At 61.7% G+C, this 57,671-nt stretch carries 50 protein-coding genes, 1 tRNA gene and 2 pseudogenes (2 of these 53 cut by a window edge); 25 read left to right on the forward strand and 28 right to left on the reverse strand.

The features are described 5' to 3' along the window. Positions 1–259 carry the start of an ATP-dependent helicase HrpB gene (gene hrpB / locus EN807_RS01590; RefSeq protein WP_135933626.1) on the reverse strand. 2,348 nt of this gene lie to the left of the window's left edge, so only the first 259 of its 2,607 coding nucleotides appear in the window; it begins with the start codon at positions 257–259; its stop codon lies beyond the left edge, outside the window. Positions 260–674: 415 nt separating this feature from the next. Between hrpB and EN807_RS01600 the strand changes: the two genes are divergently transcribed. From EN807_RS01600 to dhaK, 13 genes are all read left to right on the forward strand, one after another. Then, entirely contained in the window at positions 675–1,364 is a 690-nt protein-coding gene (locus EN807_RS01600) for a PIG-L deacetylase family protein (protein ID WP_135933627.1), read from the forward strand. A 234-nt stretch (positions 1,365–1,598) separates the two neighbouring features. After that, positions 1,599–2,945, forward strand: coding sequence for an ABC transporter substrate-binding protein (locus EN807_RS01605; protein ID WP_135933628.1), 1,347 nt, complete (start codon positions 1,599–1,601; stop codon positions 2,943–2,945). A 122-nt stretch (positions 2,946–3,067) separates the two neighbouring features. Further along, the gene (locus EN807_RS01610; protein ID WP_077377482.1) at positions 3,068–4,015 is read left to right on the forward strand and encodes a sugar ABC transporter permease; all 948 of its coding nucleotides are present in this window, start codon (positions 3,068–3,070) and stop codon (positions 4,013–4,015) included. Continuing rightward, complete coding sequence (locus EN807_RS01615) at positions 4,012–4,962, forward strand: carbohydrate ABC transporter permease (RefSeq protein WP_095493844.1); 951 nt, start codon at positions 4,012–4,014, stop codon at positions 4,960–4,962. The genes EN807_RS01610 and EN807_RS01615 overlap by 4 nt, the downstream gene beginning before the upstream one ends. A gap of 199 nt (positions 4,963–5,161) precedes the next feature. Beyond that, complete coding sequence (locus EN807_RS01620; protein ID WP_135933629.1) at positions 5,162–5,365, forward strand: hypothetical protein; 204 nt, start codon at positions 5,162–5,164, stop codon at positions 5,363–5,365. A 3-nt stretch (positions 5,366–5,368) separates the two neighbouring features. Then, positions 5,369–6,481: an ABC transporter ATP-binding protein gene (locus EN807_RS01625; RefSeq protein WP_135933630.1), complete on the forward strand. Its 1,113-nt coding sequence runs from the start codon at positions 5,369–5,371 to the stop codon at positions 6,479–6,481. Beyond that, positions 6,474–7,493, forward strand: coding sequence for an ABC transporter ATP-binding protein (locus tag EN807_RS01630; protein WP_135933631.1), 1,020 nt, complete (start codon positions 6,474–6,476; stop codon positions 7,491–7,493). The genes EN807_RS01625 and EN807_RS01630 overlap by 8 nt, the downstream gene beginning before the upstream one ends. A 29-nt stretch (positions 7,494–7,522) precedes the next feature. Beyond that, entirely contained in the window at positions 7,523–8,125 is a 603-nt protein-coding gene (dhaL, locus tag EN807_RS01635; RefSeq protein WP_135935746.1) for a dihydroxyacetone kinase subunit DhaL, read from the forward strand. Beyond that, complete coding sequence (dhaM, locus tag EN807_RS01640) at positions 8,122–8,511, forward strand: dihydroxyacetone kinase phosphoryl donor subunit DhaM (RefSeq protein WP_135933632.1); 390 nt, start codon at positions 8,122–8,124, stop codon at positions 8,509–8,511. Before dhaL ends, dhaM begins: the two co-directional genes overlap by 4 nt. A 21-nt stretch (positions 8,512–8,532) precedes the next feature. Further along, entirely contained in the window at positions 8,533–8,835 is a 303-nt protein-coding gene (locus EN807_RS01645; RefSeq protein ID WP_135933633.1) for an HPr family phosphocarrier protein, read from the forward strand. Next, complete coding sequence (gene ptsP, locus EN807_RS01650; RefSeq protein WP_135933634.1) at positions 8,819–10,405, forward strand: phosphoenolpyruvate--protein phosphotransferase; 1,587 nt, start codon at positions 8,819–8,821, stop codon at positions 10,403–10,405. Before EN807_RS01645 ends, ptsP begins: the two co-directional genes overlap by 17 nt. Before the next feature lie 8 nt (positions 10,406–10,413). After that, the gene (locus EN807_RS01655; protein ID WP_135933635.1) at positions 10,414–10,839 is read left to right on the forward strand and encodes a hypothetical protein; all 426 of its coding nucleotides are present in this window, start codon (positions 10,414–10,416) and stop codon (positions 10,837–10,839) included. A 34-nt stretch (positions 10,840–10,873) separates the two neighbouring features. Continuing rightward, complete coding sequence (dhaK, locus tag EN807_RS01660) at positions 10,874–11,860, forward strand: dihydroxyacetone kinase subunit DhaK (protein ID WP_135933636.1); 987 nt, start codon at positions 10,874–10,876, stop codon at positions 11,858–11,860. A gap of 354 nt (positions 11,861–12,214) precedes the next feature. Here the strand turns inward: dhaK and EN807_RS01665 are convergent, their stop codons facing one another. Beyond that, positions 12,215–12,958, reverse strand: a complete 744-nt coding sequence (locus EN807_RS01665; RefSeq protein WP_246683995.1) for a DUF2259 domain-containing protein — start codon at positions 12,956–12,958, stop codon at positions 12,215–12,217. A gap of 213 nt (positions 12,959–13,171) precedes the next feature. On the opposite strand from EN807_RS01665, the gene EN807_RS01670 reads away from it, so the two are divergent. Together EN807_RS01670 and EN807_RS36310 are read left to right on the forward strand one after the other, a co-directional pair. Continuing rightward, the gene (locus EN807_RS01670) at positions 13,172–15,079 is read left to right on the forward strand and encodes a propionyl-CoA synthetase (RefSeq protein ID WP_135933637.1); all 1,908 of its coding nucleotides are present in this window, start codon (positions 13,172–13,174) and stop codon (positions 15,077–15,079) included. 160 nt (positions 15,080–15,239) lie between these two features. After that, a complete protein-coding gene (locus EN807_RS36310; protein WP_246683996.1) occupies positions 15,240–15,443 on the forward strand; it encodes a hypothetical protein in 204 nt (67 codons plus the stop codon). A 281-nt stretch (positions 15,444–15,724) separates the two neighbouring features. On the opposite strand, the gene EN807_RS01680 is transcribed toward EN807_RS36310, so the two are convergent. From EN807_RS01680 to EN807_RS01705, 6 genes are all read right to left on the reverse strand, one after another. Next, positions 15,725–18,106: a polysaccharide biosynthesis tyrosine autokinase gene (locus tag EN807_RS01680; protein WP_135933638.1), complete on the reverse strand. Its 2,382-nt coding sequence runs from the start codon at positions 18,104–18,106 to the stop codon at positions 15,725–15,727. A gap of 266 nt (positions 18,107–18,372) precedes the next feature. Then, a complete protein-coding gene (locus tag EN807_RS01685) occupies positions 18,373–19,269 on the reverse strand; it encodes a UTP--glucose-1-phosphate uridylyltransferase (protein WP_135933639.1) in 897 nt (298 codons plus the stop codon). Positions 19,270–19,326: 57 nt separating this feature from the next. After that, positions 19,327–20,295, reverse strand: a complete 969-nt coding sequence (locus tag EN807_RS01690) for a glycosyltransferase family 2 protein (protein WP_135933640.1) — start codon at positions 20,293–20,295, stop codon at positions 19,327–19,329. Then, on the reverse strand, positions 20,285–21,235 hold the full coding sequence (locus tag EN807_RS01695) for a glycosyltransferase family 2 protein (RefSeq protein WP_135933641.1): 951 nt from the start codon (positions 21,233–21,235) through the stop codon (positions 20,285–20,287). Before EN807_RS01695 ends, EN807_RS01690 begins: the two co-directional genes overlap by 11 nt. Further along, positions 21,235–22,230 carry a glycosyltransferase family 2 protein gene (locus EN807_RS01700; protein ID WP_135935748.1) on the reverse strand — a complete coding sequence of 332 codons (996 nt, stop codon included), beginning with the start codon at positions 22,228–22,230 and terminating at the stop codon, positions 21,235–21,237. The genes EN807_RS01695 and EN807_RS01700 overlap by 1 nt, the downstream gene beginning before the upstream one ends. Positions 22,231–22,258: 28 nt before the next feature. After that, positions 22,259–23,431: a glycosyltransferase family 4 protein gene (locus tag EN807_RS01705; protein WP_135933642.1), complete on the reverse strand. Its 1,173-nt coding sequence runs from the start codon at positions 23,429–23,431 to the stop codon at positions 22,259–22,261. Between the two features lie 310 nt (positions 23,432–23,741). On the opposite strand from EN807_RS01705, the gene EN807_RS01710 reads away from it, so the two are divergent. The 3 genes and pseudogenes from EN807_RS01710 to EN807_RS01720 all read left to right on the forward strand — a co-directional run bounded on the left by EN807_RS01710 (position 23,742) and on the right by EN807_RS01720 (position 26,724). After that, positions 23,742–25,031: a glycosyltransferase family 4 protein gene (locus tag EN807_RS01710; RefSeq protein ID WP_135933643.1), complete on the forward strand. Its 1,290-nt coding sequence runs from the start codon at positions 23,742–23,744 to the stop codon at positions 25,029–25,031. 249 nt (positions 25,032–25,280) lie between these two features. Further along, a pseudogene (locus EN807_RS37580) lies at positions 25,281–25,797 on the forward strand (phosphoribosyltransferase); the annotation flags it as partial. Positions 25,798–25,929: 132 nt separating this feature from the next. Continuing rightward, the gene (locus tag EN807_RS01720; protein WP_189522317.1) at positions 25,930–26,724 is read left to right on the forward strand and encodes a family 16 glycosylhydrolase; all 795 of its coding nucleotides are present in this window, start codon (positions 25,930–25,932) and stop codon (positions 26,722–26,724) included. A gap of 74 nt (positions 26,725–26,798) precedes the next feature. On the opposite strand, the gene EN807_RS01725 is transcribed toward EN807_RS01720, so the two are convergent. The 6 genes from EN807_RS01725 to EN807_RS36325 all read right to left on the reverse strand — a co-directional run bounded on the left by EN807_RS01725 (position 26,799) and on the right by EN807_RS36325 (position 32,968). Next, entirely contained in the window at positions 26,799–27,878 is a 1,080-nt protein-coding gene (locus EN807_RS01725; protein WP_135933645.1) for a glycosyltransferase, read from the reverse strand. A gap of 126 nt (positions 27,879–28,004) precedes the next feature. Further along, complete coding sequence (locus tag EN807_RS01730) at positions 28,005–29,336, reverse strand: UDP-glucose/GDP-mannose dehydrogenase family protein (protein ID WP_029347687.1); 1,332 nt, start codon at positions 29,334–29,336, stop codon at positions 28,005–28,007. A gap of 61 nt (positions 29,337–29,397) precedes the next feature. Then, entirely contained in the window at positions 29,398–30,267 is an 870-nt protein-coding gene (locus EN807_RS01735; protein WP_135933646.1) for a glycoside hydrolase family 16 protein, read from the reverse strand. A gap of 157 nt (positions 30,268–30,424) precedes the next feature. Then, positions 30,425–30,823 (reverse strand): hypothetical protein, encoded by a 399-nt coding sequence (locus EN807_RS01740; RefSeq protein ID WP_135933647.1) that lies wholly within the window; start codon positions 30,821–30,823, stop codon positions 30,425–30,427. Positions 30,824–31,090: 267 nt separating this feature from the next. Continuing rightward, entirely contained in the window at positions 31,091–32,104 is a 1,014-nt protein-coding gene (locus EN807_RS01745; RefSeq protein ID WP_135933648.1) for a glycosyltransferase family A protein, read from the reverse strand. 441 nt (positions 32,105–32,545) lie between these two features. Then, on the reverse strand, positions 32,546–32,968 hold the full coding sequence (locus tag EN807_RS36325; RefSeq protein WP_246683999.1) for a hypothetical protein: 423 nt from the start codon (positions 32,966–32,968) through the stop codon (positions 32,546–32,548). Between the two features lie 454 nt (positions 32,969–33,422). On the opposite strand from EN807_RS36325, the pseudogene EN807_RS01755 reads away from it, so the two are divergent. Further along, positions 33,423–34,117 (forward strand): annotated as a pseudogene (locus EN807_RS01755) (sugar transferase). 172 nt (positions 34,118–34,289) lie between these two features. Continuing rightward, positions 34,290–35,498 carry a polysaccharide biosynthesis/export family protein gene (locus EN807_RS01760; RefSeq protein WP_135933649.1) on the forward strand — a complete coding sequence of 403 codons (1,209 nt, stop codon included), beginning with the start codon at positions 34,290–34,292 and terminating at the stop codon, positions 35,496–35,498. Between the two features lie 720 nt (positions 35,499–36,218). Here EN807_RS01760 and EN807_RS01770 read toward each other — a convergent pair. Beyond that, positions 36,219–37,481 (reverse strand): O-antigen ligase, encoded by a 1,263-nt coding sequence (locus tag EN807_RS01770; RefSeq protein WP_135933651.1) that lies wholly within the window; start codon positions 37,479–37,481, stop codon positions 36,219–36,221. Further along, entirely contained in the window at positions 37,478–37,801 is a 324-nt protein-coding gene (locus tag EN807_RS35380; RefSeq protein ID WP_189522319.1) for a hypothetical protein, read from the reverse strand. Before EN807_RS35380 ends, EN807_RS01770 begins: the two co-directional genes overlap by 4 nt. A 148-nt stretch (positions 37,802–37,949) precedes the next feature. On the opposite strand from EN807_RS35380, the gene EN807_RS01780 reads away from it, so the two are divergent. From EN807_RS01780 to EN807_RS01790, 3 genes are all read left to right on the forward strand, one after another. Next, positions 37,950–38,879: a TIR domain-containing protein gene (locus tag EN807_RS01780; RefSeq protein WP_135933652.1), complete on the forward strand. Its 930-nt coding sequence runs from the start codon at positions 37,950–37,952 to the stop codon at positions 38,877–38,879. Between the two features lie 161 nt (positions 38,880–39,040). After that, positions 39,041–39,793 carry an SDR family NAD(P)-dependent oxidoreductase gene (locus EN807_RS01785; RefSeq protein WP_135933653.1) on the forward strand — a complete coding sequence of 251 codons (753 nt, stop codon included), beginning with the start codon at positions 39,041–39,043 and terminating at the stop codon, positions 39,791–39,793. Positions 39,794–39,844: 51 nt separating this feature from the next. Continuing rightward, on the forward strand, positions 39,845–41,185 hold the full coding sequence (locus EN807_RS01790; RefSeq protein ID WP_135933654.1) for a glucoamylase family protein: 1,341 nt from the start codon (positions 39,845–39,847) through the stop codon (positions 41,183–41,185). 136 nt (positions 41,186–41,321) lie between these two features. Here the strand turns inward: EN807_RS01790 and EN807_RS01795 are convergent, their stop codons facing one another. Then, on the reverse strand, positions 41,322–42,758 hold the full coding sequence (locus EN807_RS01795) for an aldehyde dehydrogenase family protein (RefSeq protein ID WP_189522439.1): 1,437 nt from the start codon (positions 42,756–42,758) through the stop codon (positions 41,322–41,324). Positions 42,759–42,933: 175 nt separating this feature from the next. Between EN807_RS01795 and EN807_RS01800 the strand changes: the two genes are divergently transcribed. Then, entirely contained in the window at positions 42,934–43,965 is a 1,032-nt protein-coding gene (locus EN807_RS01800; RefSeq protein ID WP_135933656.1) for a hydroxyacid dehydrogenase, read from the forward strand. A gap of 28 nt (positions 43,966–43,993) precedes the next feature. Here EN807_RS01800 and EN807_RS01805 read toward each other — a convergent pair whose 3' ends face one another. From EN807_RS01805 to EN807_RS01860, 11 genes are all read right to left on the reverse strand, one after another. Then, positions 43,994–44,479, reverse strand: coding sequence for a hypothetical protein (locus tag EN807_RS01805; RefSeq protein ID WP_135933657.1), 486 nt, complete (start codon positions 44,477–44,479; stop codon positions 43,994–43,996). 103 nt (positions 44,480–44,582) lie between these two features. Then, positions 44,583–47,387 (reverse strand): nitrate reductase, encoded by a 2,805-nt coding sequence (locus EN807_RS01810; RefSeq protein WP_135933658.1) that lies wholly within the window; start codon positions 47,385–47,387, stop codon positions 44,583–44,585. Positions 47,388–47,389: 2 nt separating this feature from the next. Then, complete coding sequence (nirD, locus tag EN807_RS01815) at positions 47,390–47,719, reverse strand: nitrite reductase small subunit NirD (protein ID WP_135933659.1); 330 nt, start codon at positions 47,717–47,719, stop codon at positions 47,390–47,392. 5 nt (positions 47,720–47,724) lie between these two features. Then, positions 47,725–50,175, reverse strand: a complete 2,451-nt coding sequence (gene nirB / locus EN807_RS01820) for a nitrite reductase large subunit NirB (RefSeq protein ID WP_135933660.1) — start codon at positions 50,173–50,175, stop codon at positions 47,725–47,727. A gap of 4 nt (positions 50,176–50,179) precedes the next feature. Then, entirely contained in the window at positions 50,180–50,977 is a 798-nt protein-coding gene (locus EN807_RS01825) for an ABC transporter ATP-binding protein (RefSeq protein ID WP_135933661.1), read from the reverse strand. 10 nt (positions 50,978–50,987) lie between these two features. Then, entirely contained in the window at positions 50,988–51,884 is an 897-nt protein-coding gene (gene ntrB / locus EN807_RS01830) for a nitrate ABC transporter permease (RefSeq protein ID WP_135933662.1), read from the reverse strand. A gap of 65 nt (positions 51,885–51,949) precedes the next feature. After that, on the reverse strand, positions 51,950–53,266 hold the full coding sequence (locus EN807_RS01835) for a CmpA/NrtA family ABC transporter substrate-binding protein (protein ID WP_135933663.1): 1,317 nt from the start codon (positions 53,264–53,266) through the stop codon (positions 51,950–51,952). A gap of 355 nt (positions 53,267–53,621) precedes the next feature. Then, entirely contained in the window at positions 53,622–54,857 is a 1,236-nt protein-coding gene (locus tag EN807_RS01840; RefSeq protein ID WP_189522320.1) for a CmpA/NrtA family ABC transporter substrate-binding protein, read from the reverse strand. Positions 54,858–54,859: 2 nt separating this feature from the next. Next, the gene (locus EN807_RS01845) at positions 54,860–55,459 is read right to left on the reverse strand and encodes an ANTAR domain-containing response regulator (RefSeq protein ID WP_135933665.1); all 600 of its coding nucleotides are present in this window, start codon (positions 55,457–55,459) and stop codon (positions 54,860–54,862) included. Positions 55,460–56,132: 673 nt separating this feature from the next. After that, positions 56,133–56,208, reverse strand: a tRNA-Ala gene (locus tag EN807_RS01855). 170 nt (positions 56,209–56,378) lie between these two features. Beyond that, positions 56,379–56,768 (reverse strand): TIGR02300 family protein, encoded by a 390-nt coding sequence (locus tag EN807_RS01860; protein ID WP_127212523.1) that lies wholly within the window; start codon positions 56,766–56,768, stop codon positions 56,379–56,381. A 195-nt stretch (positions 56,769–56,963) separates the two neighbouring features. Between EN807_RS01860 and aroA the strand changes: the two genes are divergently transcribed. Continuing rightward, positions 56,964–57,671, forward strand: the 5' portion of a protein-coding gene (aroA, locus tag EN807_RS01865; protein WP_135933667.1) for a 3-phosphoshikimate 1-carboxyvinyltransferase. It continues 651 nt past the right edge of the window; the window shows 708 of its 1,359 coding nt (coding positions 1–708); it begins with the start codon at positions 56,964–56,966; its stop codon lies beyond the right edge, outside the window.

A 57,671-nucleotide genomic window follows, 5' to 3' on the forward strand; every position in this document is an offset into this window, starting at 1 on the left:
CAACCGTTTCGCCGGGCTCCTCGCCGAGCAGTTCGGCCATGCGGCGGGCAGCAGCGCGGGCAGCGAGCCGGCGCGGCTCCAGCAGAATGATCTTTCCGGTGCCGAGCCACGGCGCGTCGAGCAGCGCCAGCGGCACCAGCGTCGTCTTGCCGGCGCCGGGCGGCGCCACCAGCACGGCGCTGTTGCCATGGCCGAGCGCTTCGCTGAGCGCCGGCAGTACGGCGGAGACCGGAAGCTCCGGCAAGGGTTTTCTGGTCATTGTTCCAAGGATGCATCCATCCAATTGCGGCGGATCCGCAGCGCCCGCATATCAGCGGTGGCGGTCGCCGCGCAACCGGGGCGGGCCAACTCAAAGCCGGGTCCGCGAGAACGGATTCCCGCGCACCGTGCCGAGCCTCACCTCCTCGCGCACCATCGTCAAAAGGCCGATGCCGCCAATGACGGCGAGGCCGACAAGCGACAGAAGATCTGGCGACAGAAAATCTGGCGACGAAGATCTGGATATTCCTGGAGAACGCGTCCAGGATCATTGGCCCGAGGATCTGCGAATAATGCGTCGGCGCGATCCGCCCAGGCTTTTGACAACGGCATCGTTGCATGAACAGCTTGCATAGGGAGCTTGGCGAGCAGAATTCCGTTCGTCCACGTTATTCCAGTTCCAGGGAGAATGCAGAGTGAAGATACTGGCGCTCGGTGCGCATCCGGACGATATCGAGATCTTCATGTTCGGTACGATGGCGGCCTATGCCGCACAAGGCGCAGAATTGGTTTTTGCGATAGCCACGGATGGCGCCAAGGGCGGGAAGGGCGATCCGGAATTACTCGCCCGCGCCCGCCGCGAGGAAGCGGCTGTGGCGGCGGACCTGCTTGGCGCAACACCGCACTTCCTCGACTTTCCGGATGGCGCGCTGGTTGCCGATGCCGCGCTGATCGCGGCGCTGAAGGCGCTGATTGGCGACGTGAAGCCAGATCTGGCGATCACCCATGCGCCGAACGACTATCATGGCGACCACCGTGCGCTGTCGGACGGCCTGCGCATCGCGGCATCCTTCACTGTCCCGGTGCTGCATGCCGATACGCTCGGTGGCACCGGCTTTTCGCCGACGCATTATGTCGATATCTCCGGGCATTTCGAGCTCAAGGCGATGGCGATCCGAGCGCACCAGTCGCAGGACCCCGAACGTTTCGCCGATGCGGCGCGCACGCAGAACGCGTTTCGCGCCGGCCAGTGCAATGGCGCGGCCGGTTCCTTCGCCGAGGCCTTCCGCTTCGAACCGATCTTCCCCTTCGCCGATATCCGCGCCCTGCTGCCGCCGGCCCCAGTGATCCGGCCGGTGACGGTGAGCACCAAAACGGTCGAATGAGCCGGCGCCCGCGCGCCGGACGATCTGACACCCGCCTTTCCTGAACCAAGCGACCGATGCGCCATGCTGCAGCGCAGCGACGAATTCGCTTGCCTTGTTTAGTAAAAATTGCATCACTAAACAAAATTACTAAACATCCGGCGCTCAACCGAGTCGCCATGTTTGGACCCCTGAGGAGGGGGTTGAGGTTTTTGAAACCGTCATCCGGACGCGTTTCGTAAATGGGAGGAAGGCATGAAATCGACCTTGAAACTGACGGCGGGGAAACTGACGTTGGGACTGGCCTCGGCGATGCTTGCGTCGACAGCCGCTTCGAACGTCGCGCAGGCGGAAGATCTGACGCTTTGCTGGGCAGCCTGGGACCCGGCCAACGCGCTTGTCGAATTGTCCAAGGATTTTACCAAGGAAACCGGCATCGGCATGAAATTCGAGTTCGTGCCGTGGACCAACTATGCCGATCGCTTCCTCAACGAGTTGAATTCCAAGGGCAAGCTGTGCGACCTGATCATCGGCGACAGCCAGTGGATCGGCGGCTCAGCCCAGAACGGCCATTACGTCAAGCTGAACGACTTCTTCGACAAGGAGAAGATCAGCATGGACGACTTCGTGCCGGCGACCGTCGTCGGCTATTCGGAATGGCCGAAGAACTCGCCGAACTACTGGGCGCTGCCGGCCATGGGCGATGTCGTCGGCTGGACCTATCGCAAGGACTGGTTCTCCAAGCCGGAACTGCAGAAGGAATTCAAGGAAAAGTACGGCTGGGATCTCGCCGCGCCGACGACCTTCGACCAGTTGAAGCAGATCGCCGAGTTCTTCCAGAAGCGCGAGATCGACGGCAAAACCGTCTATGGCGCGTCGATCTATACCGAGCGCGGCTCCGAAGGCATCACCATGGGCGCCATGGACGTGCTCTACAGCTTCGGCTTCAACTATGAGAATCCCGACAAGCCCTACGAGATGGACGGCTTTGTCAACTCCGAGAAATCGGTGAAGGGGCTGGAACTCTACAAGGCGCTCTATGACTGCTGCACGCCTCCCGGCGCCTCGAACAGCTACATGGGCGAAGGCGTCGATGCCTTCAAATCCGGCCAGGTGGCGATGCATATGAACTTCGCCTTTACCTGGCCAGGCCTGCAGAAGGACGAAAATGTCGGCGGCGATAAGATCGGCTATTTCGCCAATCCCAAGGGTCCTGACGGCAATCAATTCGCCCAGCTTGGCGGCCAGGGCATCTCGGTGGTCTCCTACTCGGACAAGCAGGAGGCCGCGCTCAAATACATCAAGTGGTTCGCCAACAAGGACGTGCAGGCCAAATGGTGGTCGCTCGGCGGCTTTTCCTGCCTCAACGCAGTCGTCAAAGATCCAGGCTTCCCGGCCAGCCAGCCTTACGCGCAGACCTTCCTCGACTCCATGGCCATCGTGAAGGATTTTTGGGCGGAGCCCAGCTATGCGCCGCTGCTGCAGGCGTCGCAGAAGCGCTTCCATGACTATGTCGTCGCCGGCCAGGGTTCGGCCAAGGATGCGCTCGACGGCCTGGTCAAGGACTGGACCGAGGTCTTCCAGGACGATGGCAAGATGTAGTTGGGCAGATGTAATCGGCTCCTCCCGAGCCATGCCGCGTGTCCCGTGCCGCCCTTGGCACGGGACACAGTTCAGATAAATTCCATTGTCGAGACGACCAAGTGACCGAAGCGGGACTGACCATGCTCAATCGGACTGCGGACAGCGTTGCCCGGGCTACGCCTGAGCCGTTGGCCCGCAAGGTCCGGGGCATCAGCGACAAAGGCCTCGCCTGGCTGTTCATCTCGCCGACGATCCTGTTGCTGCTCGCCATCAACATCTTCCCGCTGTTCTGGGCGATCTATCTCTCCTTCACCAATTACCGCGCCAATCGCCCCAACGAAGTGGTCAGGAACGTCGGCCTTGCGAACTACAAACGCATCCTCGGTGACCAGGACATCTGGATCGCCATGCAGACGACGGCGCATTTCGTGTTCTGGACCATCCTGCTGCAGACGCTGATCGGCTTCACGCTGGCCTGGCTGATCGACCGGAAATTTCGTGGCCACGCCTTCTGGACGACCATCATTCTCGTGCCGATGATGCTGTCGCCGGCGGTGGTCGGCAATTTCTGGCGCTTCCTCTACGAGCCGCAGATCGGTCTGTTCGCCTATGCCATCTCATTCGTCACCGGCATTCCGGCAACGCAGATCGGCATGCTCTCCAACGTGTCGCTGGCGCCGTGGTCGATCGTTATCGTCGACACCTGGATGTGGACGCCTTACGTGATGCTGATCTGTCTCGCCGGGCTGCGCTCGATCCCCGAATACATCTATGAGGCGGCCGAGGTCGACCGCGCCTCCAACTGGCGGCAGTTCTGGTCGATCACGCTGCCGATGGCGCTGCCCTTTATCATGCTGGCGGTGCTGTTCCGCGGCATCGAGAACTTCAAGATGTTCGACATGGTCAACCTGCTCACCGGCGGCGGACCGGGCTCGACCACCGAAGTCGCCTCGATCACGCTGAAGCGGCAGGCCTTCGAAAGCTGGCGGACGGGTTATTCCTCAGCCTTCGCCATCATCCTGTTCGTCGCGGTGTTCGGGCTGGCCAATATCTACGTCAAAGCGCTCAACAAGGTGAAGCAGAGATGAGCCTGACGTCAGCCCATTCGGTCGTCGCACCCTCGGCCACGTCGAAGCGCGTCGCCGGCACGATCATCGTGCTTTACGCGCTGATCTCGATCGTGCCGCTGCTGTGGATCTTCGCCACCAGCTTCAAGACGCCGCCGGATTCGATCGCCTATCCGCCGAAGATCCTGTTCCAGCCGAGCCTCGAGGGCTACTGCAATCTGTTCTCGACCCGCACCCGGCAGACACCGGAATACATCAACTCGCTGGGACCGGCTACGGGCGTCTGCGACGAGACAGTGCGCAAGCGCAACATGGTGATCGCCGGGCCGTCCAACTTCATGCCGCGCTTCATAAACTCGCTGATCATCGCCTTCGGCTCGACCTTCTGCGCGGTGTTCCTCGGCACATTGTCGGCCTATGGCTTCTCGCGCTTCAAGGTGCCGTTGGCCGACGATCTGCTGTTCTTCATCCTGTCAACGCGGATGATGCCGCCGATCGCGGTCGCTATTCCCATCTACCTGATGTACCGCGAGCTTGGCCTGTCGGACACCGCACTCGGCATGATCCTGCTCTACACGGCGGTCAACGTGTCGCTGGCCGTGTGGCTGCTGAAGGGCTTCATCGACGAGATCCCACGCGAATACGAAGAAGCGGCGATGATCGACGGCTATACGCGGCTGCAGGCCTTCTGGCGCACCGTGCTGCCGCAGGCGACCACCGGCATTGCCGCGACAGCCATCTTCTGCCTGATCTTCGCTTGGAATGAGTATGCGTTCGCCGCCCTTTTGACCTCGGGCACGGCGCAGACCGCACCGCCCTTCATCCCGACCATCATCGGCGAAGGCGGCCAGGACTGGCCGGCGGTCGCCGCGGGCACGACGATCTTCCTGGTGCCGATCCTGGTGTTCACCATCCTGCTCCGCAAGCAATTGCTGCGTGGCATTACCTTCGGCGCGGTGCGCAAATGAGCAACACGGCGAATCAGCAGCAGATATGGAAGCGGCGCCGCGGCAGCGCCCCTTCTCCCCGTTTACGGGGAGAAGATGCCGGCAGGCAGGTGAGGGGCAGCGCAAGCTTTTCAGATTTTGGCGCCGCCCCTCATCCGGCCCTTCGGGCCACCTTCTCCCCGTATAGTGACGGGGAGAAGGGGTCGCGGAGCTTGTCATCATGACCCGTCGTACCCATACCAAACGCTCTCCCTGGCCGCGCGCCCTCAGGCGCGGACTGATGGAGAATATCGCTACCGCGATCATCGCCATTGGCTTCCTGATGCTGTTCCAGCCCTTCGCGCTGCCGCTCTACACCTATTCCTTCATCACCATGCTTGCCGGCACGGCGATGTTCATCATCGTCTCGAAGTTTCCGGAGTAGACGATGGCGGAGATCAGGGTCGAGCATCTGAGAAAGGCATTCGGCGATTTCGTCGCCGTGCAGGATTCCAGCTTCGTCGTCGGGGATGGCGAGTTCTTCGTCATGCTGGGGCCGTCGGGTTGCGGCAAGACGACGATGTTGCGCATGATTGCCGGGCTCGAACTGCCGACCGGCGGCAAGATCCTGCTCGGTGGCGAGGACGTCACCATGCGGCGTGCCCGCGAGCGCGACATCGCCTTCGTCTTCCAGCTGTTCGCGCTCTATCCGCATATGAATGTGCGCAGGAACATCGGTTTCCCGCTGCTGGCGCAAGGCATGCCAGGCATCGAAATCCGCCAGCGCGTCGAGGAGACGGCGAAGCTGTTGCGCATCGACCATCTGCTCAACAAATCAGTCTCCGGCCTTGCCGGCGGCGACCGCCAGCGCGTGGCGCTCGGCCGCGCCATCGTGCGGCGGCCCAAATGCTTCCTGATGGACGAGCCGCTCGGCACGCTCGACACGGAATTCCGCGATCTCATGGTCCACGAGCTGCGCGAACTGCACAACCGCATCCACGCCACCACGGTCTACGTCACGCATGACCAGATGGAAGCGATGTCGATGGCTGACAAGATAGCGGTGATGAACCACGGCGTCATCGAACAATTCGGCACGCCACGCGAAATCTACGATCGGCCGGCGACCATGTTCGTCGCCGATTTCATCGGCTCGCCGCCGATGAATTTTCTCGGCTTTGGCGGCGGGCTTTCAAAGGGCGCCAGGGAGATCGTGGTGCAAGGCGCCAAGGTGGCAGTGCCGGAGGTGCGCGAGGATATCGCGTCGACCGACATGGCGCTCGGCATCCGGCCGGAACACATCCGCTTCGACGATGGCTCGAAGCTGCGCGGCGCCATCTATGGCACCGAATATCTCGGCACCACGCAGATCGTTGCGGTGGAGACATCAGGCGGCATCATCAAGGCGCGGGTGCCGGCCGAAATCCGGCTCAATGCGGGCGACCATGTCGGCCTGGCGCTGAGCAGCGCACGGCTGTCGCTGTTCGAGAAGGGATCCGGCCGCGCGGTGCGAACCGCAATCCATGACGGGGCCTCCCAGGGAAAAGCGCATCATGGCTGACGTGCACATCAAAGGCGTGACAAAAGCCTTCGGCGAGCATGTCGCCGTGGACACTCTCGATCTGCACGTCGCCGATGGCGAATTCGTCGTGCTGCTCGGCCCGACCGGGGCCGGCAAGACGACGACGCTCCGGCTTATCGCAGGATTGGAACGGCCGGATACGGGCTCAATCCATATCGGCGGCCGTGATGCGACAATGTTGTCGCCTGCCGAGCGCGACACCGCCTTCGTCTTCCAGCAATATTCGCTCTATCCGCATCTGTCGGTCTACGACAACCTGGCCTTTCCGCTGCGCTCGCCGGCGCGGCGGCTGAGCGAGGACGCGGTGCGCCGCCGCGTCGAGGATGTGGCCAGGATGGTGCGTATCCACCACAAGCTCTCCAACCGCTCCACCAAACTTTCCGGCGGCGAGATGCAGCGCGTTGCCATCGGACGCGCCCTAGTGCGCAAGCCCTCGATCTACCTGATGGACGAGCCGCTGTCGTCGCTCGATGCCAAGCTGCGCGCCGACCTCAGGCTTGAGCTGAAGCGCATTCAGGCCGAGGTCGGCGCTACCATGCTTTATGTCACGCACGACCAGATCGAAGCGATGACGATGGCCAATCGGATCGGGATTCTCGCCGATGGCGTTCTGGTGCAGATCGGCACGCCGCGGACGATCTATTCCGAGCCGGCAAACCTTCATGTCGCCGCAAGGCTCGGCCAGCCGGCGATCAATCTGTTGCCGACCGGCCTGCTGCCCGATGGCGACATGCCGGCGGGAACCAAGACGATCGGTGCGCGTACAGAACATCTGTCGATCGGCAAGGCATCGAACGGCCCCGCCGACGGCGTTGTTGACTGGGTCGAACATCTGGGCGACCAGAATCACCTGCATGTGACGGTGGGAAGCAAAAAGCTGGTGACGCTGACCGACCCCGACACGCAATTGGAAAAAGGCGACAGGGTGGCTATTCGTTACCGGGCGCCGCTGTTCTTCGACCAGGCCGGCAACAGGATTGCAAACCGATGAGCCCTGGGACGCTGGACAAGACTGGGACGATGGACAAGGTTGACCTGAAGACGCTGATACCAGCCACCGCCGACACGATTGCAGCTCACGCGGACGAGCTGACCGCGCTCGACCAGGCGATCGGCGACGGCGACCATGGGCTCAATATGAAGCGCGGCTTCGAGGCGGTGCGGGCTGAGGCCGAGGCGTTCGCGGCAAAGCCATTGCCGGAGGCGCTGAAGGCGATCGGCACCAAGCTGGTGATGACGGTCGGCGGGGCATCGGGACCGCTGTTCGGGACGCTGTTCATGGCGCTCGGCAAGGAGATTTCCGCTGAGCCGGATCACGCCAATCTGGCGGCAGCTTTCGGTAAGGCAATCGAGGCGGTGGCAGCCAGGGGCAAGTCGCAGGTCGGGCAAAAGACTATGCTCGACGTGCTGAAGCCGGTGCATGACGCCCTGCTGCAGGGAAAAACCGGGGCGGAAATCGCCGATCTCGCGGACAATGCGGCCGCTGCCACCGTGCCGATGAAAGCCTTGCGCGGACGCGCCTCGTTTCTCGGCGACCGCTCGATCGGCCACATGGATGCCGGCGGGCGCTCGGTCGCGCTTCTGGTGCGGGCCGTCGTCGAAAGCATCGAGGGGCAAGCATGAGCAATGTCGGCATCGTTATCGTATCGCATTCACCGCTGGTCGCCGAAGGCACGGCCGAAATGGTGCGCCAGATGGTCGGCGACGAAGTGCCGCTTGCATGGTGTGGCGGAAACGGCCATGGCGGGCTGGGAACCAATGTCGAGGCGATCATGGGCGCCATCGACAAGGCCTGGTCGGAGGCCGGTGTCGCCATACTTGTCGATCTTGGCGGCGCCGAGACGAACAGCGAGATGGCGGTCGAGATGATCGGCGAGCCGCGCGCGCACAAGATCATCGTCTGCAACGCGCCGATCGTCGAAGGCGCGGTGATGGCGGCGACGGAGGCGTCCGGCGGCGCCTCGCTCAGGGAAGTGGTGGCGACGGCACACGAATTGTCGCCGTCGTGAATGAACAGGAATTTTGACTCAATGTCCGCATCCGCCGAAGCCACAGTCCTGATCACCCACGAGGTCGGTCTGCATGCGCGCCCTTCGGTGAAGTTCACCAAGCTCGCCAAAACATTTTCAGCCGACGTCGAAGTGGCGCTCGCCGCCAACGGGCCTTGGTTCGACGCCAAGAGCATCGTCAAGGTGATGGCGGCCAAGGCGCCGAAAGGCACGGTGCTGCATCTCAGAGCCAAGGGCGACGGCGCCGGCGAAGCGGTCGGCGCGCTGGTCGAACTGGTGCGGCGCGACTTCGACGAGGGCGTGGACCATGCCCGAACCGCTTAGGCTGAAGGGGATTCCGGCTTCGGCCGGCTATGCCGAAGGGCCGCTGTTCAACCTCGATCCGGTTGTCGCGCGCTATAACCGTAAAGCGACCGCCGCTGACGAGAGGCTCGCGCTCGGAACGGCAATCAAGGCAGCGACCGGCCGACTTGCGACGCTCGTCGAAGCGACCGAGGGCGATGCAGCCGAAATTCTCGAATTCCAGCTCGCCATGCTGGAGGACGATGCACTGACCGGCCCGGCCTTTGCCGCGATTGCCGTCGGCCAGCCGGCCGATACGGCATGGCGGCAGGCGCTCGACGCCGAAATTGTGGGCTACGAGACGTCCGATCAGGACTATTTCCGGGCGCGCGCCGCCGACATGCACGACATACGCGACCAGGTGCTGCGTGCACTGACCGAAGAGAGCGAGGCTGCGGCGCCGGCAGGAGCCATCTTCTATGGCGAGGACATCGCGCCGACGCGCTTTCTCGAAACCGACTGGAGTTCCGGCGGCGGCATTGCGCTGAAAGCGGGCAGTGCCGCCAGCCATGTCGCCATGCTGGCGCGCTCGCGCGGCGTGCCGATGATCGTGGGGCTCGGTGCTTCGCCGGCTCATCTTGCCGGCGTCGCCCTGCTTGATGCCGAGCATGGCGGCGTCATATTGGCGCCATCAAGGGCGGAGGTCGACGCGTTCCGGCGAAAATCGTCCTCTTTCGCGGCACGTCGCGACCGGGCAAGAACTTTTTTGACCCGGCCGGCAGTAACGAAAGCCGGCACGGCGGTGCGAGTGCATGTCAACATCGCCGATCCGTCCGATGTCGACAGCATCGATGTCTCGACCTGCGACGGCGTCGGGCTAATGCGGACCGAATTCCTGTTCGGCAAGACGCTGCCGGATGAGGAAACGCAATATCGAGCCTACCGCAAAGTGCTCGAATGGGCTGAAGACAGACCGGTGACAATTCGTACAGTCGACGCCGGCGGTGACAAGCCGCTGCCGGGCTTCACCGTCGAGGAGGGCAATCCGTTTCTCGGCCTGCGCGGCATCAGGCTATCGCTGGCAAGGCCGGAGGTTTTTCGGGTACAGATCCGGGCGCTGCTGCGCGCCGCCATTCATGGCAATCTCAAGGTGATGTTCCCGATGATCGCCGTTGTGGACGAATATCAGCGTGCCGCCGCCCTGTTCGCGGAAGAGAAGGCCGCGCTTGCCGCGCGCGGCGTCGCGCAAAAAATGCCGCCGCTCGGCATCATGGTCGAGGTGCCATCGGTGGCGATCGCTCCTGAGGCTTTTGCCGAGGTCGCTTTCTTGTCGATCGGCTCGAACGACCTCACCCAATATGTGATGGCGGCGGCGCGCGACAATGCTTCGGTTGCGCATCTCAATTCGATCAGGCATCCGGCCGTGCTTCGGCTGATCGGCTCGGTTGCGGCGTTCGGCCGCGCGCAAAAGATTCCGGTCAGCTTGTGCGGCGACGCCGGCGGCGATCCGGCGGCGATCCCGGCGCTGATCGAGGCCGGCCTGCGTGACCTTTCCGTGGTTCCCGCCCAACTCGCAATGGCCAAGGCGGCCATTGCGGACGTTTCGATCTAGGCGCGGGCATGGCCGAGAAGACACCCGAACCCGGCTCCGAAGAGGCGATCCGCGCTTATAAGATGATCCTGTCGCAGGTCCTCGAACAGCGCCCGTCCGGCATGCGCCAGCGCTTGGCCGATGCGCTCGGCAAGCACCGCAGCTTCGTCACGCAGATTTCCAGCCCGGCCTATTCGATCCCGATCCCGTCGAAACATTTGCCGGCTATTTTCTCCGTCTGCCATTTCAGCCCGGCCGAACGCGACCATTTTCTTGCCGCCTACCATCAGGCGCATCCCGGAAAAATGTCGGTTGCATCAGGCATGCGCAAGACGCGGCATGTCTCGCTGATCGTTCCCGATTTCGGCGACGACAAGCAGAATGCAGCGCTCGACCGGGCGGTCAACGATTTCATCCAGAAGATCACCAGCATCGCCGGCAAGGGCGGGACATAGTCGTGCCACGCCTGGCCATTTCGGGAGGACGGTCGTGAAGAAATTTCTGAATTCGGTCGACACGGTGCTGGCCGAAAGCCTCGACGGCTTCGTCGCCGCGCACTCCGACATACTGGTGCTGGGCGACGAGCACAAATTCGTTCGCCGCAAGGCGCTCAAGCCCGGCAAGGTGGCGCTGATTTCCGGCGGCGGCTCTGGCCACGAACCGCTGCATGGCGGGCTGGTCGGCCATGGAATGCTGGACGCCGCCTGCCCCGGTCAGGTGTTCACCTCGCCGACGCCGGACCAGATGCTGGCGGCTGCGGAGGCGGTCAACACCGGCGCCGGCTGCCTGTTTATCGTCAAGAACTACGAGGGCGATGTGATGAATTTCGAGATGGCAGCCGAAATGTCGGAGGGGGTCATGCAAGTGGTGACCAATGACGACGTCGCGGTCGAGAACTCGTCCTACACCACTGGCCGGCGCGGCGTTGCCGGTACACTGGTGGTCGAGAAGATCGTCGGCGCCGCAGCCGAGCAAGGCATGGCACTGGAGCCGTTGAAGGCGCTTGGCGAACGCGTCAATGGCGCAACGCGGTCTATGGGCATAGCGCTGACCAGCTGCACGGTACCGGCGGCCGGCAAGCCGACCTTCGATATCGGCGACGGCGAGATGGAGTTCGGCGTCGGCATTCATGGCGAGCCCGGCCGCCGCCGCGACACATTGAAGAGCGCCGATGCCATCGCCGAGGAGATCTGCGCAGCAATCCTGGGGGATCTCGGCGACAGGGCAAAAGGCCCGGCGCTGCTTTTCGTCAACGGCTTCGGCGGCACGCCGCTGATGGAGCTCTATCTGATGTACAACAGCGCCCGGAAAATCTTCGGGAAAAACGGCGTGACGGTCACTCGCTCACTGGTCGGGTCCTATGTGACATCGCTCGACATGGCCGGCTGCTCGATCACGCTGACCATGGTCGACGACGAGACGACCGCATTGTGGGACGCACCGGTGCATACGGCTGCGCTGCGCTGGGGGATGTAGAACCGCCAACACCGCGCTGCCGCTTACGACAAAAAGCGGCGGTTAAAAAGCAAAGCCCGCTTCAGTCTGCGAAGTGGCCCTTCGCAAAGACTCCCAACAACAGTCGGTGACAAAACTGTCATGCGCTATCAGGCCAGTGTGGTGAGTTAGGCACAATGTTGCTCTGTTTGGTAAGGTAAGGAACCCGGCGGTTTTGGGAGGGCAGAACATGCGTTACAATTGGGATCGAGCGCCGACGGATTTCGAACGTCACAGAAAGGCGCTGGCCGCTGCCTTGCTGATCGCCGGCGGTGTCGGCCTCATGCTCGCGGCGCTGCCGCTTTAGAACCGTATTTGAGCGCAAGCAGGCGCTTTTCAACGCAGCTGGCCGGTCACGGCGATAAAGCGGCGGTCCAGTCCTTCAAATCCCTGGCTGAAGCGTTGCACGAGCACGGCAAGCACTGCCGGTTTGCCGTCCGGGGTGAATGCATAGGATTCCGACAGGCTGTAGGAGGTCGGGCAATTCCTCGAGGCGGGCACGGTCTTGTCCTCATGCAGCAGTTGGAACGGCTTGCCATCCTGTGCCTGCAGCGTCAGGCGGAAACCGAACGCCTTGCCGGCCGTGGCGCCTTGCTGCTCGTCGAAACTCGACGAGCAATCCATCTTGCTGTCGGCAAGTAGCTGGTCGAGCTGGATGATCGAGATGCCGAGCTCGTCATAGGTCGGCGAAAGCCATTTCTGCGAGACCTGCTCGAGGCGCGCAATGTCTTGGTAAGCGACCATGTCGTCCGGAAAGGTGAACCTGTCCAAGGCCGTCCGCTCGCCGCGCGCCGCTATGGCATATTGGGCGAGGATCGGCGCCGCCTGCGCGGCAGCCTGTGCCCTCGCCTGATCGAGAGTGAGCGTCGCATCCTCGGTTTCGTCGACGATGCGGATCGGTTTGCCGCCGACGAACTCATCGGTGCGCGTGTCGATGATGTCGATCTCCGACCAGCCCGAATTCGAAGCACCGGCGTCGAGCGTGCCGTACTGTTCGAAGGCGAAGTAGGTACCGTCCGGCGAAAAGCCGATAATGCGCCGTGCCGCCGCATCGCCGGCCTGAGCGGCGGAAGCGACCATCAACAGCATCGCCGCCAATACGGCAGATCCAACCTTGCATCGCAACTTCATTGCGCCTTGCCCCATATGACCCCAGACCCAAATTATGACCCGAGACCATCGTGCCGGGTATTTGCGACCAAGGCGAGAACGCCAAAAGACGAAATTGCATATGCTTGCAGAAACAGCATACGCTATTTCAAAGACAGCAGACATTCCTGGGGAGGAAGCCGGATGGCGTCACGCTACCACGAGGTCTATGACGGCTGGAAACGCGACCCGGAAAAATTCTGGGCGAATGCGGCCAAAGCCATCGACTGGTTCGCACCGTTCGACACGGTCTTCGATCCGAATGCCGGCGTCTATGGGCGCTGGTTTGGCGGCGCCTCCTGCAACACCTGCTTCAACGCCGTCGACCGCCACGTGGCGGGTGGCCGCGCCGATCAGATCGCGCTGATCCATGACAGCGCGATTTCCGGCACGACCAGGAAATTCACCTATGCCGAACTGAAACGCGAGGTGGTCGCGCTGACGTCGGTGCTGAAGAACCGCGGCGTCCAGAAAGGCGATCGGGTCATCATCTATATGCCGATGGTGCCGGAAGCGGCGTTCGCCATGCTTGCCTGCGCCCGCATCGGCGCCGTGCATTCGGTCGTCTTCGGCGGCTTTGCCTCGCATGAGCTCGCCACGCGCATCGACGACGCCAGGCCGAAGCTGATCATTTCCGCCTCTTGCGGCCTGGAGCCCGGGCGCGTCGTCGCCTACAAGCCGCTCCTCGACAAGGCGATCGAGATGTCGCGGCACAAGCCCGAGGCCTGCCTCATCCTCCAGCGCGACCAGCTGCCCTGCGAGCTCAGAGAAACCCACGACATCGACTATGCCGACGCCGTCGCCCGTGAGCGGGCCGCAGGCGCCAATGTCGACTGCGTTCCAGTGCTCGCCACCGATCCGCTCTACATCATCTACACGTCCGGAACGACCGGCCAGCCCAAGGGCATCGTGCGCGACAATGGCGGCCACATGGTTGCGCTGAAATGGTCGATGGAGAACGAGTTCGGCGTCAAGCCGGGCGAGGTGTTCTGGGCGGCTTCCGATGTCGGCTGGGTGGTCGGCCATTCCTACATCGTCTACGGCCCGCTTCTGCATGGCTGCACGACCGTCATGTTCGAAGGCAAGCCGGTCGGCACGCCCGACGCCGGCACCTACTGGCGGGTGATATCAGAGCATGGCGTGGTCGCGCTGTTCACCGCGCCGACCGCCTTCCGCGCCATCAAGGGACAGGACCCAAAGGGCGAATTCGTCCCCAAATACGACCTGTCGAAATTCCGCACGCTGTTCCTCGCCGGCGAGCGCGCCGATCCGGAAACCATCAAATGGGCGGAGCAGAAACTGAGCGTGCCGGTGATCGACCATTGGTGGCAGACCGAGACCGGCTCGCCGATGACCATCAACCCAGCCGGATTGGGCCTGCTGCCGGTGAAATACGGCTCGCCCGGGGTGCCGATGCCCGGCTACGACATCCGCGTGCTCGACGATGCCGGCCACGAAGTGCCGCGCGGCACGTTGGGCAATGTCGTGGTCAAGCTGCCGCTGCCGGCCGGCTGCCTGCCGACGCTGTGGAATGCCGATGACCGGTTTCGCCAAGCCTATCTCGACGAATTCCCCGGCTGTTACAAGACGGCGGATGCCGGCATGATGGACGAGGACGGTTATTTGTTCGTCATGGCCCGAACCGACGACATCATCAATGTCGCCGGCCATCGGCTGTCGACCGGCGCCATGGAGGAGGTGCTGGCCGCGCATCCCGATGTTGCCGAATGCGCCGTCATCGGCATCGCGGATGCGATGAAGGGCCAGGTTCCGCTCGGCTTCGTCGTGCTGAATGCGGGTGTCGCGCGTGACACCGGCTCCATCGAGACCGAGGTGGTCACGCTGGTGCGCGAGCGGATCGGCCCGGTCGCCGCCCTCAAGACGGTGGTGACGATCAAGCGCCTGCCAAAGACGCGCTCCGGCAAGATCCTGCGCGGCACCATGCAGAAGATTGCCGACAAGGAAGAATGGACGATGCCGGCGACCATCGATGACCCGGTCATTCTCGACGAAATCACCGCGGCGCTGAAGGGACGCGGAATCGGCCTGTAAAGACATCGGACCATCGACAGCCCGCCGGTAGCCAATTGGCTATTGTGCAATGCAGCAAATCGCCATGCAGTTTTGTCGGGGCGCCCACCTACGGCATGGCTCAGCAAAAACCACATTTGGCGGCGTCGACATACTTCGATTTCTCGCCGCAGTCCTCGTGATGTTCTACCACTATGGTTCCTGGGTGTGGGCCTTTCCCGCCGGCGTTTCGGCACGGGCCACCGGCGGCATCCCGCCGCATCCGCAACTGGAGATGCTCGGCTCCGGATGGGTCGGGGTACAAGTGTTTTTCGTCATCAGCGGCTTCGTCATCGCCTTCAGCGCCGAAAACTCGACCGCCTTGCGGTTTCCGAGGCGAGGGTGAGGCGGCTGGCGCCGGCGGTCTGGATCTGCGCCGGTCACCGCGGCGGTGCTGCTCCTCGTCGGGCTCAGCTGGCCGACGGATGCCGTGACCCACGGCAGTGTTCGCTCCCTACTCGCCCTGGGTCGACAGCGTCTACTGGACGCTCGGCATCGAGATCGCCTTTTACGCCGTCGTCTGGACCTTGCTGTGGCTGGGCCGCTTCCATCTGATGGAGGTCGTGGCCATCGTGATCGGCATGGGACGACGACGATCTGCTCAAGATCCGTTCCTATATACCGGCCTCAGGTGTTTGCTTTCGTCCGCGCTTCCGATTTTTCCAGATAGTAGGTCGAATATCTGTCGAAGAATTTTTCCGAGCCGCCGATCGATCCATACTTCGCCAGCTTCTTCAAATCGACCTTGTTCAAAACCACGCCGACGATTTTGTTGGCGATATAGGGTTCCGAACTCAGTATGGATTGCACCATCGCACGCGGCGTGCGCCCCCACTCGGTTACGAGCACGAATCCGTCGGCAAGCGGAGCAAAGGCCTTGGCATCGACCACGGGGCCGAGCGGCGGCAGATCGACGATGATGTACTCGAAGGTCTCCTTGGCATTGTCGATGAAACGCCGCATCCCGGCCGACGATAGAAGCTCGCTGGTGTGCGAGAAGTGACCCCGCGGCACAGCCGGGACAATCGCCAGCTTGGTCTGCCGGTCGATCTTGCCGACGGACTGCCAGGTCTGCCCGCTCACTACCGCCTCCATCAGGCCTTGCTCGGCCTCCATGCCAAGGCTGCGGCTGAGGCCGGGGTTGCGCAGGTCGCCGTCCACCAGCAGGGTTTTCGACCCGTTGGCAGCAAGCAGTCCGGCCAGATTCGCCGCCACGGTCGACTTGCCCTCACCGGGAAGAACCGAGATCACGCCGATGACCCGGCTGCCTTGCCCTTCCATCACGACGTCGAAGGCAATCTTGGCGCTGCGCAGCGTTTCGGAAAACATCGATGCCGGGGCGTCGATGCTCACCCGCATGCGCGCGCGTCTTTCAGCGGCTGACGGTGATTGGGCGGTTTTGACGTCCGCCTGACCGTCATCGCGCTTGTCGTCCTTGGCGACCTTGCTGCCAATGATCGGCAGGTAGCCAAGGAATTTGAGGCCGACGCGATCGCGAACGTCTTCGCCGGTCCTGAAGAACCGCTCCCTGAATTCATTCAGCCCACCAACCCCGGCCCCCATAATCAGGCCAAGCACAAGCGAAAGTCCCAGCACCATGGACGTGCGCGGGGTTGCCGCGGACTGCGGCAGCGTCGCGTCCGAGATGACGCGGATCTTGCCGACCGGGAAGGATTGCTGCTGGGAGGCTTCCTCGTAGCGGCCAAGGAATGTCTGATAGAGCGTCGAGAGCGCCGTTGCCTTCTGCTCCAGTTCGCGCAGCTTGACCTGCGACTGGTTATCGATGGAACTCTTGCCCGCCGCTAACGCGACATTTGCGCGGAGCGCCGTCTCGCGCGCGAGAGCGACTTCGTATTCGTTACGGTAGCTTTCGGTCAATTGTTTCAGCTCGCCGAAAATCTGCGCCGATATGTCGGCCTTTTCCTTGGCAAGTGCGACCGCCTGGGGATGCTCGGCCCCGAAATTGGCTTCAATATCCTGCTGCCGCTTGGCGACAGTGAGATAGCGGGTCTTGAGCGTTGAAATGACCGAGTTGCCCGGCTGGTCGGCGGATATGGCGGCGTCCCTGAATGCGTTGTCCGAACCGCTTTCGACGATCGATTTGTATTGCTGGTAGCGGGCGCTGGCACGGGCGGTGTCGGCCTGCGCCTCAATGAGCTGGCCATTGAGGTCCGACAGTTGCTTGTCGCTGATCAACTGGCCGTCGTCGACGGCCAGTCCATGTTCGGCCCTGAACTTCTCGACCGCGAGCGCCGCTGCCTGGGAACTTTCGCGAAGCTCCGTCAGCCGGCCTTGCAGCCAGACCGCCGCCCGCTCGGTCGCATCGAAGCTCGCATCGAGCTGATCCGCGAGATAGGCGTCGGCATAGGCTTTGGTGATCGCGGTTGCAAGGGTGGGATCCGTCGCCTGGTAGGCGATGGAGATCACATAGCTTCGACCGATGCGCTCGGCCTGCACTTCGTTTTGCAGTTTGAGGATCGCGTAATCGCGGCGTGACGAGGCAATCATCGCGTCACGCGTCGCCGGATCAAGCTGGGTGACGTCGGTGGTACCCACGGCGGGGCTGGGACGGAAGTACCGGATCACGCCGCGCACAAAGCCGGCCGCCTTCGACACGGCCGACGTCGGAGGATACAAGAAGGCGTCGTTCTGATCGAGCTTCTGCTTGTCGACGACTACCGCCGCCAACCTCGCCGAGTGGAGAATTTCGATCTGGCTCAGAATGGCGGACTCGGTCTGCATGCTGACCGACGCCGCCGAGACCTCGTCAACGACCTTATTCAAGCCTTCGTCGATTAGCACGCGGCTCGTCGCCATGTAGGTGGGAGGCGTGGTCTGCAAATAGAGCACGCCCAGAAAAAGACCGATGGCAGCGCATGCCGCGACCACCTTTGCCTGCCTTGCTGCCATGCTGAGCAGGCGCTCGACATCGATGAAATCGTCGGCGCTGACAGCGTCCGAACTCGGCAATGGTTTCCTCTTGTCGAGAGGAAAATTGGCATAATTCATCTTCGGTCCAATTCTAGTTTGCATCTAGAGCGGCGGTCCCTCAAGTCGACCTGTGCCGCCGCTCTATCTCTTGTTTGAGCATCGGATTTCCAAAACCGCTCTCTACTTTGGGTCCGATGCTCTCGTTTGCAGGCGCTGAAGCAAGATCGGGAGCATCAGCCCATATACGACGCAAGCTTCATGCCAGACAACGCGAAACCCGGGCGGCTGCGAATCGGCATGTCTTGCGTCACCGTCCATATGCTAATGCTCCCAAAAAATCGGCATTATGCGGCTTCCACCCGGCGCTCATGCGACCGGACGAACTCCTCAAGCATCTCGAAGATTGGCCCCTTCATGTCGTCACGCGCCAGCGCAAAGGCGATATTGGCCTGGATGAACCCTTCCTTCGAGCCGCAGTCGAACATCCGGCCGTTGAAGGGCTGGGCAAAGAAAGCCTGGCTCTGCGCAAGGCGAACCATGGCGTCGGTCAGCTGGATTTCGTTGCCGGCGCCGCGCTGCTGATTGCCGAGTAGCGCGAATATCTCGGGCTGCAGGATGTAGCGGCCGTTGATGTAGTAGTTCGACGGCGCATTGGCTGGAGTTGGCTTTTCGACCATGGCGGTGACCTCAAAGCCCGAGCCGACATCCGCGCCGCAGCCGACAATGCCGTATTTGCTGGTCTCGGTCGGATCGCAGCGCTCGACGGCGATGACGTTTCCGCCGGTCTGTGCATAGAGGTCGGCAATTTCAGCGAGACATCCACGCCCGCCGAAGGACACCATGTCCGGCAACAGCAATGCGAAAGGTTCGTCGCCGATGACTTCCCGGGCGCACCATACCGCATGGCCGAGACCTTGCGGCGACTGCTGCCGGATGAAGCTCGTCGCACCAGCCACGGGAAGCAGGCTTTCGAGCGCCTGAAGCTGCGCCGTCTTGCCGGTCTGCTCCAAAGTCCCGATCAATTCTGGATGCAGGTCGAAATAATCCTCTATGACCGCCTTGTTGCGGCCCGTCACGAAGACAATGTGCTCGATGCCGGCTTCGAACGCCTCGTCCACCGCATATTGCACGACAGGCCTGTCGACGACCGGCAGCATTTCCTTCGGCATCGACTTGGTCGCCGGCAGGAATCGCGTTCCAAGCCCCGCTACCGGTATGACTGCCTTCCTGACTTTCTTCATTGCATATTCCTTCTGAGGAGATCGACTTCAACCTGTCGCAGGCCGCGAAAACTGTTTTCACCTGCCTGCACCTTTCACCTCCCCCGCACCCACGGCAAATTGTGCCGCCACCCTTCGCAGCCGAACGGCGATCGGCATGCTCATATGCCGAACGGCCGCCGGATCGCTGAGCGCCGTCCACACCGCCTTGAGCGGGGACCGCGCCTTGATGTGCTGGACTAGCGAAAGGAACGACGCCGCCTTGCGCAGGCTGCGTGTGCGCCTTGCGAAAGCGGCCTCGGCCTTGGCGTCCATCGAATGGGTTCTGGCGAAGGCGAGATCGGCCTTGCGCATCGCCTCGACGTGATGAAGTTCGAGCACGCGGGAAATGGAGCCGGTCCGGATATGGTAGACGTAGCCGGTCGTCGGCTCGACCACACATTTGCCGCCCTTGGCCAGAGCACTGGCCAGCAGGATGTAATCTTCGCCGATGATCAGGCCTTCGTCATAGCGAAGCCCGTTTTCGTTCAGGAAGCGTCGCCGAAAGATCGGCTTGAGATAGCCGAGATTGAACCTGGATTCGAAGACCACATTGCCGGCGATATAGTCCGCCAGCGAGATTTCACTTAAGCCCTCGAGATAGTCGGCCGGGAACATCGTCTCGTCGGCAACGCCGTCCTCGCGAACGACCTGGAGATTGTCGACCGCGATCTCTGCGCCAGCTTTCTCCGCGCGGTCAATCATGGTGCAGATCCGCCCGGGATAGATCGCGTCATCGGAATCGAGGACCGCGACCCACCGGCCGCGGGCAAGCTCAAGGCCGACATTCCTGGCGCCGCCGGGACCACGGTTCTGTGCAAGGGCGACGACGCGCACGATATCCTCGGGGTAGGATCGCGCCAGATCGAGCGTCCGGTCGCGCGACTGGTCGTCGACGACGATCACCTCAACGCTGACATCGCGCTGGGCGATGGCGCTGGCGATCGCCCGCTCGATGGTCAGCTCCGCATTGTAGGCGGCAATGACAAAGGTGACGTCAGGCTGCACGCTTGCCCCCTTCCTGCGGCGATGGCAGGCCGTATTGGCGGATTTCACGCACACCGACGAGACCGCTCACGACGCCGACATGCATGATGCCACGAAGCACGCTGCGGTTCCTGCGCACGGGATTGATGGCGACCGGGATTGCTAATGCGAAACAGTAGACCGCCTTTGCCGAGGCGAGGCCGACTTGCCTGACCAGCGCGAGGCCACTCGCGTCGCGCCCCAGGAGGTGCCCATGCGTCTGCCCGACCCGGAACCGGCGGCGGCGGAGCCAGTCGAATGCGGCCCTGGCGCGCGGCACCACTTCATCGACCCAGGCCTGCGGCGAAAAGGCGATGCGACCGCCGGCCTTGACCATATGATCGAAGAATTCGGTGTCCTCGCCACCGGTCTGGCCACGCGCCAGGCTGAACCGCCGGCCGCGGAGGCTGTCGGCGCCCATCCTGAGCAGGACGTTGCAGGTGTAGCCGGTGCGGATCTCGCCGCCCACCCAGACCGGCAGGGTGGAGTGGAAATCGCCGCGGCGCATCCAGGCGGGCGCATCCGGCCGATAGCGCGCCCGCACCGGTCCGAGCACGGCGGCAGCGCCACTCACTTCCGCCGTCGCAACCAGTTCGGCGAGCCATCTGGACGATGCCGTTTCGTCATCGTCGAGGAAGGCGACGAAATCCGCCATGCTGGCGTCGAGGCAGGCGTTGCGGGCGATCGAGATGTTGCGCGCCGGGCAATGACGATAGCTGATCGGCAGCTTCAACGTCTCCGCCAGCGTCGCCACCAGCAGCTCGGCAGTCGGCCCGTCATCATTGTCGGCGACGATGACGCGGATGTCGAATCCCGAAGGCTCCTCCAGGGCGGCAATGGAGCGAAGCGTGTCGGCAAGCTCCGGCCGCCGAAACGTGCAGACGCAGATGTCGATGCTGCGGTTTTTTTCGGCCACACCCATCACGCTACCCTCCTACGCTGTGATCGCGATCCAAGCAGTTGCAGCCAGAAACCGACGGACCAGCCGAAATGCATGACCATCGCCGAAATCCCAGCAAGCGCACTGTCCGGATTGCGCTGGCTGATGGCAGTCCACACGCCATAGCCGAGACAAACCGACGCCCACACCAGAAGCGGCACGACCGCCAACCAATGCACGAAGAAAAAGGCAGAGAAAAGGACAACGGGGAACACCAGAAGCGGCACCATCTGCCGGACCTTCGGTATCATGCGGTGCTTGAGAACGTTCTTTGCGCGGCCGCGGCCATAGCCGAGATACTGGAAATACAGGCCGGCGAGCGACGCGCGCGGGTAATAGATCATTTGCGTCTTGCCGCACATCCAGATTCGGTAACCGGCCTGACGGAGCCGATAGTCGAGCTCCGCATCCTCGTTGTGGCTGAACGTCTCGTCATAGCCGCCCACCGCCTTGAAGGCCGATATCCGCATCAGCGCATGGTGGCCGTGATCGACCCACTCGCCCACTGAGAGATGCCGGTGCTTCGAGCCGCCCGTGCCGAGCTTGGAATTCTGTGCAGCCGCCACAGCTTTCTGCACCGTGCCGCTGCCGCTGGTCAGCATGGAGACGACGACCGAATCGGCGCCGGTGGCCAGCGCCTCCTCGACCAGCCGATCACAATAGTCGGGGGGATAGCCGCCATGCGCGTCGATGCGAATGAGATATTCAGCCCCCTTGCCGTAACTGGCAACGGCGAGATTGATCGCCGCGCTCTGGAGGCGCTTTTCATTGTGAAGAAGGATGATCCGCGGATCTTTCCCGGCAATCTCCTCGACGATTGCCCTCGTGCCGTCCGTGCTGCCGCCATCGGCAACGACGATCCGGGCACCGAGCCTCTCGGCCGACGGTCGAAGCTCATGAACAAGCGCACCGATGTGAGCCGCTTCGTTCAGGCACGGAATCACGATCAGGCTGGGCGCAAGCTTTTCGGTTGGCATCATCGGCCCACGTCCATCGATAGCCATCCTAAGCCAGTGCCTGGGCAGAATACGGACCCTGCACAACCGTCAACCCGCGAAGCTTTTCGACGAGCGCCCGGCAATCGCTGCGATCATGGCTCCAGGTTCGCGGATTGCGGGCAAGAACACGCGCCCGCAACATCCCGAAACGATGCTCGTCCATATCCCCCAGGGCGGCTTCGAGGGCCTCAGGCGTGGCTTGAGGCAAAAGAACGCCTATACCCTGCCGGTCGAGGAACCGGCCGGTTTCGGTGTTGGCCATCGAGATCGGCACGGCGCCGAAGCGGCAGCCCTCGTAGAGACGGTTGGGCAGCAGCCATTCGGAATTCAGCCCCTGCTCGAAAAAATCGATGGCCCAGGAGAAATGGACCTCGCGGTAGATCGTCGCCATATCCTCGGGGTTCCGATAGGGCCCGCCAAACGAAAGCCAGGGCTCGGCTTCGACAAAACCGTGAAAATCCGGAAATTCGGAAAGCGCCGGGCGGCCCCTGAGGACGATTTCGAAGCGACCGTCGAGCCGTCGGGAAAATTCGGCCAGAAGCTCCAGGGAGCGGCGGCACCGGAGCGCACCGAACCAGCCGATCCGCCAAGGCGGAGCGACGGGATCATCCGCCACCATGCGATCATCCAGCGCAACCGCGGCAGGCTCGAAATATTTGTTCTCGAGCAGCTCGACCGGCGCGGCAATCTGCCCAAACGGCTTGAAATAGTTGGCGATAAATGCCGGCGAACTGGTCACCAGCAGCATTACATCCCTGGCCAGATAGCGTTCCGCGCCGCGCATCGCCTTGCCCAAAAAGTCGTCGCGAAGCACAAGGCGATGAATGTCGAGGCACTCGTAGACGATCGGCACCGTCGCCTGGAAAGCCGATCTGGCACGCCGGGCAAGCGCCAGCATTTCCAGATTGCGCGCGATGATGAGGTCGGGTCTCGGCATCGAGCCGAGGTTCGAGCCGATCGAGACCGCCGCCTTTGTGACTGCTGCCAGCCGCTGGGCGAATCGGCCGTCGCGCGTCGCGCCAAGGTCGATCGGGCGCAAGCCTTCGACGTCGGCGACCGGGCTTGCTGTCCGACGGAAGCCCACCAGTGTGACCTGGGCGCCGCCTGCCTTAAGCATTATGATCCGCCGGCGCACTGCCGGGTCGGAGACGTCGTGTACCAAGTACAAGACATGCAGCATGAAAACTCGACCGCTGTTGGCCCGCCCGCAGGGATGCTATTACAGCTTTTGCTGCATCGCAACATTTTTGGTGTTATGTAGCGAATTAAGCGATTGTTGCGCACCGCACAAACATTAGGCCGCCCGAATGTTCTATTGCGTTGCAGCAAAAAATCGGTTTTCATATGACGAGAAGTTGGTGAGAATTGGGGCCGGGGGGTTCATGCGCCTTTATTTGGTTCCAGTGGAATTGCAGGATTTGGCAGTTCTGCGCCCATAGGGCAGTTCGCTAAAATCCCCTATCCCGCTGTTTGGATACGGTGGTTAAGGCATGGCCAAATCTCTTCGTATTGCCGTCTATAACGACAAATATCCGACCAGTTTCGTTACGCCGCGCGTCTCCAGACATACAATCCTGCGCAAGCGGTTCCTACCGTTCAACCTGGTCTCGTCGAAGTTGGAAGGTGTGACGTTGATCGAGCCTGCCCTGTCCGTCGACTTGGTGCATGCCTTCAACCGGATCCCGGTCAATCCTTCGAAATTCATCATCTCGTTCGAATCCCATTTGCCGCGTCAGTTCGCCCTTCGCAAGCGCGGGCCGATGGCTCGTTACCTGGCGTCGCGGATTGCGAACCCCGGCTGCCGCCGCATTATTGCCTTGTCGCATTTTGCCCGCAGGTGTTTTCTGGGTCAGCACGCCGACAATCCGAACGTAAGCCTTCTGACGGACAAGCTGATGGTCCGCCATCCGAACATCGTCGTGCCTGCCGTGGAAGATGCGATGTTTGAGAACACCGCGGAGGAACTTGTGCTGACGTTCGTCGGCGCCCATTTTGGCCGTAAGGGCGGCTGCGTCGCGGTCAAGATCGCGGAAAAAGCAATAGAGCAGAATTTGCCTATCCGAGTGAACATCGTTTCGAGTCTGCAGGTAGGCGGCGGCATATGGACGGATCCGACAACTCCAGGATTCTTTGACCAGTATATCAAGTTGCTCGACCTGAAGAATGTCCAGCATTATGGCGCGTTGCCAAACCATTCGGTGCGACGATTGTTGCGCAATTCGCATTTTGGCATCCTAGCCACCTTCGGCGATACATTTGGATACTCGGCGATAGAATCGATGTCGGAACACACCCCGGTTCTCGGAACGGGGGTCTGTGCCCTGCCTGAATTCCTGGAGGATGGTGTCAACGGAATCTCATTACCCATGAGACTCAACGATCTCGGCAATTGGTGGAATCCGGGATACAACTCGCGCGGCGAGGCGAAATTTGCCCAATATTTCCAGGATGAGGTCGAGCGCCTCGCTTGCCTGTCCATGGAACGATTGAACACATATATCGGTCAGCCGAAGCTGATGGCGCCACTGCGACGTCAAGCCCGGTGGACGGCAGAGACCATGTTTGCCGCGGAACCGGCGGGCGCATTCCTCGATGCGCTTTACGACCGTGTGGCGTTGGAGCGAACCAAAGAACCTGTGCAACTCGACCCGGCCCTTGATGCTTCATCTCCGGAAGCCTTGCCGCTTGAACCCGACAAGCAGAAGATATCCCCGCGCCACGGTGGCCCGCCGGCAGCATCGCTCAGCGTCTTGCCACCCCGGATGGCCTGGCGTGCATGAACGCTCGACGGCTATCGCAGTCGTATCGTGCTCCTTCCTGGGATTCGGATAGCCTACTGTCGCTCCGAATTTCCGGGCTGTTTTGTTGCGTTGCAACATTTTTGATGCGGTGTCGGGAAAATTGCCATATCGTTGTGGGAAGCTGTGAAGCTACTGCCGGCGCGGACGCCGCCCGCGCCGGCGCCGAGCGAGCTGAAGTGAATGCGCGCACCGGCAAAATCACCGCTCTGCACACTGAAAAACCAGGTCGACGACGGACCCGCATACGAGAAATTCCTGAGCGAGGCGCTGCCGCTGTTTGGCCCGACCCGCAAGATCGGATGGCTGGTCACCAGCCGGCTTGAGAAATACCGCAACCACACCGAAGCATGGCTCCAAAGCACGACATCAAATACGACAAGCTGATCATGCTCGACTGCCGAGCAAGGCGGAGCGGCGGCAGCGGCTTGGCGTGCATGGCAATTTCAAGGCCGATTTCTAGCGCAAGTCCGATGCCATGCTGGTCATCGAAAGCGAGCACCAGCAGGCCCTCAAGATCGCCGAGCTTTCCGGCAAACCGGTGCTGTGCGTGGAAACGCATCTTGTCATTTATCCCGACTCGCTGTCGCTGCCTGCACTTGGACGGATCGCCCGCAACTTTCCAGGCAGTTTGAAACAGATGAATTCGCAGGAAGGGCGCAAGACGGCCATCAAGATCGTCGCGCGCAGGCTGCTTGGCGAACGCGGCTATGAGACACTGAAGAGCCGGGTCAAACGACCGGCTTAGATGTCGAGCCAAAACTGTGGCCAAGGGACATCATGCCGCCGATTTCACCATCTACGGTGTGGTTCGCCGGTCACCACGAACGGCCATCATGAGCCGTCGGGAAAGCTGGAATCTGCCATCGGAGATAGACGCATGAATTTCACACGCAGACAACTGTCGGCTCTTCTTGCTGCCTCGGCAGCATTGCAACTGGTTCATAGGCGAGCCGTGGCAGAGAGTGTTGCAGCAGGAGACGCTGAAGCTGCCGTTGACAAGCTTCCGGATTGGTCAGCGGTCAAGCTCCAACTTTGGAAGTATAACAATCCCTTCGTGCCATCGCAGTGGGGCGAGCCCAAGCTCGGAGGTTATGACTGGAAGGCGGCGAACGCCAAAATCGTTGACGGCGCGCTTCAGCTTACTGTCAGCGAGAAAGCTTCCGCACAGGTCGTAGCCGGCGGTAAATCGGACTTTTCATCGGCAAGGTGGGAAGTGGATGTCACTCTCCCGACGATGAAGCCAGGGCTTGTTGCAGCTCCGCTTTGGACTTTTAACGACAAAGCCCATGAGGAAATCGATTTTGAATTCGTGGGCACGAAAGGACTACAGCTCAATGTTTGGGCAAACGTCGACAATCAGCACAAGAGCGTTTGGCTAAAGTGGATCCAACTCGGCGACCTCTCGGGGAAAAGATACCGCCTTGGCATAGAATATGAGGCGGGAAAACGTGTTGCTTTCCTCATTGACGGCAAAGAAGCTGCCGTGGTTACGCCGGCTGACACTCTGGGCGGTGCCTTTCCGAACAAGCCCATGAAGGCGTACTTCGATCTATGGGTTGCGGCAGGCGCGGTAATGGACGCAGGTTGGGCCGGCAAATGGGAGCCGATGCCGGCGTCGGACAAACTGGTCATGACAATTCATGGCTACAGGCGAACTGATGTCGCTCAGTGAAATTGCAATTCATCCGACCGCTGCGCAACCTCGGTTCAAGCCTCAAGGGCATGCTTTTGGGCGACATGCATTAATCAGGCGGCTTGGCGCGAACCCTGCTGGGCCGCCCGGTCGAGCATCGAAAAGAAGGTCGCGAACTGACGTTCAGGATGCAGTGCCGGCCGCTCGGAAAATTCACGTGCCGCCGCCGAGAGCCGTTCGTATTCCTGGCTGTCGTTCCACAGCCGCCTGATCGCCGCGACCCAGTCGTCGAGCGGTGCGTCATAATCGAGCACCACGCCGCCGGCGCCAATCGCTTCCGGCAGGCCGCCGCGCCGGGACCCGACGACCGGAATGCCGCTGCAATGGGCCTCGGATGCCACGCGCCCCCAGGCCTCTTCCCATTTGCTGGGCGCCAGCAGGATCTTGGTGCGGCTATAGACCGTCTTCATGTCGCTGGTGCGGCTTTCCAGCCTGACATTGCGCAGCGGCGCGATGGTCCGTTCGATCTGTGCCCGGTGGTCGTCGTCGAGCTTCCAGCTTTCGACGAACAGGAACGGAATTTCGGAGCATTGGCCGGCAATGCGCACCGCGAGTTCAAACCCTTTTTCATTGTAAGGGTTGATCAGTGTAACAAACTCGCCTGTCGTGGGCGTGCTGTAGAGCGCGGGATTGATGGTCGGCGGTATGACCGTCGAATCGATGTCGAATTTTGCCTTGTAGGTGCGCGCTGTGAACTCGGAATTGGCGATATAAAGCGCCGAATGCAGCTCGCGCAGATCCCCGCCCAATTCGTGGAATTCGACGTTCCGCAGATAGACGACCAGCGGCACGCCAAGCGCCTGCAGCGCCTTTCCGATCGGCACCGATTTGTGGCACTGCACGACGGCAACGTCGGGATCGAGCCTTTCGACGGCAAAGCGCGCCGCTTCCCAGGGAAACCACGCCCGCACCACAGGGTAACCGGGATAGCTGTCGATGACGGCGCGCTGCCTCAGAAGCTTCATCTTGGCGCGCGCCTTGTAGCCAAAGACGCCCTGGCCGAACAGCGCGGCAAGCACTGATGCCTCGTGGCCATGTTCAAGCAACTTTTCGGCCAGATGGTGGGTGCTGGATTGGACACCGCCGCTGAACTGGGGAGTGTAACCGTTGCCACCTGCAAAAAGGACTTTCATGGGTCCGGCTCCTTGTCGCATTCTGGGTTTGTTCAAAAGCGGTTTACGAAGGCAGAAGATATCCATCAGTTCCCGCCAGCCTCCGTCGTGTCCCGCTGTCATGGCAACAGGCTTTCCCGCATGATCTCACGCCGCCATCCTGCCGATGCTGTGATATTCGATGCCGTAGCGAGCAATGACCTTGGGGTCGTAGAGATTTCGGCCGTCGAAGATGATCGGCGTGATCAGCGCATCCTTCATCGCGTCGAACGACGGCGCCTGGAAGTTCTTCCACTCGGTTGCGATCATGAGCGCATCGGCGCCACGCAGCGCTGCCTCCTTGGTCCCGCACAAAAGCAGATCCTCGCGCAGTCCGTAGATGGCCTGGCATTCCTGCATCGCCTCGGGATCGTAAGCCTGCACTTTGGCACCGGCCTTCCAGAGCGCTTCCATCAAGACACGCGCCGGCGCCTCGCGCATGTCGTCGGTATTGGGCTTGAAAGCGAGGCCCCACAGCGCAAAGGTCTTGCCCTTCAGATTGCCCTTGAAATAGCGGTTCACCTTGTCGAACAGGACCGACTTCTGTTCGTTGTTGCGTTCCTCGACCGCGCGCAGCAGCTTGGCATCGAATTTGACGCCTTCGGCGGTCTTGATCAGGGCGCGCACGTCCTTGGGGAAGCATGAGCCGCCATAGCCGAGGCCCGGATAGATGAAGTGGTAGCCGATGCGCGGATCGCTGCCGATGCCCTTGCGGACCTCCTCGATGTCGGCGCCGAGTTCCTCGGCCAGGTTGGCCATTTCGTTCATAAAACTGATCTTGGTCGCCAGCATGCAATTGGCCGCGTATTTGGTGAACTCGGCGCTGCGCACATCCATCACGATCATCTTTTCGTGGTTGCGGTTGAACGGAGCGTAAAGCTCACGCATCACCGCCTCGGTATCCTCGCTGCCGGTGCCGACGATGATGCGGTCGGGCTTCATGCAGTCGGCCACCGCGGAGCCTTCCTTGAGGAATTCCGGATTGGATGCGACGTCGAAACCCAGATCCTCGCGGCCGCGCGCCTTCAGCGTCGCGGCGATCCTGGCCTTTATCTTCTCGCAGGTGCCGACCGGCACGGTCGACTTACCGACGACGATCTTGGGCGCGTCCATCTCCCGGCCGATGGCCTCGGCAACGGCCAGCACATATTTGAGGTCGGCCGAACCATCCTCGCCCGGAGGCGTGCCGACAGCGATCATCTGGATCTGGCCATGCTTGACGGCGGCGGCGGCATCGGTGGTGAACTTGATGCGGCCGGCCGCGTGGTTCTCCTTGACGAGGTTTTCGAGCCCGGGCTCGAAAATCGGGATGAGGCCCTGATTGAGCCGCTCGACCTTTTTCACGTCGATGTCGACGCACACCACCTGGTGTCCGACCTCGGCAAGCACCGCCGCCTGCACGAGACCGACATAGCCAATTCCAAAGACCGTCAAATTCATTTGGTTTCATTCCTGTTCAAGACTTCGGAGCGCTTTCGGTCCGGCCGGTTCAGATTAGTCTTTACTTTATGCTGCATGCCAGCGATTCTGGAAACTGGCATGGCTGGCCTAGCGCCGTGAATGCGACACGGTCCACTTGCATGGTGAGTTTTCGACCCGGATCCGAAAACGGTCCCATCCAGTTCTTCAGCGTGTCGCTGCCCCACAGGCTGAAGAATATCTTTTGCGCATGAGTGGGCAGCTTTGCCGGATCTTTGATCGTGTTCACCAGTTGGCCGTTGACGTACCAGCGCAGCCGGTCCTTCTCCCAGACGAAGGCGTAGTCGTTAAAAGCCTTGTCGGTACCGCCGGCTACATCCACCAATTTCTCGTTCTTGCCCTTGCCGCCTATATAGGCGTTGACCTGCACCTTGGAGGTGTCCTTCGTCAGCACCTCGAAGTCAATTTCGTCATGCGGCTGCTTGTCAGTGGGGCCGATGTAGGTGAAGAAGGCGGCATTGATGCCGGAGCCCGCATCGGTTTTCATCCGCGCCTCATAGGTGCCATAGCCGAAGCGCTGCTTGGTCTGGACCTCGCCGCAGGCAAAGTCGCGATCCTTCAGTTTCCGCTTTTCGAAACCGAGCGTCAGCATGCCGTCGGAAAGCCGGACCTGGCTTTTGGACCAGGTGCAGTTCTGGTGCTTGCCGTTCGTCCAGCCGTCGGCAATGTACCAACGCGCACGATCGAAGCTGGTGAAATCATCGACGAACGATGGCGCAGTCGGGATGTCCTGCGAATGGGAAGGGGTCGGGCCTGCAACCAGGCTGCCGAGTGCGAGCAGCAGAAACGCGCCGCCCGAACATAGCTGCCTCAGGTTCCCTTGCCTGATCGAGCGCGTGAGCGGCCTGCCGCCGGTTGCTCGGGTGGACGTGCTTTTCGGATCCGCGTTCATACCAAACTCATCTTTGTGCTGCACCCCAACCCAAAGTCTTCAAACCATAACCAAACGAGCTGACCTTGACCTTCTGCCAGTACCTTCCTTGTGCTGCCTCTTAACTTGCCCAGTGACACCAACCTCCTGCCTGTGGGCCACCCAGGGATGTTGAAGTTCACCCCGAGCCGGCGGCCGGCTTGGCGAAATCAGCCTTGGCGGTCGAGCTACGCTGGGCGCTTTCGTCGAAAATTGCATCCAGCGAATGACGGAGATCCTTCATCAATTCGTTCTGGCGCGCGAGCGCCACGATGCGCCGCTCGTAGTTCAGGATCGACTTCGTCAGCTCGCTGACCTCGGAGGATCTGCTGGAGGAGGTCGCCCCATTTTCCATCGCCTCGACCAGGAAGGCCGCGTTGGTGGCCTTTGTCCGGTAGCGATTCTCAAGGCCGTTTTTCTCCGCCTCGACCTCGGCTGCGATCTGGTCAAGCAGCTTTGCCAGGCGGTCAAGGCGCGACATGTCGGTCTGCCTGTCTCGAGCCGGATCCCTTGATCTGAAGCCAAATATCGAGGCCATGCTCTTAGTTTCCTGTCATAGCCGGCCTAAGGCTATCCCTGTGCCCGTCCGGGACAAAAAAGTCTTGTCGCATCGTCCAGCTCCTCTGACAGGGGGACATTTTCGGGCCGTTTCAAATAGCCAATCAAAATTGCTGCACCGCAACATACATGCCATCCCCAAAGCGAGTAGGCAACCACCTAGTGCGGCGAATCGGCAACTCGCATCACTTTGAAGCAGGGTAAGGACCTGTTGACATGATCGGCAAGGCGCCGGTTGCGGACCAGATCAAGGCTCGCCGACCGGGCTTGTTGCGGCCATGAGAAAGCGCAGCGGCGGCACAGGCTGCTTCGAGGCAAAGCCGGCGCGGCGAAACAGCGCATCCAGCTTGTCGGCGGCCACGCCGCGAAGAATGGGAATGAGGTTGGATTGGCTGGCCAGGGCGTAGGCCGCAGCCGATGTCAGCCCCTGCTCGTTCTTCACGTCGAGGAAGTTTCGCAACCGATATTTGTCGCGTACCTGCCGTTCGTGCCTTCTGAGCACGGCCTTAGAGCCTTCCGGCAAACTATCGATCGTCAGCAGCGCCAGATCCGCGTCGGCCAGACGCTTGAGGTCCTGCGTCTTGTGCTGGCCGCTCAGCGAGTCCGCGCGAACGATCGCGCCATAGCCGCAGGACCTGATGACTTTGAAGCGCGCCCCGCAAGCAACCGCGCGCGCGTAGAGTTCATAGTCTTCGCCCAGCCGCAGGTTTTCGTCATAGCGCAGTCCATGTCGGTCAAGAAAAGCGCGGCTGATCACCGGTTTGAGGAAACCCAACTCACCTCTCTGCACACGGCGACTGGAGATGTTGCCTTCGATGAAACGCTCGAAATCGAGAAATTCCGGATCGGCCGAAAACCGCGGAGCGGTGATTTTCGAGACGTCGGTCGCCGCATCGTCCCTGATCATCATGATGTTGTCCGCAGCGAAATCCCAATCGGCGCTGGCGAACAACTCGCGAAATCTGCCCTCGAGAAAAAAATCGTCGGCGTCCAGAATGCTGATGAACGGCGATTTGGAGCTGGCGATCGCGGCGTTGCGGGCGAAGGAAGGACCACCGTTGACGTCGAACCGGATGACGGAAAGCCTGCCGCTGCCATCGTCGGCCCCCCGAGCGACTTTCGCGGTATCGTCAGTGGAGGCGTCATCGACGACGACGACTTCGGCCACCTCCGGCTCGCGCAATGCCGATGCGATGGCAACCGGAATTGTCCGCGCCGCGTTGCGGGCGGCGATGATCACGCAGACCTGGGGTTCTGTCATCAATTCGCCTCTCGACTGCACAGATAGCTCCGAATTTCTCGCCGCCCCCGGTTTGATGTCCAATGCAGCCCTCGTTCTCACTGACTGTCCGGCTGTTTGAAAAGAAGCGCCAGCCGGCGCTTATGCTGCAATTGCGAAGCAAAGCATCGTCAAAATCATTCGCGCCGTCCAGTCTTTCCTGACGGTGTCGTAATGGCGCAAATCGATAGGGCGGTGAAATGCCCGCGATAGACGGACTGCTTCGCAAACCGTCCCTGCTCATCATGGATGGACCGTCAGCGCACTCGAATTGCTGATCACCAGGTCGATCGACAGAGTTTGGGCAAAATTAGAGCTGAGTCAGAGGATCCGAGGCTGAAGGAAAATCCGGAAGCCCGTTGCCCAGCATGCTGTCGGGCGAGCGGTCCGCCAGCAATCCGGCCGACGCTTTCTGTCGTCAGGTTAGCGCAGGCTTCTCCTGGCACTGAACTTCTCGCCGTCGGCCACTTCGGTCGAACTCAGCGTTCGTTCGGCATCACGAATCTTATCAGCCGACGTCGGGGAATTTCTGACCACCATGACGAAAACCAGCAGAAAGTAGCCCAACTGGATGACAATGGCACAGGCTATAGCGCGAAAAAGCGTTGTGCCTAGCGAAGCGCCGTCGAGATAAGACCAGGCGACCACGATCGCCAGGGCGAAAATCATGCCGACAATGAATTTTGGTAGCGACATACCCGACAGCCCGTCAACGTGCTCGGGCAAAAATCGATGATCGACCCACCCCGAGCCTCCCCTTCCCCATGCGAGCTTGTTGAGGCCACTCGCTTTCTTTGGCCAGTTGCTTCCGGCCTTCCCACGCTGTCCATACTCTGACAGAAACAATTTGCAACTCTATTAAGGTGTGCAATAGCGGGCAAGGCCAACCGCAAATTATTTTGGATAAGTTCGCGGGATCGACTCGGCCATGTTGCATTGCACACATCGGCATCGCGACCAATCACTCGGTATGGACTCAATTCAGTAAGAGCTACAATATTAATCAGTACTTTACTTTGAAATCGCTCTATAATTTACAAAACTACAGCACGACAATGCTCAAGGACGCGGCACAAAGAGCGATACGCCCCAAATCAGCCTCAAAAAGGCACTAGATTTTTCAAGGTTGCCCAAAATTTGTCACGAACTCGCCATAAAGGCAAAAAATTGTGCAGGATCGGTTTATTATTTAGTCAAGTCATGACGTGATTATTTCAGGCGCTCAAGAAATTGTGTGTTGCGATGCAGCATTTTTTTGATATCGTGCGGTAACCATCCGTTCAACGTATGGAGTTTACGCATGAGGGACGTAGCCAAGCCGGCCGACGCGAATTTTTCGCAGGCCGGTATCGACTTTCCACCGATCGGCGGCCTGCTCAAACGCAGCTTCGATATCGCCGGTTCACTGATTGGCCTGGTTGCTCTCAGTCCGCTGTTTGTGCTCTCAGTCCGCTGTTTGTGATGGTCGCGCTGCTTGTCAAGTTGTCCGACGGCGGGCCGATTTTCTACGGTCACAGCCGGATCGGTCGGGGAGGACGGATTTTCCCGTGCCTCAAATTTCGCACCATGGTTCAGGATGGCGAACGGGTGCTGGCGGCATATCTTGCCGCCAACCCGGAAGCCAACGCCGAATGGGTAGCCACCCGCAAGCTCAAGAACGATCCGCGCGTCACGCGCGTCGGGGCCGTGCTGAGGAAGCTCAGCCTCGATGAACTGCCGCAGATCATCAACATCCTTCAGGGTGACATGAGCCTTGTCGGTCCTCGCCCCGTGGTGCGAGACGAGCTCGAAATTTATGGCAGTTCGGCCGTTTATTACTTGAAATCGCGCCCCGGACTGACCGGACTCTGGCAGGTCAGCGGCCGCAATGACGTTTCCTATGACAGCCGCGTCGCATTCGATCGCCACTATGTCGAGAACTGGTCGCTGGTCGAGGACATTCGCATCATCATCAAGACTGTGCCTGCCGTCTGGATGTCGCGGGGCTGCTACTGACCGGCCGGGAGCCGGTTCTGTGTGGAAGAGTGACTGTCCAGACGCCAAGAATTCTGCAGCAAGTTTGATCGGGCGGGGCTAAAGCGGATCGGAAAACGTACAGTTGAAAACAGATATCTTCGAAATCTCCTGCGCCGGCATTGTTAGCAATCGCATGCGGCGGATGCGGCTTATGACCACTTGCCTCGCGCTGGCGCTCACCATTCCCCAACTCGCCGCCGCCGATGAGTATCGCCTTGGATCGCAGGACAAGCTGACCATCCGCGTGGCCGAATGGCAGACCGTTGAAGGCACGTTCCGCGACTGGACGGCCGTCAACGGAGAGTACACAGTCGGCCCGGCCGGAACATTGTCCGTGCCGTTCGTCGGCGAAATGCCGGCATCCGGCAAGACCACATCCGAGATCGCGGCAGCGATCGGCCAGGCGCTCCAGCGCAAGCTCGCCCTGGCGGACCGACCGGAAGCCTCCGTCGAAATGGCGGAGTACAGGCCATTCTACATTTCCGGGGAGGTCCAGACGCCTGGCCAGTATCCCTACGTGCCTGGTCTGACCGTCCTGAGGGCGATGAGCATCGCCGGCGGTGTCCGGCGGGCCCCCGAAGGACAGCGGTACGATCGCGACATGATCAATGCCAAGGGCGATTTTGACGTTCTCGAAGACCAACGGGTCCGGCTGATCGTCAGGCGCGCGCGCATTGAAGCGGAGATGGCGGACGAGCCGACATTCGACGTGCCGAAGGAGGTGGCCAACGATCCGAAGGTGGCAAGCGTCGTTGCGGACGAGATGGCGATCCTGACGGCTGATCAAAAGAAGCTTAAACTGCGCCTTCAGGCGCTCGACGATTTGAAGAAGCTACTGCAGAGCGAGATCGATTCGCTGCAGAAAAAGATCGTCAACCAGCAGCGGCAGGTCGACCTGGCAAAGGAACAGCTCAGCGGCATCGGCTCGCTGGCGCAGAAAGGCCTTGTCGTCAACACGCGGGTTCTGACTTCGCAACAAACGATCGCCGACCTGGAAGGCCAGATCCTGGATTACGACACGGCCATCCTTACCGCCAAGCAGTCGATCAGCAAGGCCAATCAGGATGCCATCGACCTGGAAAACACTCAGAATGCGAGCCTCGCCGCCGACCGGCAACAGGTAGAAGCCGATCTCAGTGCGACGATGCTCAAGATGAACATGCAAACCGGCCTGATGGCCGAAGCCATGTCGGGGAACCCGGCGTTACAACGCTATCGCGACGGCGAAGAGCCAACGATGTCCTTTGCCCTGGTTCGGGTGGTCGACGGCAAGACCAGCGAAATTGCCGCCAGTGAAGACACGCCCGTGCTGCCCGGGGACGTGATCAAGGTGAAGCTGGCGCCAATGGCTAGCCAATAGAACTCGAGCGATCGAATACCCCATCGTCAGCTGACGCTCAAAGGGAGCGTCGTGCCGAGGCCGTCCGCATAGATGCACGCTTCTCGGCGAGAAGTGCCAATCGGTGGGGGAAGCGTGGTGAATATCTATCGTGCTAGAAGGTATATTAAAGGCGCAATAATTACATTCATTTGGGCGGTGAGGGGTATCGAAATACGCGATCGAGTTTCGGTACTTGGTGTCTCGCCTCATATAGCAGGAAAAGGCAATTTTAGATTTGGCTCTCGCGTTTCGTTTCGAGGGCTTGGGTCACGGTCCTGGTTTCATGCACGCCGGAACGCAAGTCTGTCAATTGGCTCTAGATCTTTTATTAACAGCGGAGTTACGATCGACGCATCTGTCGCAGTAAGCATCGGAAAAGGATGCCTTATTGGCGATTCGGTTGTAATCCAAGACTCAAACTATCATGAGGTCGAAGAGGGTGCCGGTGTTAAAGCGAAAGCTGTCCTGATTGGGGATAATGTTTGGATAGGCCGAAATTCAATAATCCTGCCTGGGGTCGAAATCGGGGATCATAGCGTAATTGGAGCCGGCTCTGTGGTCACCAAAAGTGCACCCCCGCGAAGCCTGGTTGCAGGAAATCCCGCCCGAATAATTCGCGAAATTGTGGCGCCCCAAGATTACATTCGTTTTTGACGGTAATTTTAACGAACGAAATCAAGGTGACATTCTGCGCTTTTCTTAGCCCTTTGCGGTTTCTGGTTCCGCGAGGCTCGCCGCCGTCCACCGAGGACGGGCGACAGGCACCTTCACCAGTTTGAAGTAGCTGTAATACAGGAGGAAGGAGCCCATGATGTAGGGGTTGAGGGTCTCGACCTCGACGAAGGACCGGATGAACAGAAGCACCATCACGCCGGCAAGAATCACAGATTCGGCCTGCCACGTCCTGAATATCAACGCCGATATGTGGCCCCACAGCGTGCGCACGATGATCAGCGAAATCAGCGTCGCCCCGACATAGCCAAGCTCGACGAGCGCTTCGACATAGGTGTTGTGGAAGTGGAAGCCGCTTCGGGTCGTGATGTAGAATTCGTTCCAAAGCCGTTCGGCCTCGGCGAAACCCTGCACCCAATAGCCCGCGTAGCCGACGCCGAGGATCGGCGCTTGCTGCGCCGCACCCCAGCCCTGCTCCCAGAGATAGGTCCGTCCGGTGAGCGTGGAATCTTTTCCGAAGACGCCAAGGACGAAATCCAGAAGCCCCGCAAAGGCAACCGCGGTGACCGCGACCAGCCCGCATGCGCCGACCAGGAAAATCACTCGTCGGTAGCGGAGCGAAAGCTTCTTCGCCATGGCAAGCAGAGCGACCAGAGCGAGAACCGCCGGTATCGAAGCCATCGAGGTGGCTGAATGCGAAATGACCAGCAGATAGGCCGACAGGACGAGGACGGGCGCCGTCAAGAAAAGGCTGATCCGGCCGCGCCTGAGAAAGGTCAGCAAGACAACGCAAAAATAGATGCCAAGGGAGGCGACAAAGCCGATCTGGTTCTTGGAGCTGAATGCGCCGACGAAATTATACGTCCCGTCGAGGCCATCATAGGAATAACCCCCGACCATAAGCGAGTAGAGCAGGACGAGAAAGATCCCGATCAGTGAGCCTATTGTCAACGTCCGAACGCTGACGGTGCGCGCGGCGATGTAGGCGCAGGTGATATGGGAGCAATACTGGATCGCCGTCCTCAACGTGATGCCGGGAGCATCCGACCAGAACACCGAGAGGCAGACGTAGATTGCAAACGCCAGAGGCAGCCACGCGCTGGAGGCATGTCGCAACAGCCGCCGGTAATCTACCATGATTAGGGGAAGCCAGACCGCATAATAGGCCAGGATCAGGATCTGGCCGAAAACGGAGGAGTAGGAGAACGCCCAAATGGAGATGGCAACAGCAAATGTGCCATAGACCGTGCTCTTCTCCGGGTCGACCAACAGAGATTTTGGTATCTTCATCTCGGTAGCGAATTCCCGTCCATGCAGTTCAATGCCGATTCGCCGCCGCGCCAGGCGCGAACGCTTCCATTGTGCAGTGCAATATAACCCATCCCCTGCAGCCTGTCACCCAAATGAGGCAAAAACAGCCACAAGGACGCCACGGGAAGGCGGTAAAAGGCCACGACAGGCCGTGTGGCAAGAACCGAGCATCCAGGCCGGCTTCTGGCTCCAAAGATTGTGAGCGCCTCGGCATCACGGTCAAGAGCCATCGCCGCCGGATTCATGAGAAGCTCGGCCATCACCACCGCGCGGAACTGTTTTCGCAGTTCTTTCAGCACCGGACCGAAAAATAGCAGCCGGCATTCCTTGCATCCGTTGCAATGAATGAGGCCCTCCGCGTACGCTATGGCGGGGACAACCAGACGATGGCCGCAGGGATAATTGGCAGACGCTGGTGGTCCCGGTCTGCTGGGCTGGAGCAAACGGATGGACAAACCTCGAATCTTCCTGGGCTCGTCGGGGAAGCAGAAAAAACTGCTGCAGGCGCTGACACGCGGTCTTGAAGACATCGCGTATGTGGAACCCTGGACGACATCCTTCAATCCCGGGACAACCACACTGGAGCGCCTCCTTGAGCTTACGCGTGAAGTCGACTTTGCTGCTTTTGTGTTCGCCCAGGACGACTGGACGAGTGCAAGCCTGCCGGCATCACCTGCCCCTGTATCCGCTCAAGCTTCTCCGCGAGACAATGTGGTCTTCGAAGCCGGCCTTTTCGGCGGTGTCCTCGGAATGCGCCGAACGTTTATCCTCCATGCCAACGGCTCCAAGCTTCCAAGCGATCTCCTCGGCCTGACGTCCGTGAGGTACGGCGAAGCGACAACCGCCGCCGAGATGAGAGCGGTCAACCAAAAGCTGCGAAAAGCGATCGAAAATGAGGGCCGCGCCGCCCGAATAGAGGGTCTTTGGTGGCAGTTTTCCCTGTCGGAGCGGACCGTGAAGGAGCCTTCCGCCGTGAGCCTCCTGCGTATCTCGCGAGACCGCTATGGTGCGCTGGAGCTAGCCGGCCGCTCATGGCAAGAGAATGGCAGTCTGTCCGCGAGATACTGGAGCGAAGCGGTAAAGGAGAGAAAGGAGCCTGCCGGCATCTTCTACTTTTGGAATGGAGAACGGCCCTTGGACGCGAACGCGTCGCAGTTGTACGGGACAGGAGAGATCCGGCTTGAGTCCGCCGATCGCGCGTCCGGATACTTCACCACGCGAGCCGACACACAGCCAAAACTGAACGCCCGCACCTCCGGTGTCTATCTGCGCGCCGAGCCGGAGGACTTGAGCATCCTGGACGGGCGCGACAACCAGCGACGAGTGGAACTGATCGCGGAGCGGCTGAACCATTGGATATCGATCAAGAACGTCTGAACCCGGTGCGCGCGGCGTAACTCCAGCTAGCCCGACGCTCTAGCCCTGCCGGGACTTTTCCTACCGCCTCGGGCCAAGTATGAACCTGTTGGGAGGAGCCAATCCCGACTTGAACTTCTCTGCGGTTGACTTCACATTCGCCGCCGATTGGAGGAAGACACATGCCGATGAGTTTCGCGGGACGGTTTGCCGGGCGTTCGGCCGTGATCACCGGCGGCGCCTCGGGCATCGGTCTGGCTGTTGCGCAAAGAATAGTCGAGGAAGGCGGGCGCGTTTGCGTCTGGGATCGCGACCCCACCCACATCGAGCAGGCCAAGGCTGTCATTGCCGATTTGCATGGCGTGACTGTCGACGTCGCCGATCCCGTGGCGGTCGAACAGGCCGGCCGGCAGACGATCGATGCCCTTGGTGCGGTCGATATCCTGGTCACCAGTGCGGCCATCACCGGACCGAACATGACGACCTGGGCCTATTCGGTGGAGGATTGGCGCCGGGTTATCGACATCAACATCAACGGCGTCTTCTTCTGCAACAAGGCGCTTGTTCCGCACATGCTCGAGCGCAATTACGGCAGGATCGTCAACATCGCTTCGATCGCCGGCAAGGAGGGAAACCCGAATGCCTCTGCCTACAGCACCTCCAAGGCGGCGGTGATCGGCCTGACCAAGTCTCTGGGCAAGGAACTGGCCAAGACCAAGGTGACGGTGAACTGCGTCACGCCGGCGGCGGTGCGCACCGCGATTTTCCAGCAGATGAGCCAGCAGCACATCGATTTCATGCTGTCGAAGATACCGATGGCGCGGTTTGGCGAGGTCGAGGAGGTGGCGGCGCTGATCTCGTGGATCGCTTCCGAGGAATGCTCCTTCACGACGGCCGCCGTTTTCGACGTTTCCGGCGGCCGGGCCACCTATTGAAGCAAGTCTGGCGATCTACCGCCAAGGCCGCCAGACTGGAGTTCCCGTCGCTTGCTTAGGGTCGAACCTCGGCTGTCCGACGAAGACCTGCTCGACCGCTTCCAGTGCGCGGCCTTCGGCTATTTTCTGGAAACCGTGAATCCGGAGAACGGGCTGGTTGCCGACACCTCGCGGCCAAATTGGCCGGCAAGCATCGCGGTCGTCGGCTTCGCCCTGTCCTGCTATCCGGTCGGGGTCGAGCGTGGCTGGATGACTCGAGATGCAGCCGTAAAGCTGACGCTCGCCACACTGCGCTTCTTCTGGAACAGCCGGCAAGGCAATGGTGACGACGTCACCGGCCACAAGGGTTTCTATTATCATTTCCTCGACATCCGGACCGGCCTGCGCACCTGGCGATGCGAATTGTCGATGGTTGACACTGCGCTTTTGATGGCTGGCGTGCTCGTGGCTGGCGCCTATTTCACGGGCGACAATGACGAAGAAACCGAAATCCGCGAACTGGCGGAAGTCCTCTATCGGCGTGTCGACTGGCGATGGGCGCAAGGCAGCAATTCGACCTTGCGACAGGGCTGGAAGCCGAAGAGCGGCTTTCTGCGTTATGGCTGGGAAGGCTACAACGAAGCGACCATGCTCTACGTTCTGGCAATGGCCTCCCCGGACAAGCCAGCCTCGGACGACAGTTATGCCGGCTGGACGGCGACATATCGATGGGAAAACATCTACGGCTACGACGTGCTCTACGGCGGTCCGCTGTTCATGCACCAGTTCTCGCATGCCTGGATCGACTTCGACGGCATCCGGGATGCGTTCATGCGGGAGAAGAACTCGGACTATTTCGAAAACAGCCGCCGCGCGACCTACCTTCATCGGGATTATGCGCGGCACAACCCCTCGGGGTACGACGGCTACGGCGAAGGACTCTGGGGCCTTTCGGCGGGTGACGGACCCGGCAACTTCCGCGCGAAGATCGAGCGCCGACCGCGCAAATTTTCCGGCTACGCGGCGCGCGGCGCACCGTTCGGCCCCGACGACGGAACGATAGCGCCGTGGTCGTATCTCGCATCGCTGCCCTTCGCGCCGGAAATCTGCCTGCCGGCGCTGCGCCACCTCAGAGAACGCCACCCTGAGGTGGTCGACAGTTTCAGGGTGCCGAGCGGTTTCAACCCGACGCTGGCGAACCGGCGGAAGTTCGGGCCGAGCGGCTGGATATCGGATGCGCATTACGGACTGGACCAGGGTATCGTCGTGCTGATGATCGAAAACCACCGCTCGCGCCTGATCTGGGACCTGATGCGGTCGAGCCTGCATATCCGTCGCGGCCTGTGCAAGGCCGGGTTCAGCGGCGGCTGGCTATCGCAGCCGGCGAGCCCTCCCAAGGACCGTGCGGAATGACGGCTATCGCCAGCTGTCCCTGTCGTGTCGGGCGCGAAGACGTTCGCCCTTCCCAGCAACTCGCGCTTGCTGGGAAGGAAATCATTGGCCTGCTCGCATGTTCGATTTCATTTGGACGGGCAAGTCACCGATATGATTAGCCGCCGAACGTGTAGGCAGTCTTCACCGTAGTGTAGAACTCCGCCGCGTAGCGGCCCTGCTCGCGCGGGCCGTAGCTCGATCCCTTGCGGCCGCCGAAAGGCACATGGAAATCGACGCCCGCCGTCGGCAGATTGACCATCACCATGCCGGTCTCCGAGTTGCGCTTGAAATGCGTGGCGTGCTTGAGGCTCGACGTGCAGATGCCCGACGTCAGCCCGAACGGCGTGTCGTTGGCCACCGCCAGCGCCTCGTCATAGTTCTTGACGCGGATGACGTTGGCCACGGGCCCGAAGATCTCCTCGCGCGAGATGCGCATGGCGTTGGTGGCTTGCGTAAACAGCGCCGGTTGCAGGTAGAAGCCGCGGGTTTCGCGATCGAGCCGCTCGCCACCGAAGGCCAGATCGGCGCCTTCCTGGCGGCCGATGGCGATATAGTCTTCATCCTGTTTCAACTGGCTCTGGTCGACCACCGGTCCGATCTGGGTTTTGGCATCGAGAGCGTCGCCGACGGCCAGCTTGCCCAGGCGATCTTTCATCGCGTCGACGAAGCGGTCATGGATGCCGTCCGTCACCACCAGGCGGGACGATGCCGTGCAGCGCTGGCCGGTCGAGAAGTATGCGCCATTGATTGCGCAGTCGACGGCGACCGCAAGATCTGCATCGTCGAGCACGACAAGCGGGTTCTTGCCGCCCATTTCGAGCTGGAACTTGCGCATGTGCTCTACGCTGGCGGCAGCTACGCGCTTGCCGGTGCCGACCGAGCCGGTGAAGGTGATGGCATTGAGGTCCGGGCTGTCGAGCATGGCCTGACCGACCACCGAACCCTTGCCCATGACGAGATTGAGCACGCCCTTCGGCAGGCCGGCGCGGTGCAGGATGTCGACAATGGTCCAGGCGCTCTCCGGAACCAACTCGGCCGGTTTGAAGACGATGGTGTTGCCGTAGGCCAGGGCAGGAGCGATTTTCCACGCCGGAATGGCGATCGGGAAATTCCACGGCGTGATAATGCCGACGACGCCGACCGCCTCCCGCGTGATTTCGACACCGACGCCGGGCCGCACGCTTGGAACCAGCTCGCCGGACAGGCGCAGCGTCTCACCAGCAAAGAAATCGAAGATCTGGGCGGCCCGCACGGTCTCGCCAATGCCCTCGACCAGCGTCTTGCCTTCTTCGCGCGCCAACGCCCGGCCGATTTCATCTTTACGCGCGGTGATCTCGTCCGACGCCTTCCTCAGCACCGCATGGCGTGCCAGCAGGCCCGATCGGGACCAATCCGGAAATGCCGCTTTCGCCGCCGCGATGGCCTGCCGCGCCTGCTCGGCGTCCCCCGACGCATATTCGCCGACCACGTCGTCGAGATTGGACGGGTTGATGTTGCGGGAGCCGGCATCGCCCACCCACTCGCCACCGATGAGGTTCTTTCGAAACGGGATCATGTCGCTGTCTTCCTTGTCGTCCTTCGATTGCCGTCTATCTGGACCACCGGCCGCCACACCGCAAGGCCGCCGGTGGCAAAGTTCTCTTGCTCGACAGGCATGTGCTAGGTGTCGAGGCGATAAAAGCTGATTCTAGTGTTGTGCGACGCGGATCGCACCGGGAGGAGCCGCCATGTCCGACAGCGTGTTGCCGCTGGTGATCAGCGCGCCCGAGCCGCGCACGCTCGACCTGATTTTCACGCCCGAGGCACTGGCGAGATTCCGCGCCAAGTATCGTATCGTCGAATCGTCGCCAGAAGGCGTCGCGGCCCTGCCGGCCGACGTGCTCGCCGAGGCGCGCTACATCGTCGGCCAGCCGCCGATCGCGCCGGAGACGCTCGACAAGATGCGAACACTGCGCTGCGTCTTCAATGTCGAGAGCAACCTCATCAACAACATGCCGTATGAGACGCTTTTTTCGCGCGGCATCCATGTTGTTACCACCGGCCTGGTCTTTGCCGAGCCGGTGGCCGAGCTCGGCCTCGCCATGGCGCTCAACCTCGCCCGGGACATCGTCGACGCTGACCTCGCGTTTCGTGAGGGCAAGGAGCTGTGGGGCGGCGACGGCAACCGGAAGGCGCGGCTTCTGTCCGGTGCTGATGTCGGCATCATCGGCTTTGGCGATCTCGGCCGTGCGCTCAACCGGCTGCTGTTAGGCTTTCGCACGCGGACCAGGGTATTCGATCCGTGGCTGCCACCGTCGATCCTCATCGAGAACGGCGTCGAGCCGGCTACGCTCGACACGGTTCTGTCGACCAGCGATTTCGTCTTCGTCGTCGCTTCAGTGACCAGCGAAAACCAAGGGTTTCTCGGCGCTGACGCCTTTGCCAGAATGCGCACTGGAGCCGCGTTCATCCTGCTCAGCCGTGCCGGTGTGGTCGATTTTCCGGCGTTGATGGGGGCCGTTCGCAGCGGTCATATCGTCGCCGCCAGTGACGTGTTTCCGGAAGAGCCGCTGGCGCAGGATCATCCCGTGCGCACGCTGCCCGGCTTCCTGCGCTCGGCCCACCGGGCCGGCGCGCTCGACATCGCCTTCAGGCGCATGGGCGACATGGTGCTGGAGGACATGGACCTGATCGACCGCGGCCTGCCGCCGATGCGTTCGAAGCGGGCCGAACGCGAGACCGTTTCGCGGATGCGTTCGAAGCCAGTCGACAAGAACTGAGCCGCAAGCCAGCGCCTGCATCGGTTTCTCAGATGGCGAACGACCAGAACAGAGAGGCCAGTGTCGCAGCGGCGAAGATGACGAAGAACAGGCTTCTCAGCAGGATATTGCGGCGCAACTCGTTCATGAAAAGATGGCATCCGACGACTGCTGCGACAAACAGGAAGCGCCAGTTCAGCAGCGCCGGCAAGATGTTGCCCCGATCGAAAGCCCACCTGGCAGCGAGACAGCCAATGATGGCCGCGAACAACACGATGACTGTCCAGAAGATCGCATCCGCAGCGTTCGTCAGGACGAAGCTGGCGGCTCTGATCGGCAGGATCATCATGAGCAGCGCGCTGAAGAAGTAGACTGATGCAAGCGGGATAAACGTTCCGGCATCGGCGACGTCGTCCAGGCGTTTTGCGCCGATCGCACCATAGGGATAGCCATGCCTGGCCACTGCCAGGCTGAGCGCCATCAGCAAAGCCGTCAATATGGCGACCAATGCGAATGAAGTGAGGGCTTTGCTCATAAGGGTCCTGTTCGGAACGAATCGAATAAGGACGTTGGTAGCCCATGGTTTGTAAATTGCTGGTAAGCGTCGAGGCCCGGCGCGACAGAGTTTCTCGACGCCCTCACTCCGCCGCTTGAAGGCGTCGCGCCTCAATGATGGTCCTGATCTCGGCGCGGCAGGAGCCGCAGTTGGTGCCGGCATGCAGGGTGGCGCCGATCGCCTCGACGCTGGTGCAGCCGCCGCGTACCGCCTCCGCGATCTGATTGGCGCCGACCCCGAAACAGGAGCAGACGACGGCGCCACGATCGACGGTATTGCCGCCCGGCCGCCCGGCTACGATCGCCAGCCGCCCGCGCCGATCGGCATGGTCCGCACTCAACTGCTCCACCGCCCAGCTGCGCGACACCGCGACCGGCTTGGGCGCAAGATAGAGCGCGCCAGCCAGCCGGCTGCCGGCGAAGCGGGCAAAGCGATGGTGCCCGCCGGCGACATCATGATAGGCGAGCGTCTCGCCTTGCGCGCCCGCGCCAAAAAGCGAAGCTGCGAAAACCGGCCAATCCCGGCCAGCTTCCAGTGCAAGCTCAAGGCGCCAGCCGGCGGCGCAACGGGCGAGGCTCCAATAGTCGGCGTCGATCGAGCCCGGCCGTTCGGCAAGCACGGCGAAGCCGAAGGCGGCGGCAGCAAAGCGTTCCACGCGGGCGGCAATATTCTTCGAGGCCGGCTGGCCTGAAATCGCATCGGTGATGGGTGCCACCAGCGCATCGACGCGAGCACGCGCTGAGAACTGGTCCGTCCAGTGCATCGGCACGAAGACTGATCCCGGGCGCTGCCGCGCTGTCACCAGCGCGCGAACCAGCACCTCGCCGTGCACAGTCGAGACGCGCACGATGCTGGCATCGCCGATGGCGAAGTGCTGCGCATCCAGCGGATGGATTTCGGCGAAGGGCTCGGCCATGTGCTGCGACAGCCGCTGGCTCTTGGCGGTCCGCGTCATGGTGTGCCAATGGTCGCGAACCCGCCCGGTATTGAGGATCAGCGGATAGTCCGGGCTGGTGCGGATGTGTGCAGTCGGGTGGATGGCGATGAAACGCGCCTTGCGGTCGGGCGTGTAGTAGCCGCCATTGGCGAAGAAGCGGATACCCTCCCCCTTGAGGGGAGGGTCGGCGAGCGAGCTTTGCGCAGCAAGGCGAGAGAGCCGGGGTGGGGTCGGAGAGGCTCCACCGACCCCACCCCGTCCCGCTTGTTTCGCTTCGCTCAACGCGCGCGCCGACCCTCCCCTCGAGGGGGAGGGTGAGGCCGGTGCTGGCCATTGGAATGGCGCCAACTCCTCATAGGTCTCCGCGTCAACACCGGCGTACGCGCCTATATCAAAATCGCGCGCGCCGTCATTCTCGAATGCCGACACCGCGGCGTGCTCGGCGAAGATATCGGCCGCCGACGCATGCGAAAACGCTTCACCAAAACCCATCAGCTTGGCCACTTCGGCGATGATCCACCAGTCGGCTCTTGCCTCGCCGGGCGTGGCCAAAAAAGCCCGCTGGCGAGAGATGCGGCGCTCCGAATTGGTTACGCTGCCGTCCTTCTCGCCCCATGCGGCGGCGGGCAGCCGGACATGGGCGTGGCGGACCGTGTCGGTCATGGCCAGCACGTCCGACACCACGACAAAAGGGCAGGCCTTGATCGCCGCCTCGACGGCATCGGCATCCGGCATAGAATCGACCGGGTTGGTCGCCATGATCCACAGCGCCCGGATACGCCCGTCGGCCACCGCCTGGAACATCTCGACCGCCTTTAGGCCGGGTTTTTTGGCGATGGCCGGCGCGCTCCAGAAGCGCTGCACGCGGCCGCGGTGTTCGGGGTTTTCGATCTCCATATGGGCCGCCAGCATGTTGGCCAAGCCGCCGACTTCACGGCCGCCCATGGCGTTGGGCTGGCCGGTCACCGAAAACGGCCCGGTGCCGGGCTTGCCGATGCGGCCGGTGGCGAGATGGCAGTTGATGATGGTGTTGACCTTGTCGGTGCCCGAGCACGACTGGTTCACGCCCTGGCTATAGACGGTCACCGTTTTCGCCGTCGCGGTAAACAGGCTGTAGAAGCGGACAAGCTCGTCCTCGCCGAGGCCCGTGGCAGCGGCGATGCCGGAAAGGTCGAGCGCCGAGGCGGCGGCAATCGCGCCTTCGAAGCCCGTGGTATGTGCAGCGATATAGGCGCGGTCCAGAGCGTCATTTTTGCCAAGATAGGCGAGCAGGCCGGTGAACAGCGCGACGTCGCCATCGGCCGCGATCGCCAGATGCATGTCGGCGATATCGGCGGTCATCGTGCGGCGCGGATCGATCAGCACCACCTTCATCTCGGGCCGTTTTTCCCGGGCCGCGGCAATGCGCTGGTAGAGCACCGGGTGGCACCAGCCGAGATTGGAGCCGACCAGCACGATCAGATCGGCAAGCTCCAGATCCTCATAGCTGCCCGGCACCGTGTCGGAGCCGAAGGCGCGGCGATGGCCGGCAACCGACGAAGCCATGCACAGGCGCGAATTGGTGTCGATATTGGCCGAGCCGATGAAGCCTTTCATCAGCTTGTTGGCGACATAATAGTCCTCGGTCAGCAACTGGCCGGAAACGTAGAAGGCGACCGCGTCGGGGCCGTGCTCGGCAATGGTTTGCGAGAAAGTCGAGGCGACGAGGTCGAGCGCCTCGTCCCAGCCGGTGCGGCGACCGTGGATCTCCGGATAGAGCAGCCGGCCATCGAGATCGATCGTCTCCGCCAGCGCCGAGCCCTTGGAACAGAGCCGGCCGAAATTTGCCGGATGGTCTGGGTCGCCGCGAACGGTTATTTCGCCATCCGCGGCGACCTTCGCCAGCACGCCGCAACCCACCCCGCAATAGGGGCAGGTGGTCCTCACCTCGCGCGCTTCGTCGATCTTCATGCTCAGGCCGCGCGGCTGGCCAGCGCTTCCAGCGCAATGAACAGACGCTCGCCCTCGATCCGCACCGGAACGGTGCGCACCGCACCTTCATCGGCGCCGAGCGCATTGCCGGTCTCCAGCGAGATCACCCAATTGTGCAGGGGACAGGTCACCGCCGCGCCGTGGACGATGCCCTGCGAGAGCGGCCCGCCCTTGTGCGGACAATGGTCCTCGATGGCGAAGACCTGGTCCTCCGCGGTGCGGAAGACGGCGATCTTGCCTTGCGGCGTGGCGACGCAGCGCGCGCCGCGGCGCGGAATGTCCGATATCGAGCCGATTGATACCCAGTTCATCACGGTCACTCCGCCGCCTGCGCGAAACCGACCGAAGCCATCGGCCGAAATTCGTGCTTGTCCTTGCCGGAGACGCGTTCCGACCACGGGTCGACCTGCGCGAATTTCTGCGAAAAGACGAAGCGGTCGAAATAGGCCCTGCGCTTCTCGCCATCGTCCATGATCTGGCGCTTGATCTCGGCGATGCCGATGCGCTTGGCCCATTTGTAGATGCGCTCGAGATAGCGGCCCTGTTCGCGATACATTTGCGTCAGCGCCACGATATGCTCGAGCGCTTCGTCCTCGGTCTTGACCAGGCCGAGCACCTCTGTGCCCTTGATGTCGAGGCCGGCAGCACCGGCGAAATGGATCTCGTAACCAGAATCGACGCAGATCACGCCGACATCCTTGCAGGTTGCTTCCGCACAGTTCCTGGGACAGCCCGAGACCGCCATCTTGACCTTGGCGGGCGTCCACGAACCCCACATGAATTTCTCGATGCGGACGCCGAACCCCGTCGAATCCTGGGTGCCGAAGCGGCACCAGTCCGAACCAACGCAGGTCTTCACCGTGCGCAGTCCCTTGGCATAGGCGTGGCCGGAGACGAAGCCGGCCTGGCCGAGATCGGCCCACACCGCCGGCAGGTCTTCCTTGCGGATGCCGAGCATGTCAATGCGCTGTCCGCCGGTAACCTTGACCATCGGGATCTCGAACTTGTCGACGACGTCGGCGATGGCGCGCAGTTCGGTGGCATTGGTGACGCCACCCCACATGCGCGGCACCACAGAATAGGTGCCGTCCTTCTGGATGTTGGCGTGAGCGCGCTCGTTGATGAAGCGCGACTGGTAGTCGTCGGCATACTCGTCCGGCCAGTCGCAGACGAGATAGTAATTGAGCGCCGGCCGGCATTTGGCGCAGCCGCAGGAGGTGGTCCATTCCAGTTCCTGCATGACGGCGGGAATGTTCTTCAGGCTCTTGGCCTTGATCAGCCGGCGGACCTCGTCATGGCCGAGCGTGGTGCAGCCGCACATCGGTTGCACCGCCGCCGGATTGTATTTGTCGCCGATGGTCAGCACCATCAGCTTTTCGACCAGCCCGGTGCAGGAGCCGCAGGACGCGGACGCCTTGGTGTGGGCACGCACGTCGTCTAGCGACGTCAGGCCCTTGGCCGTGATCGCACCGGTGATTTTTCCTTTGCAAACGCCGTTGCAGCCGCAGATTTCCGCATCATCCGGCAAGGCTGCAACGGCCGCCATAGGGTCCAGGGAGGCACCTCCCTGGTAGGACTGGCCGAAGATAAGCGTGTCGCGCATTTGCGATATGTCGGTCTGCTTCTTCTTGAGGTCGTTAAACCACGCGCCGTCCGCCGTCTCGCCGTAGAGAACGGTGCCGATGATGCGGTCATCCCTAAGCACCAGCCGCTTGTAGATTCCGGCGGCGGCATCGCGCAGCACAATCTCCTGGCGGTCCTCGCCCTCGGCGAAGTCGCCGAGCGAGAAAAGCTCGATACCGGTGACCTTGAGCTTGGTCGGCGTGTCCATATGGACGAAAGCCGCCGCCTCGTTGCCGGCAAGCTGGCTGGCCGCGACGCGCGCCATCTCGTAGAGGGGTGCTACCAGCCCATAGACCTGGCCGCTGACCTCGGCGCATTCGCCGAGTGCGTAGATGTTGGGATCGTTGCTGCGCATGCCGGCGTCGACGACGATACCGCGATTGACGGCAATGCCGGCTTCTTTCGCCAGCGCTGCATTCGGCCTGATGCCCACCGCCATGACGACCAGCGTCGCCGGGATGATGGTGCCGTCGGCAAGCTCCACCTGCTCGACCTTGCCCTTGCCTGTGATCGCCTGAGTGTTGGCCTTGGTGACGACCTTGATACCGCGTTGCTCGACGGCGCGCTGCAGCAGATAGCCGGCCGCCGGGTCGAGCTGGCGCTCCATCAGCGTCGGCATCACATGCAGCACGGTGACGTCCATGCCTTGCGAGTTCAAGCCCGCTGCCGCCTCCAGCCCGAGCAGGCCGCCGCCGATGACCACGGCCTTGGCCCCTGACTGGGCGGCGAGCAGCATGGCCTGAACGTCGTCGAGATCGCGATAGGTGAGCACGCCCGGTAAGTCATGGCCGGGCACCGGAATGATGAACGGCACCGAACCGGTGGCGATGACGAGCTTGTCATAGGGCTCGGTGACGCCGTGGTCGGAAGTGACGGTCTTCGCCGTCCGGTCGATGGCGACGATCTTGTGGCCCTTGTAGAGGGTGATGCCGTTGGCGATGTACCAGCCGTCGCCATGGATGATGATTTCCTCAAAGGCCTTCTCGCCGGACAGCACCGGCGACAGCATGATGCGGTCGTAATTGACCCGCGGCTCGGCGTTGAAGATGGTGACCTGGTAGCGACCGGGTGCCTGTTCGAACAGATGCTCCAGCATCCGCCCGGGCGCCATGCCGTTGCCGATGATGACGAGTTTTTCGGTCATTGAGCTACTCCGCGGCTTCAACGAAGCGGTGGCGTTCGTAGAGGAACTTCAGCACCGCCTCGCGGCAGCGCAGGAACGTCCGGTCGGAGGAAAGCTCGACGCGGCGGCGCGGCCGGGCCAGCGGCACGGGAAGCACCTCGCCGATGGTTGCCGCCGGGCCGTTGGTCATCATGACAATGCGGTCGGACAACAGCACCGCCTCGTCGACATCGTGCGTGATCATGATCGTCGTCGAGCCAAGCCTCGAATGGATATCCATCACCGCGTCCTGCAGATGGGCGCGCGTCAGCGCGTCGAGCGCACCGAAGGGTTCGTCGAGCAGCAGGATCTTCGGCTCCATGGCCAACGCGCGGGCGATGCCGACGCGCTGCTTCATGCCGCCCGATATTTCGGCGGGCCGCTTGTCCCTGGCATGCGCCATCTGCACGAGGTCGAGATTGCGCATGATCCAGTCGTGCCGTTCGGCCCGGCTCCTGGTGCGGCCGAAGACCTTAGATACTGCCAGGTTGATGTTTTCGTAGACGGTGAGCCATGGCAGCAGGCTGTGGTTCTGGAACACCACGGCGCGTTCAGGACCGGGGCTGTCGACCTCCTTGTCTTCGAGCAGGACCGCCCCGGCGGACACATTCGTCAGCCCGGCGATCAGGTTGAGCAAGGTCGACTTGCCGCAGCCGGAATGGCCGATGATCGAGACGAATTCGCCCTTGTCGATGGTCAGCCGGATGTCATTCAGCACCTCGCTGACCTGGCCGCCGCGGGTGAAGGATTTGTCGATATGGTCGAGTTTCAGATAGGCCGTCATTGCCCTCTCCTCACTTTGCCGTTGTGCCGCGGGTGACGAAGGCGCCGACCGCCGCGACAAGGCGATCGAGGCAAAAGCCGGTGATGCCGATATAGGCGAGCGCAACGATGATGTCGGGCAGCCGCGACGAGTTCCAGGCATCCCAGATGAAGAAGCCGATTCCGACGCCGCCTGTCAGCATTTCGGCGGCGACGATGGCAAGCCAGGACAGACCGATGCCGATGCGCAGGCCGGTGAAGATGTAAGGCGCCGCGGCCGGCACCATGATCTTCACGAAGAACTCGAGCTGGTTGAGCCTGAGGATGCGGGAGACGTTGCGATAATCCTCTGGAATGTTGCGGACGCCGACGGCGGTGTTGATGATCACAGGCCAGATCGAGGTGATGAAGATGACGAAGATCGCCGATGGGCTGGAATCGCGGAAGGCGGCCAGCGACAGCGGCAGCCAGGCGAGCGGCGGCACGGTGCGCAGGATCTGGAACACAGGGTCGAGGCCGCGCATCGCCCAGATCGACTGGCCGACCAGCGCGCCGAGCGCAACGCCGACGATTGCAGCCAGGCCGAAGCCGATGGCGACGCGCTGGAGCGAGATCAGCACCCGCCAGGCGAGTCCGATATCCTGCGGACCATAATCGAAGAAGGGATGGGCGATCAGATCGTAGGCCTCGTTCCATACCTGGCTGGGTGGCGGCAAGCTGGCGTTGGGCGACGAGCAGGCGATCTGCCAGATGACGAGCATGACGACGATGACGACTGCCGGCGGCACCAGCGTGCTTGCCAGCTTGCCGGCGATCGCGGCGGGATAGAAGCGGCGCCTCACCTTGGCGGTGAAAGCTATGACCTCTGCGGGCTTGGCAGGCGTGGGGAACGCCTTCACCTTGGCGTCCTCGATGGCTTGGATAGACATTTTCGCAAAAAGCTCCTTGAGCATTGGAGTGACAGCGGCGCCACTGGCGCCGCTTGCCAGCGACGTCAGGCCGATGCCTTGATCTTCAGGCTGTCGAGATAGGCGGACGGATTGGCCGGATCGAAGATCTTGCCGTCGAAGAAGGTCTCGACGCCGCGCGATGAAGACGCCGGGATGTCGGCCGCAGCGACGCCGAGGTCCTTGGCCGCCTCGCGCCACAGATCTTCGCGGTTGACTTGATCGACCAGCGCCCTGATGTCGGTGGTCGCCGCGAATTTGCCCCAGCGGATGTTTTCGGCGAGGAACCAGCTGTCGTGGCTCTTGAATGGATAGGACACGCCGCCCTTCCAGAACTTCATGTAGAGGTCGGTGCCGGTGGCGACGCGGTCATTGCCGTAGTTGATGTCGCCCTTGAGGCGACCGATGATGTCGGCGGTCGGCACGTTCATCCATTGCCGCTTGCCGATGATGGCCGCCATCTCGTCCTTGTTTTCCATGGCTTCGCACCATTGCTGGGCTTCCATGACGGCCATCAGGATCGCCTTGGTGGCGTTCGGGTTCTTGTCAATGAAGGCGGCGCGCAGGCCGAGCGCCTTTTCCGGATGGCCTTTCCAGAGTTCGCCTGTCGTGGTGGCGGTGAAGCCGACACCCTGATGGACGAGTTGCTCGTTCCACGGCTCGCCGACGCAGAACACGTCCATATTGCCAACCTTCATGTTGGCGACCATTTGCGGCGGCGGCACGACGATGGTCGAGACATCCTTGTCGGGATCGATGCCGCCGGCAGCCAGCCAGTAGCGCAACCAGAGATCATGAGTGCCGCCCGGGAAGGTCATGGCGGCCTTCACCTCTTTGCCCTCGGCCTTCTTGGCCGCGAAGGCGTCCTTCAGCTTGGAGGCATCGAGGCCGACGCCGGTGCCGGCATATTCCTGCGCGACGGAAATCGCCTGGCAGTCGTAGTTGAGCCGCGCCACGATCGCCATCGGCATCGGCTGGTTGTTCTGCGTCACCTTGCCGGTATGCATCAGGTAAGGCATGGGCGTCAGGATATGGGCGCCGTCGATGCCGTTGGCTTCGCCGCCGAGCATCAGGTTGTCGCGTGTCGCGCCCCAGGAGGCCTGCTTGAGCACCTCGACATCGGGCATGCCGAATTTTTCGAACAGGCCCTTCTCCTTGGCGATCATCAGCGGCGCTGCATCGGTCAGCGCGATGAAGCCTAGCTTGGCGCCGGTGACTTCCGGCGCTGCCGTCGCCGCATAGGCGCCGGACGGCAGCAGCGCGCGTGCCGCCGCCAGCGTTGCCGCGGTGGCCGCGCTCATCATCAGGAAATCGCGGCGCGTTACACCCTTGAGGGCGGATTGGGTTTTGATGCGTTTCGTCATCGTCATCTCCGGTTGGGCGCGGCTTGGGATCTGCGCCGTCGATTGCGTGTTCGACCAAAACAAAAAAAGCCGCCGGCCAGGCCGCTGCGTCCGTTGATCCGGATCGCGTGTGACCTGAGCGGCAGCTTTGCCTGTGGCGCCCGCCATTGGACGCCGTATTCCGTGGCCGTGAAGGCCTATGGATTACTACGCAGGAACCGTGCCAGCTGGAAGAAGCGGTGGATTAAGCAATAAAAACAATCGAGCGCGCGGGCGTAAAGGCTGGAGCGCCGGATTGTCGATGCTCATACGGCAGTCACGATCATTGTGCAGTAGCACAAAAATTGTGCAGTGCACGATAGTGCGCAAGGAATGCTCAACTCGTCGGCATCGCCCAGTCGCGGATAGCGAGATAGTCGTCGATCCTGTCGGGATCGAAGATGCGGCCGTCGAAGAAACCATCCGGACCAAGGACGAGGCTGGCGCCGGCCGAGCCGACCGGCGTGGCAGCGGTCAGGGCCCCCTCGACCTTGGCATTGGCTCCAGGCAGGGCGACGCCGAGCGGCTTCAGCGCTGCGCGATAGAGGTCGGGCCGGTAGGTGTCGCGCGCGAGCGCCATGTGGGCAGCGCTGTGCTTGATCTGCCCCCAACGGACCATCTGCGTGTAGAACCACAGCGCATGGCTCTTCCAGGGGAAATTCGCCGCCTTGCCGAAAGTCAGAAAGAAGTCCTCGACGCTCAGTTCCGCGCCGCCTAGCGCAAGATGTCCGGTCAGAATCGGCATCTGCAACGCCGGCGAAACTCCGAGGAAGGAAGGCTGCGCCATCAGCGCGGCCAGTTCGCCGCGGTTTGCCGGATTCTGGCACCAGCGCGCCGCGTGATGGAGCGCGCGCAGCAGGGCTGAAAGGGCTTCGGGGTGTTTTTCGGCCCAGGCCTTGCGCACGCCGACGACTTTTTCGGGGCTGGTCTTCCAGATAGCGGCCTTGACCGTGGCGATATGGCCGGTGCCGGCGACAACCGAGACGCTGTTCCAGGGTTCGCCGGCGCAGTAGCCGTCGATCCTGCCGGCGGCGAGTGCGTCGGCCATGAAGGGCGGCGGCACGATGACGATTTCTATTTCGCGCGACGGATCGATGCCGCAGGCCGCGAGCCAGTAGCGCAGTTCGTAATTGTGTCCGGAGTGCGGATGCACGACCGCAAAGCGCAGCGGGTCGCGACCGGCATTTGCCCGTTCACGGATTAGCGCTCCCAAGGCCTTGCCGGCTCGCGCCGGATCGAGGTCGGGCAAGGCGCCGTGCGCGGCCATGCCCGCCCAGACCACGTTCGAAACCGTTACGCAATTGCCGCCCAGTCCCAGCGAGAACGGCACGATCGTATCGGAGGCGAGTGGCGTGAGCCCCAGATTGCAGGCGATCGGCATCGGCCCCAGCATATGCGCCAGATCGAAATGCCCGATCGCGATGCGGTCGCGGATGTTGGCCCAGGATGTCTCGCGACTGAGCGTCAGGTCGACGCCTTCGCGCGCGGCAAAGCCGATCTCGCGCGCTGCGACAAGAACCGCGCTGTCAAAGAGCGGTATGAAACCGGCATTGATCTGGTGTTCGGCCGCCATGCTCAACTCTCTCCGGGATCCAGAAGGCCTGCCGCCGTCACCAGGCTCTGCGCGATTTCGCTGATCTTGCGGTTCTGGCTCATGGCGGTCTTGCGCAGAAGCGTGTAGGCCGCGTCCTCCGACAGGCCGCGCGACCTCATAAGGATGCCCTTGGCGCGGTCGATGACCTTGCGGTCCTCCAATTCACTGCGGGCTTCTTCCAGTTCGCGCGCCATCCGCGAGAACGCGTTGAAGCGGCTGATCGCCATATCGAGGATCGGCTTGACGCGCTCCTGGCGCAGCCCGTCGACGACATAGGCGGAGACCCCCGCGGCCACCGCAGCTTCGATCGAAGCCTGATCCGACCGATCGACGAACATGGCGATCGGCCGCTTCACGACGCGCGACAGCTGGAACATGTTTTCAAGCATGTCGCGGTTGGGATTTTCGAGGTCGATGACGATTACGTCCGGTTCGATCTCGGCGATGCGCCGCGCTATTCCGGCAACGTCGTGAACGACCGTGACCTGCTCATGCCCGGCCTCCCGCAATCCCGCCTCAATGATGGAGGCGCGGATGTGGTTTTCGTCGATCACCAGGACGGTGAGGGATTTCCGGATCATGCCGCATTTTGCGCACGCCGCGCGATTGTGCAATGCGGCATGTTGAGAATTGACGCAGTTATCGCTTCGGGCACTGCCATATGTTCGCGGAGCTGACCCGTTAAGCTTCTTTAAATACCATTCGTGGGGTCTACTTTGCTTTTCTATCGCCTGCGCTATCTTTCAGTTTGCGAACCTTGTCTCGCTGCCTAGAAGATTGGAGGTTTCCATGGATCGGCGATCATTTTTGACAGGAATGTTTGGCATTGCTGGGGCAGCAGCCCTTGCGAGCGCAGTTCGGCCCATCAACGCGGTAGCCGGCGTACCTGGCGCCCGACGTGGCATCCTCGATGAACTCGACGCGCCGGATACGGAAGCCTTCGAGGATGAAGATACTCAAGCGGAGCCGGTCCGCCATCGGCGGTGGCACCGCAGGCGGCGGCGCCGGCGGCGCGTTTGGAGAAGGATCTGTCGTCGTGTCTGGCGAAATGGCTTTCCGCGCAGACGGTGCTTTCGCAGGCGTGTTTGGGTTTGGGCCTGGTATTATTAGCAGTTAGTGTGCTGAAAGCCCTGGTGATTGCCGGGGTCTTCAGCTTCAGGCTAACCGAAATACAGCGAAATTTTTCAGGGGGCCCGCCCGAGTTGTCGGCCTGCGAGTGATAGGCAGGCCTACAACGACTACCCAAGAGAAAACTGGTGGAGCCAATCGGAATCGAACCGACGACCTCTTGAATGCCATTCAAGCGCTCTCCCAACTGAGCTATGGCCCCACTCCGGCAGTCTACCGGCGCCGTTGCCGGCGAAGAGATCCGGCGCGGGTTGAGACCGCGCCGTTAGTGCAGCGGCTTCTAACCCCGCCTTCCGTCAATATCAAGCCTTCAAGAGCCGCTTTTTATTAAGACGCCGCGAAAGTCGGCAGGCGCTTGCGCCAGAGGCCGGATCAGACTTCGTCGTCGTCGTCGCCGACGCCGATCATGTCGGCGACATCGTCGTCTTCTTCCTCTTCGTCGGCGAGGAAAGTATCGTCGTCCTCGTCACCGAGGTCCACATCGTCCTCGTCATCGCCGAGATCGGGCAGATCGTCGGCTTTCGCATCCTCGTCCGCCTCTTCGAGCGAGACGACCTCGACCCCCTCTTCCTCCTCGGCGTCCACTTCCTTCTCGGCAACTTCCTCTTCCTCCTCGAGGGCGGCGATCTTGCCTTCCTCGAAATAGGAACGCGGATAGCTCTTGCCGGTATAGGGCGAGACGATCGGATCCTTATTCAGGTCGTAGAATTTTTGACCCGTCTCGGGGTCGATGCGTTTGGTGCCAAGTTCGGGTTTTGCCACAGCAAGCCTCGTCGATGAAAGTTTGGTCCCCATAACCACAGTTTGCGGCGCTGTCAAAGCCTAAAGCCAGCGTCATAAATCGCCGCGTTGAGCGACCTCTTGCAAGGGGATGACCATTTCCGTCCGCCGTGATACGAGACCGCCCAAACCAAAAGAAAAAGGCCGGCCACCGGCATTTTCACGCAGGGAAAAGCCATGTCGCATACTGCCGCCCCGAAACCGGCCACCGCCCGCAAATCGTCAGCGCTTTCAGGCGCGGCGCGGGTGCCCGGCGACAAGTCGATCTCGCACCGCTCGTTCATGTTCGGCGGCCTCGCCTCCGGCGAGACCCGCATCACCGGCCTGCTGGAAGGCGAGGACGTGATGCGCACGGGCGCCGCGATGAAGGCAATGGGCGCGCATATAGAAAAGCTCGGCACTGAGTGGGTGATCCGCGGTACCGGCAACGGCGCGCTGCTGCAGCCGGAAGGTCCGCTCGATTTCGGCAATGCCGGCACCGGCTCACGCCTCACCATGGGTCTGGTCGGCACCTACGACATGGAAACCACCTTCATCGGCGACGCTTCGCTGTCCGGCCGTCCGATGGGCCGCGTGCTCGAGCCGCTGCGCCAGATGGGCGTGCAGGTGCTGAAAGCCACACCCGGCGACCGCATGCCGATCACGCTGCGCGGGCCCAAGCACGCAGCACCCATCACCTACCGTGTGCCGATGGCCTCGGCGCAGGTGAAGTCGGCGGTACTGCTCGCCGGGCTGAACACGCCTGGGATCACCACCGTCATCGAGCCGGTGATGACGCGCGACCACACCGAAAAGATGCTCAGGGGATTTGGCGCCAATCTGTCGGTCGAGACCGATGAGCGCGGCGTGCGCCATATCTTCATCGAGGGCCAGGGCAAGCTTACC

Origin of the sequence: Mesorhizobium sp. M5C.F.Ca.ET.164.01.1.1, assembly GCF_004792125.1 — a bacterium.
In the GTDB taxonomy this organism is placed as follows: domain Bacteria; phylum Pseudomonadota; class Alphaproteobacteria; order Rhizobiales; family Rhizobiaceae; genus Mesorhizobium; species Mesorhizobium wenxiniae.

What these genes read in the sequence shown, in the direction of transcription:
- EN807_RS01605 (WP_135933628.1), top strand. Translation starts at nt 1,599, where the DNA reads ATGAAATCGACCTTGAAACTGACGGCGGGGAAACTGACGTTGGGACTG.
- EN807_RS01610 (WP_077377482.1), top strand. Translation starts at nt 3,068, where the DNA reads ATGCTCAATCGGACTGCGGACAGCGTTGCCCGGGCTACGCCTGAGCCG.
- EN807_RS01615 (WP_095493844.1), top strand. Translation starts at nt 4,012, where the DNA reads ATGAGCCTGACGTCAGCCCATTCGGTCGTCGCACCCTCGGCCACGTCG.
- EN807_RS01620 (WP_135933629.1), top strand. Translation starts at nt 5,162, where the DNA reads ATGACCCGTCGTACCCATACCAAACGCTCTCCCTGGCCGCGCGCCCTC.
- EN807_RS01625 (WP_135933630.1), top strand. Translation starts at nt 5,369, where the DNA reads ATGGCGGAGATCAGGGTCGAGCATCTGAGAAAGGCATTCGGCGATTTC.
- EN807_RS01630 (WP_135933631.1), top strand. Translation starts at nt 6,474, where the DNA reads ATGGCTGACGTGCACATCAAAGGCGTGACAAAAGCCTTCGGCGAGCAT.
- dhaL (WP_135935746.1), top strand. Translation starts at nt 7,523, where the DNA reads ATGGACAAGGTTGACCTGAAGACGCTGATACCAGCCACCGCCGACACG.
- dhaM (WP_135933632.1), top strand. Translation starts at nt 8,122, where the DNA reads ATGAGCAATGTCGGCATCGTTATCGTATCGCATTCACCGCTGGTCGCC.
- EN807_RS01645 (WP_135933633.1), top strand. Translation starts at nt 8,533, where the DNA reads ATGTCCGCATCCGCCGAAGCCACAGTCCTGATCACCCACGAGGTCGGT.
- ptsP (WP_135933634.1), top strand. Translation starts at nt 8,819, where the DNA reads ATGCCCGAACCGCTTAGGCTGAAGGGGATTCCGGCTTCGGCCGGCTAT.
- EN807_RS01655 (WP_135933635.1), top strand. Translation starts at nt 10,414, where the DNA reads ATGGCCGAGAAGACACCCGAACCCGGCTCCGAAGAGGCGATCCGCGCT.
- EN807_RS01665 (WP_246683995.1), bottom strand. Translation starts at nt 12,958, where the DNA reads ATGGTCGCTTCCGCCGCTCAGGCCGGCGATGCGGCGGCACGGCGCATT.
- EN807_RS01670 (WP_135933637.1), top strand. Translation starts at nt 13,172, where the DNA reads ATGGCGTCACGCTACCACGAGGTCTATGACGGCTGGAAACGCGACCCG.
- EN807_RS36310 (WP_246683996.1), top strand. Translation starts at nt 15,240, where the DNA reads ATGTTCTACCACTATGGTTCCTGGGTGTGGGCCTTTCCCGCCGGCGTT.
- EN807_RS01680 (WP_135933638.1), bottom strand. Translation starts at nt 18,106, where the DNA reads ATGAATTATGCCAATTTTCCTCTCGACAAGAGGAAACCATTGCCGAGT.
- EN807_RS01685 (WP_135933639.1), bottom strand. Translation starts at nt 19,269, where the DNA reads ATGAAGAAAGTCAGGAAGGCAGTCATACCGGTAGCGGGGCTTGGAACG.
- EN807_RS01695 (WP_135933641.1), bottom strand. Translation starts at nt 21,235, where the DNA reads ATGGGTGTGGCCGAAAAAAACCGCAGCATCGACATCTGCGTCTGCACG.
- EN807_RS01700 (WP_135935748.1), bottom strand. Translation starts at nt 22,230, where the DNA reads ATGCCAACCGAAAAGCTTGCGCCCAGCCTGATCGTGATTCCGTGCCTG.
- EN807_RS01705 (WP_135933642.1), bottom strand. Translation starts at nt 23,431, where the DNA reads ATGCTGCATGTCTTGTACTTGGTACACGACGTCTCCGACCCGGCAGTG.
- EN807_RS01710 (WP_135933643.1), top strand. Translation starts at nt 23,742, where the DNA reads ATGGCCAAATCTCTTCGTATTGCCGTCTATAACGACAAATATCCGACC.
- EN807_RS01720 (WP_189522317.1), top strand. Translation starts at nt 25,930, where the DNA reads ATGAATTTCACACGCAGACAACTGTCGGCTCTTCTTGCTGCCTCGGCA.
- EN807_RS01725 (WP_135933645.1), bottom strand. Translation starts at nt 27,878, where the DNA reads ATGAAAGTCCTTTTTGCAGGTGGCAACGGTTACACTCCCCAGTTCAGC.
- EN807_RS01730 (WP_029347687.1), bottom strand. Translation starts at nt 29,336, where the DNA reads ATGAATTTGACGGTCTTTGGAATTGGCTATGTCGGTCTCGTGCAGGCG.
- EN807_RS01735 (WP_135933646.1), bottom strand. Translation starts at nt 30,267, where the DNA reads ATGAACGCGGATCCGAAAAGCACGTCCACCCGAGCAACCGGCGGCAGG.
- EN807_RS01740 (WP_135933647.1), bottom strand. Translation starts at nt 30,823, where the DNA reads ATGGCCTCGATATTTGGCTTCAGATCAAGGGATCCGGCTCGAGACAGG.
- EN807_RS01745 (WP_135933648.1), bottom strand. Translation starts at nt 32,104, where the DNA reads ATGACAGAACCCCAGGTCTGCGTGATCATCGCCGCCCGCAACGCGGCG.
- EN807_RS01760 (WP_135933649.1), top strand. Translation starts at nt 34,290, where the DNA reads ATGACCACTTGCCTCGCGCTGGCGCTCACCATTCCCCAACTCGCCGCC.
- EN807_RS01770 (WP_135933651.1), bottom strand. Translation starts at nt 37,481, where the DNA reads ATGAAGATACCAAAATCTCTGTTGGTCGACCCGGAGAAGAGCACGGTC.
- EN807_RS01780 (WP_135933652.1), top strand. Translation starts at nt 37,950, where the DNA reads ATGGACAAACCTCGAATCTTCCTGGGCTCGTCGGGGAAGCAGAAAAAA.
- EN807_RS01785 (WP_135933653.1), top strand. Translation starts at nt 39,041, where the DNA reads ATGCCGATGAGTTTCGCGGGACGGTTTGCCGGGCGTTCGGCCGTGATC.
- EN807_RS01800 (WP_135933656.1), top strand. Translation starts at nt 42,934, where the DNA reads ATGTCCGACAGCGTGTTGCCGCTGGTGATCAGCGCGCCCGAGCCGCGC.
- EN807_RS01805 (WP_135933657.1), bottom strand. Translation starts at nt 44,479, where the DNA reads ATGAGCAAAGCCCTCACTTCATTCGCATTGGTCGCCATATTGACGGCT.
- EN807_RS01810 (WP_135933658.1), bottom strand. Translation starts at nt 47,387, where the DNA reads ATGAAGATCGACGAAGCGCGCGAGGTGAGGACCACCTGCCCCTATTGC.
- nirD (WP_135933659.1), bottom strand. Translation starts at nt 47,719, where the DNA reads ATGAACTGGGTATCAATCGGCTCGATATCGGACATTCCGCGCCGCGGC.
- nirB (WP_135933660.1), bottom strand. Translation starts at nt 50,175, where the DNA reads ATGACCGAAAAACTCGTCATCATCGGCAACGGCATGGCGCCCGGGCGG.
- EN807_RS01825 (WP_135933661.1), bottom strand. Translation starts at nt 50,977, where the DNA reads ATGACGGCCTATCTGAAACTCGACCATATCGACAAATCCTTCACCCGC.
- ntrB (WP_135933662.1), bottom strand. Translation starts at nt 51,884, where the DNA reads ATGTCTATCCAAGCCATCGAGGACGCCAAGGTGAAGGCGTTCCCCACG.
- EN807_RS01835 (WP_135933663.1), bottom strand. Translation starts at nt 53,266, where the DNA reads ATGACGAAACGCATCAAAACCCAATCCGCCCTCAAGGGTGTAACGCGC.
- EN807_RS01840 (WP_189522320.1), bottom strand. Translation starts at nt 54,857, where the DNA reads ATGGCGGCCGAACACCAGATCAATGCCGGTTTCATACCGCTCTTTGAC.
- EN807_RS01845 (WP_135933665.1), bottom strand. Translation starts at nt 55,459, where the DNA reads ATGATCCGGAAATCCCTCACCGTCCTGGTGATCGACGAAAACCACATC.